The sequence below is a fragment of the Lysobacter arseniciresistens ZS79 genome (assembly GCF_000768335.1).
Lineage (GTDB): Bacteria > Pseudomonadota > Gammaproteobacteria > Xanthomonadales > Xanthomonadaceae > Novilysobacter > Novilysobacter arseniciresistens.
In genome coordinates, this window is sequence record NZ_AVPT01000001.1 from 113325 (window position 1) to 170995 (window position 57671).

General features: G+C 68.8%; 47 protein-coding genes (2 of these 47 cut by a window edge). 22 read left to right on the plus strand and 25 right to left on the minus strand.

The genetic code is table 11. The features are described 5' to 3' along the window. The 3 genes from N799_RS00530 to N799_RS00540 form a co-directional block, all read right to left on the minus strand. Positions 1-287, minus strand: partial view of a GNAT family N-acetyltransferase gene (locus N799_RS00530; RefSeq protein ID WP_036206279.1) — the 5' portion only. It extends 268 nt beyond the left edge of the window; only the first 287 of its 555 coding nucleotides appear in the window; it begins with the start codon at positions 285-287; its stop codon lies beyond the left edge, outside the window. Positions 288-331: 44 nt separating this feature from the next. Next, positions 332-1495, minus strand: coding sequence for an acyl-CoA dehydrogenase family protein (locus N799_RS00535; RefSeq protein WP_036206690.1), 1164 nt, complete (start codon positions 1493-1495; stop codon positions 332-334). A gap of 147 nt (positions 1496-1642) precedes the next feature. After that, positions 1643-2446 (minus strand): glycine zipper 2TM domain-containing protein, encoded by an 804-nt coding sequence (locus N799_RS00540; RefSeq protein ID WP_036206282.1) that lies wholly within the window; start codon positions 2444-2446, stop codon positions 1643-1645. A 187-nt stretch (positions 2447-2633) separates the two neighbouring features. Between N799_RS00540 and N799_RS00545 the strand changes: the two genes are divergently transcribed. Beyond that, the gene (locus tag N799_RS00545) at positions 2634-2879 is read left to right on the plus strand and encodes a DUF6116 family protein (protein WP_036206284.1); all 246 of its coding nucleotides are present in this window, start codon (positions 2634-2636) and stop codon (positions 2877-2879) included. Positions 2880-2897: 18 nt separating this feature from the next. Then, entirely contained in the window at positions 2898-3674 is a 777-nt protein-coding gene (locus N799_RS00550) for a TatD family hydrolase (RefSeq protein ID WP_036206285.1), read from the plus strand. Here the strand turns inward: N799_RS00550 and N799_RS00555 are convergent. Further along, the gene (locus N799_RS00555) at positions 3655-4464 is read right to left on the minus strand and encodes a tRNA threonylcarbamoyladenosine dehydratase (RefSeq protein WP_036206693.1); all 810 of its coding nucleotides are present in this window, start codon (positions 4462-4464) and stop codon (positions 3655-3657) included. The genes N799_RS00550 and N799_RS00555 overlap by 20 nt on opposite strands. A gap of 89 nt (positions 4465-4553) precedes the next feature. Here N799_RS00555 and N799_RS00560 point away from each other — a divergent pair, with 89 nt between their 5' ends. After that, positions 4554-5003, plus strand: coding sequence for a cytochrome c (locus N799_RS00560; protein ID WP_036206286.1), 450 nt, complete (start codon positions 4554-4556; stop codon positions 5001-5003). A 123-nt stretch (positions 5004-5126) separates the two neighbouring features. Next, positions 5127-5597, plus strand: coding sequence for a glycine zipper 2TM domain-containing protein (locus N799_RS00565; RefSeq protein ID WP_036206288.1), 471 nt, complete (start codon positions 5127-5129; stop codon positions 5595-5597). Positions 5598-5675: 78 nt separating this feature from the next. Here the strand turns inward: N799_RS00565 and N799_RS00570 are convergent, their stop codons facing one another. Next, positions 5676-5885, minus strand: a complete 210-nt coding sequence (locus N799_RS00570; RefSeq protein ID WP_036206291.1) for a cold-shock protein — start codon at positions 5883-5885, stop codon at positions 5676-5678. A 173-nt stretch (positions 5886-6058) separates the two neighbouring features. Between N799_RS00570 and N799_RS00575 the strand changes: the two genes are divergently transcribed. The 5 genes from N799_RS00575 (at position 6059) to N799_RS00595 (ending at position 11550) form a co-directional block, all read left to right on the plus strand. Next, positions 6059-6544, plus strand: a complete 486-nt coding sequence (locus N799_RS00575; RefSeq protein ID WP_036206294.1) for a DUF456 domain-containing protein — start codon at positions 6059-6061, stop codon at positions 6542-6544. A gap of 105 nt (positions 6545-6649) precedes the next feature. Then, positions 6650-7915: a phospholipase D-like domain-containing protein gene (locus tag N799_RS00580; protein WP_036206298.1), complete on the plus strand. Its 1266-nt coding sequence runs from the start codon at positions 6650-6652 to the stop codon at positions 7913-7915. Positions 7916-7948: 33 nt separating this feature from the next. Beyond that, positions 7949-9283: a mechanosensitive ion channel domain-containing protein gene (locus tag N799_RS00585; RefSeq protein ID WP_052100843.1), complete on the plus strand. Its 1335-nt coding sequence runs from the start codon at positions 7949-7951 to the stop codon at positions 9281-9283. 21 nt (positions 9284-9304) lie between these two features. Continuing rightward, positions 9305-10525 carry a phospholipase A gene (locus N799_RS00590; protein WP_052100845.1) on the plus strand — a complete coding sequence of 407 codons (1221 nt, stop codon included), beginning with the start codon at positions 9305-9307 and terminating at the stop codon, positions 10523-10525. A gap of 68 nt (positions 10526-10593) precedes the next feature. Continuing rightward, a complete protein-coding gene (locus N799_RS00595) occupies positions 10594-11550 on the plus strand; it encodes a patatin-like phospholipase family protein (protein WP_036206302.1) in 957 nt (318 codons plus the stop codon). A gap of 244 nt (positions 11551-11794) precedes the next feature. On the opposite strand, the gene N799_RS00600 is transcribed toward N799_RS00595, so the two are convergent. The 7 genes from N799_RS00600 to N799_RS00625 all read right to left on the minus strand — a co-directional run bounded on the left by N799_RS00600 (position 11795) and on the right by N799_RS00625 (position 24976). Continuing rightward, positions 11795-13345: a fumarate hydratase gene (locus tag N799_RS00600; protein WP_238978670.1), complete on the minus strand. Its 1551-nt coding sequence runs from the start codon at positions 13343-13345 to the stop codon at positions 11795-11797. A 434-nt stretch (positions 13346-13779) separates the two neighbouring features. Continuing rightward, the gene (locus tag N799_RS00605) at positions 13780-16986 is read right to left on the minus strand and encodes an RHS repeat-associated core domain-containing protein (RefSeq protein ID WP_052100847.1); all 3207 of its coding nucleotides are present in this window, start codon (positions 16984-16986) and stop codon (positions 13780-13782) included. Then, positions 16986-20786: a fibronectin type III domain-containing protein gene (locus N799_RS15005; protein WP_152597742.1), complete on the minus strand. Its 3801-nt coding sequence runs from the start codon at positions 20784-20786 to the stop codon at positions 16986-16988. The genes N799_RS00605 and N799_RS15005 overlap by 1 nt, the downstream gene beginning before the upstream one ends. A 266-nt stretch (positions 20787-21052) precedes the next feature. Continuing rightward, positions 21053-22075 (minus strand): histone deacetylase family protein, encoded by a 1023-nt coding sequence (locus tag N799_RS00610; RefSeq protein WP_036206305.1) that lies wholly within the window; start codon positions 22073-22075, stop codon positions 21053-21055. A 98-nt stretch (positions 22076-22173) separates the two neighbouring features. Continuing rightward, entirely contained in the window at positions 22174-22413 is a 240-nt protein-coding gene (locus tag N799_RS00615) for a heavy-metal-associated domain-containing protein (protein WP_052100849.1), read from the minus strand. 103 nt (positions 22414-22516) lie between these two features. Continuing rightward, the gene (gene nhaA, locus N799_RS00620) at positions 22517-24346 is read right to left on the minus strand and encodes a Na+/H+ antiporter NhaA (protein ID WP_036206309.1); all 1830 of its coding nucleotides are present in this window, start codon (positions 24344-24346) and stop codon (positions 22517-22519) included. A 114-nt stretch (positions 24347-24460) separates the two neighbouring features. Continuing rightward, positions 24461-24976, minus strand: a complete 516-nt coding sequence (locus tag N799_RS00625; RefSeq protein ID WP_036206312.1) for a hypothetical protein — start codon at positions 24974-24976, stop codon at positions 24461-24463. Between the two features lie 450 nt (positions 24977-25426). Between N799_RS00625 and N799_RS00630 the strand changes: the two genes are divergently transcribed. After that, positions 25427-28246: a class I SAM-dependent DNA methyltransferase gene (locus N799_RS00630; protein WP_036206315.1), complete on the plus strand. Its 2820-nt coding sequence runs from the start codon at positions 25427-25429 to the stop codon at positions 28244-28246. Then, complete coding sequence (locus N799_RS00635) at positions 28246-28584, plus strand: YnfA family protein (RefSeq protein ID WP_036206318.1); 339 nt, start codon at positions 28246-28248, stop codon at positions 28582-28584. The genes N799_RS00630 and N799_RS00635 overlap by 1 nt, the downstream gene beginning before the upstream one ends. An 82-nt stretch (positions 28585-28666) precedes the next feature. Here N799_RS00635 and N799_RS00640 read toward each other — a convergent pair whose 3' ends face one another. Both N799_RS00640 and N799_RS14150 read right to left on the minus strand, forming a co-directional pair. Then, positions 28667-29020 (minus strand): four-helix bundle copper-binding protein, encoded by a 354-nt coding sequence (locus N799_RS00640; RefSeq protein ID WP_036206321.1) that lies wholly within the window; start codon positions 29018-29020, stop codon positions 28667-28669. A 77-nt stretch (positions 29021-29097) separates the two neighbouring features. Continuing rightward, positions 29098-29280: a hypothetical protein gene (locus tag N799_RS14150; protein ID WP_052100851.1), complete on the minus strand. Its 183-nt coding sequence runs from the start codon at positions 29278-29280 to the stop codon at positions 29098-29100. Between the two features lie 155 nt (positions 29281-29435). Here N799_RS14150 and N799_RS00650 point away from each other — a divergent pair, with 155 nt between their 5' ends. Both N799_RS00650 and N799_RS14155 read left to right on the plus strand, forming a co-directional pair. Then, positions 29436-31283 carry an ABC transporter ATP-binding protein gene (locus tag N799_RS00650; RefSeq protein WP_036206325.1) on the plus strand — a complete coding sequence of 616 codons (1848 nt, stop codon included), beginning with the start codon at positions 29436-29438 and terminating at the stop codon, positions 31281-31283. 317 nt (positions 31284-31600) lie between these two features. After that, on the plus strand, positions 31601-32350 hold the full coding sequence (locus N799_RS14155) for a BON domain-containing protein (protein WP_052100855.1): 750 nt from the start codon (positions 31601-31603) through the stop codon (positions 32348-32350). Between the two features lie 16 nt (positions 32351-32366). On the opposite strand, the gene N799_RS00660 is transcribed toward N799_RS14155, so the two are convergent. From N799_RS00660 to N799_RS00670, 3 genes are all read right to left on the minus strand, one after another. After that, entirely contained in the window at positions 32367-33239 is an 873-nt protein-coding gene (locus tag N799_RS00660) for a universal stress protein (RefSeq protein WP_036206328.1), read from the minus strand. 10 nt (positions 33240-33249) lie between these two features. Then, positions 33250-34716 (minus strand): SulP family inorganic anion transporter, encoded by a 1467-nt coding sequence (locus N799_RS00665; protein ID WP_203225005.1) that lies wholly within the window; start codon positions 34714-34716, stop codon positions 33250-33252. Between the two features lie 293 nt (positions 34717-35009). Further along, the gene (locus N799_RS00670; RefSeq protein ID WP_036206333.1) at positions 35010-35579 is read right to left on the minus strand and encodes a DUF488 domain-containing protein; all 570 of its coding nucleotides are present in this window, start codon (positions 35577-35579) and stop codon (positions 35010-35012) included. Between the two features lie 111 nt (positions 35580-35690). On the opposite strand from N799_RS00670, the gene N799_RS00675 reads away from it, so the two are divergent. The 4 genes from N799_RS00675 to N799_RS00690 all read left to right on the plus strand — a co-directional run bounded on the left by N799_RS00675 (position 35691) and on the right by N799_RS00690 (position 42059). Beyond that, entirely contained in the window at positions 35691-37478 is a 1788-nt protein-coding gene (locus tag N799_RS00675) for an ABC1 kinase family protein (RefSeq protein ID WP_203224995.1), read from the plus strand. A 1-nt stretch (position 37479) separates the two neighbouring features. After that, a complete protein-coding gene (locus N799_RS00680) occupies positions 37480-38739 on the plus strand; it encodes an App1 family protein phosphatidate phosphatase (protein WP_052100857.1) in 1260 nt (419 codons plus the stop codon). A 46-nt stretch (positions 38740-38785) separates the two neighbouring features. Next, positions 38786-39595: a ferredoxin--NADP reductase gene (locus tag N799_RS00685; protein WP_036206336.1), complete on the plus strand. Its 810-nt coding sequence runs from the start codon at positions 38786-38788 to the stop codon at positions 39593-39595. A gap of 118 nt (positions 39596-39713) precedes the next feature. Next, positions 39714-42059, plus strand: coding sequence for a Tex family protein (locus tag N799_RS00690; RefSeq protein ID WP_036206339.1), 2346 nt, complete (start codon positions 39714-39716; stop codon positions 42057-42059). A gap of 43 nt (positions 42060-42102) precedes the next feature. On the opposite strand, the gene N799_RS00695 is transcribed toward N799_RS00690, so the two are convergent. Beyond that, entirely contained in the window at positions 42103-42540 is a 438-nt protein-coding gene (locus N799_RS00695) for a CBS domain-containing protein (protein WP_036206342.1), read from the minus strand. Positions 42541-42720: 180 nt separating this feature from the next. Between N799_RS00695 and N799_RS00700 the strand changes: the two genes are divergently transcribed. Further along, positions 42721-44958, plus strand: coding sequence for a M3 family metallopeptidase (locus tag N799_RS00700; protein WP_036206345.1), 2238 nt, complete (start codon positions 42721-42723; stop codon positions 44956-44958). Positions 44959-45096: 138 nt separating this feature from the next. Here the strand turns inward: N799_RS00700 and N799_RS00705 are convergent, their stop codons facing one another. The 7 genes from N799_RS00705 to N799_RS00735 all read right to left on the minus strand — a co-directional run bounded on the left by N799_RS00705 (position 45097) and on the right by N799_RS00735 (position 50783). Beyond that, the gene (locus tag N799_RS00705; RefSeq protein ID WP_036206347.1) at positions 45097-45480 is read right to left on the minus strand and encodes a sensory rhodopsin transducer; all 384 of its coding nucleotides are present in this window, start codon (positions 45478-45480) and stop codon (positions 45097-45099) included. Further along, complete coding sequence (locus tag N799_RS00710) at positions 45477-46397, minus strand: DUF3298 and DUF4163 domain-containing protein (RefSeq protein ID WP_152597743.1); 921 nt, start codon at positions 46395-46397, stop codon at positions 45477-45479. The genes N799_RS00705 and N799_RS00710 overlap by 4 nt, the downstream gene beginning before the upstream one ends. A 69-nt stretch (positions 46398-46466) precedes the next feature. Further along, the gene (locus tag N799_RS00715; protein WP_036206350.1) at positions 46467-47180 is read right to left on the minus strand and encodes a pseudouridine synthase; all 714 of its coding nucleotides are present in this window, start codon (positions 47178-47180) and stop codon (positions 46467-46469) included. Between the two features lie 82 nt (positions 47181-47262). Continuing rightward, complete coding sequence (locus N799_RS00720) at positions 47263-47541, minus strand: GNAT family N-acetyltransferase (protein ID WP_036206352.1); 279 nt, start codon at positions 47539-47541, stop codon at positions 47263-47265. A gap of 43 nt (positions 47542-47584) precedes the next feature. After that, the gene (locus tag N799_RS15875; RefSeq protein ID WP_160279939.1) at positions 47585-48373 is read right to left on the minus strand and encodes a histone H1; all 789 of its coding nucleotides are present in this window, start codon (positions 48371-48373) and stop codon (positions 47585-47587) included. A 136-nt stretch (positions 48374-48509) separates the two neighbouring features. Next, positions 48510-49115, minus strand: a complete 606-nt coding sequence (locus N799_RS00730; protein ID WP_036206357.1) for a rhomboid family intramembrane serine protease — start codon at positions 49113-49115, stop codon at positions 48510-48512. A gap of 36 nt (positions 49116-49151) precedes the next feature. Further along, entirely contained in the window at positions 49152-50783 is a 1632-nt protein-coding gene (locus N799_RS00735) for a POT-type proton-dependent oligopeptide transporter (protein WP_036206360.1), read from the minus strand. Positions 50784-50921: 138 nt separating this feature from the next. On the opposite strand from N799_RS00735, the gene N799_RS00740 reads away from it, so the two are divergent. The 4 genes from N799_RS00740 to N799_RS00755 form a co-directional block, all read left to right on the plus strand. Beyond that, entirely contained in the window at positions 50922-52718 is a 1797-nt protein-coding gene (locus N799_RS00740) for a M14 family metallopeptidase (protein WP_036206364.1), read from the plus strand. Positions 52719-52871: 153 nt separating this feature from the next. After that, a complete protein-coding gene (locus N799_RS00745) occupies positions 52872-54098 on the plus strand; it encodes an efflux RND transporter periplasmic adaptor subunit (RefSeq protein ID WP_036206366.1) in 1227 nt (408 codons plus the stop codon). A 12-nt stretch (positions 54099-54110) separates the two neighbouring features. Continuing rightward, complete coding sequence (locus tag N799_RS00750) at positions 54111-57260, plus strand: efflux RND transporter permease subunit (protein WP_052100859.1); 3150 nt, start codon at positions 54111-54113, stop codon at positions 57258-57260. Beyond that, positions 57257-57671: the 5' end (the start) of an efflux transporter outer membrane subunit gene (locus N799_RS00755; protein ID WP_036206369.1), read on the plus strand. The gene runs 1001 nt beyond the window's last position; the window shows 415 of its 1416 coding nt (coding positions 1-415); its start codon is at positions 57257-57259; the stop codon falls past the right edge of the window. Before N799_RS00750 ends, N799_RS00755 begins: the two co-directional genes overlap by 4 nt.

Genomic DNA, 57671 nt, shown 5'->3' on the forward strand with positions numbered 1-57671 from the left:
ACCTCGGTGCTCGGCCAGCCCTCGGGCTGCCACGGACCGGCCTGCCCGATCCACTGGCCGCTGGCCTTCTCGATCACCGAGAACATCGCGAAGCCCTGCACCACCCACGCACCGGGCATCTGCAGGAACTTGCGCCACGCCGCCGCGCGCGGCAGGTGGCCGCCGATATGCCGGGCAGCCTCCTCGTCGCCAAGCAGTTCGGCGAAACCGTCGAAGTCCGAACGCTGCTGCGGACGCAGGACCAGTCGTTCGGTTTCGAGCGTGGGGCCGAGGGGGTGTGCAGTCATGCCGCAGTGCTCCGCGTGGACGGGACGGGACGGGACGGGACGAATCAGAACGCGTTGATACCGGTCAGTTCGCGGCCGACCACCAGCTGGTGCACGGTCTCGGTGCCCTCGTAGGTGATCACCGATTCCAGGTTGAGCGCGTGGCGGATCGCGGCATGCTCGGTGGTGATGCCGGCGCCGCCCAGCAGGTCACGGCAGTCGCGCGCGATGTCGATCGCCATGCGGCAGTTGTTCCACTTGGCCAGCGACACCTGCGTCGGTGCCATCTTGCCGGCGTCCTTCAGGCGGCCCAGCTGCAGCGACAGCAGCTGCCCGCTCGTGATGCGGCGTGCCATGTCGGCCAGGCGCAGTTGCGCGGCCTGGTTGGCGGCCAGCGGGCGGTCGAACAGGATGCGTTCCTTGCTGTAGTTGAGCGCCTCGTCCAGGCACGCAATGGCCGCGCCGATCGGCCCCCAGGTGATGCCGTAGCGGGCCTGCGTCAGGCAGCCCAGCGGACCCTTCAGACCCTTGACGTTGGGCAAGCGGTTGGCCTCGGGCACGCGCACGTTGTCGAAGAACAGCGAGCTCGTCACCGATGCGCGCAGGCTCATCTTGTGCTTGATCTCCTGCGCCGCGAAGCCGGCCATGCCCTTCTCGACCACGAAGCTCTGGATGCCGTCGTCCGTCTGCGCCCAGACGATGGCGATGTCGGCCAGGTTGCCGTTGGTGATCCACATCTTGGCGCCGTTGATGACCCAGTCGCCGCCGTCCTTCCTGGCCACGGTCTTCATGTTGGCCGGGTCTGAACCGCCGTGCGGCTCGGTCAGGCCGAAGCAGCCGATGACCCTGCCCGCGGCCATGTCCGGCAGCCAGCGCTTCTTCTGCTCCTCGGTGCCGTACGCGAAGATCGGGTACATGCACAGCGAGGACTGCACCGACACGAAGCTGCGGATGCCGCTGTCGCCGCGCTCCAGTTCCTGGCAGATCAGGCCGTAGCTGACGGAGTTCAGCCCGCCACCGCCGTACTGCTCCGGCAGGGTCGAGCCGAGCAGGCCGAGCTCGGCGATCTCGGCGATCAGCTCGCGCGGGAACCGGCCCTGGTCGAACGCGTCGCCGATGATCGGCAGCACGCGCTCGTCGGTGAAGCGCGCCACCGTGTCCTGCACCGCCTGCTCCTCCTCGCTCAGCATGGAACGGACGTCGTACAGGTCGTAGGGGTGCAGGGCCATGGCGTGCTCGATGGTGGGAAAGCGGCCATTGTAAGGCGCGCCCATCGGCGAAGGCACGCCCGGGCCACACGCGGCACGCGCGGCCCGCAACGCAAACGGGGCCGGATCGCTCCGGCCCCGTCGGGGTGTTGCGGTGAACCGGGCCGGTCAGCCCTTGGTGGTGTCGCCGCTCGCGGCGGCGGTCTGCAGGACCACCTCGCCGTCGATCACCGGCAGGCGCTCGCCGGGCTCCTCGTCCAGGCGCACGGTCTGCTCCTGGCCGTCGTAGCGATAGGTCACGTCGTAACCGATCACCTGGTCCTGGGTGCCGAGCGAGATGCGCTCGGCCGGCTTGCTGGTGGTACGCATGGTGCCGGTGGTGCCGTCGGCATTGCGGTAGGTCACGTCGTAGCCGACCACGGTCGACGACTGCGAGGTATCGGTGACGGTGCGGCAGTTGGTCTCGACGCGCTCGACGACGCGGCCGCCGACATGGTTGCGGTCGACCCGGTTGCCGACGTAGCCACCGGCCACGGCACCGGCCGCGGTCGCGACCTTCTTGCCGTCGCCGCCGCCGATCTGGTTGCCGATCAGGCCGCCGATGACCGCGCCGGCCACGGTGCCGCCGACGTTGCCGTCGCGCTCGGGCAGGCGCTCCTGCACCACGACGTCCTCGCAGACCTCGCGCGGGGTGGAGGTGGTGCTGGTGGTGCGGACCGCCTCGCTGTCGACCACGGTGGCCAGCAGCTCACGCTTCTCGGTCACCGGCTTGACGTTGACGACGTCGGCGTACTCGATGCTTTCGATGCTGCCGTCGGCGACGAAGTCACCGCCAGCGCCAACCAGGGCCGGGTCGTTCGGATTGGCGAGCGCGTTGTCCTGCGCATCGCCCTGGAAGCTCTGGTATGCCGCGACGGCGACACCGCCTACGAGCAGCGACGCCAGGGCAACAGCGATCAGATTCTTGTTCATGGGAGAGCCTCCTGCGTGGGTCGTTCGGGACCCGTCGGTCGTGTTCGGGTGCATTCCACCACCGGTAACCTGAACGGGTTGCCAATTCTTTAACAAAAACCTGTTCGCGCGATGAACCCTGGTCGCGTGCTAGCGTGATCGACGTAGCAAATACGCTGTCCGGCCACCGTTTCGACCAGGTGATTCCATGCGCACCCTGTTGCTCGCCCCGCTGATGCGCTTCCTCGGCAAGCTGAGTTATCCGCGTCTTTTCATGGTGACCGGCGCGCTGTTCGTGCTCGACATGCTGGTGCCGGACCTGGTGCCGTTCGTCGACGAACTGCTGCTCGGCCTCGGCACGCTGCTGCTGGCCAACTGGAAGAAGCGCAGGGAACCGGGCGCGCGCCCCGCCGCCGATGCCGACGTCATCGACGGCCACTCGCGGCGACGCTGACCCCGTCCACGCAGACCGATGCTGGTCGATACCCACTGCCACCTCGACGTCGACGAGTTCGAGCCGGATCGCGCCCAGGTCATCGCCCGGGCGCGGGCGGCAGGAGTCACACGGCAGATCGTGCCGGCAATCGACGCGGCCGGCTGGCCCGGCCTGAAGGCGGTCTGCGCCGAGGACGCGGGCCTGTTCCCCGCCTTCGGATTGCACCCGGTGCTCCTCGTCTCCCACCGCGAGGAGCATCTGCGCGAACTGCGGGAATGGCTGGAGCGGGAGCGCCCGGTGGCGGTCGGCGAATGCGGACTCGACCACTTCATCGAGGGGCTGGACCCTGCCACGCAGTTGCATTACTTCGACGCCCAGCTGCGGATGGCGCGCGACTTCGACCTGCCGGTGATCGTCCACGCCCGCCGCGCCGTCGACCAGGTGCTGTCGGCCATCCGCCGCATCGGCGGGTTGCGCGGCGTCGTGCACAGTTTCTCCGGCAGCCGGCAGCAGGCCGGGCAACTGTGGGAGAACGGCTTCCTGCTGGGGCTCGGCGGGCCGGTCACCTACCCGCGCGCCAACCGGCTGCGGACGCTGGCGGCGGACATGCCGATCGAATGGCTGCTGCTGGAGACCGACGCGCCGGACCAGCCCGGGGCCTGTCATCGCGGCCAGCGCAACGAGCCGGCGCACCTCGTCGAGATACTGGAGGCCATCGCCGAACTGCGCGGCATCGCGCCCGCCGAGCTTGCCGCGGCGACGACCGCCAACGCCGAGCGCCTCTTCCGTCTCCCTACCCGGCCTGCGGCTTGAGCAGCATCTGCAACGCCCGCCCCACCATCGCGAACGCGAACGCCCCGGTGATGTGCGTCGCCGCCCCCAACCCCGCGCCACAGTCCAGTTTGAGCGCGGCGTCGGCGTCCAGCTTCGGCCGCAGCCCGCAGACACTGCCGTCGGCCTGCGGGTAGCGCACGTTCTCCAGCGAGTACACCGCCGGCACGCCGAAGTAGCGTTGCGGATTCTTCGGGAAGTTGAACTCGCCGCGCAGCTTCTTGCGGATCAGCGCCAGCATCGCGTCGTGCTCGGTGCGCGACAGGTCCCGCACCCGCACCAGGGTCGGGTCGATGCGCCCGCCGGCCGAGCCGCACACCACGAGCGGCAGCTTTCGCCGGCGGCACCACGCGATCAGTTCGACCTTGCTGCGGAAGCTGTCGCAGGCGTCCAGCACGAGGTCGAAGCCACCGCCGAGCAGCGTCTCGATGTTGGACGCCACCAGGAACGCCGGTACCGCCACCACCTCGGCCAGCGGGTTGATCGACCGGCAACGCTCGGCCATCGCATCGACCTTGGCGCGGCCGAACTGCCCCGCATGCGCCGGCAACTGCCGGTTGCTGTTGGACACGCAGATGTCGTCCGCATCGATCAGGGTCAGGTGCCCCACCCCGCTGCGCGCAAGCGCCTCGACCACCCACGAACCGACGCCGCCCATGCCGACCACCGCCACGCGGCAGCGCGACAGCCGCGCCAGCGTGCCGGCGCCGTACAGGCGGTCGATGCCGGAAAAGCGTTCCTGCAGGGCGGGGTCGAGGGCTGGCGTGGTCATCGGCGCATTGTAATCGCGCACCGCTGCGCGCCCGCCCGTGCAGGGCCTGCGTGATATATATCGCTGCGCCTTCAACCACGGAGCCAGGCATGAGCGAACCCCAGCCCACCCGCAACGACCCCAAGCACGGAAACGGCGCCAAGTACCTCGCCCTGCTGCTGCTCGGCCTGGTGATCGGCGCGGTCTGCACCGTCATGGCGATGCGCGCGATCCAGGCCCGGAGCGATCCGTTCCCCCACTCGGTGATGCACGTGCAGGGCTGGCACCTGGAGAACCTGCGCAACGCGGTCGAACAGAACCGCTGCACCGCGACCGACAGCCTGCCGCACCTGCAGGCGCTGCGGGTGATGGCCAACGACATCGAGCCGGCATTCCCGGGCCTGCGCGACGACAAGCGCTTCGTCGATGCCTCCAGCCAGCTGCGCGGCGCGCTCGACACCGCACTGGCCTCGCCCCCGGACAACTGCACCGCACTGGGCAAAACCACCGGCGCGATCGGCCAGGCGTGCAAGGCCTGCCATCAGGATTTCCGCGGCTGAGCACCCGGCGCCGCGCGGGGAACCAGCGCTGAACGGCAGCGCGCGGGTTGATCACGTATTCACGACACCCCGCCTAGCGTGGGCGCGTGGCGACACGCCACCGCCCCCATGCAGGAGACCCCGATGAACACCAAGACATTTCGACTGCTCGGCGTGGCCGCGGCCGCCTCTTTCGTGCTGGCCGGCTGCGCCACCTCCGGCTACGGCCCGGGCTACGGCAGCACCTCGCCCGGCTACGGCAGCAGCACCGCCTGCTACGACTGCGGCACCGTGACCCGCATCGAGCAGATCAGCAGCGGCAGCAACGTGCCCAACGCGACCGGCGCCGTGCTCGGTGGCCTGGTCGGCGCGGCCGCGGGCCGCGAACTGGCCGACGACGAGAGCGAGGGCCGCCGGAACACCGCCACCGTGGCGGGCGCGGTCGCCGGCGCCGTGGCCGGCAACGCGATCCAGAACCGCGTGCAGGACGCACGCTTCAACGTCCACGTCCGGATGGACGACGGCCGCACCACCGTGGTGACGCAGGACGACCTCGGCGGTATCCGGGTCGGTACCTACGTGCGCGTCTACAACGGCCGCGCCTGGGTCCGCTGATCCCGGCGCCCACGCAAAAAAGAGCCCGGCAATCGCCGGGCTCTTTCGTATCGGTGGTACCGCCCCGGCGGGCCGGGCTTACAGCGGCTCGACCGCGTCCGCCTGCAGGCCCTTCTGCCCCTGCACGACGGTGAAGGAGACCTGCTGGCCTTCCTTCAGGCTCTTGAAGCCCTGGGTCTGGATGGCGCGGAAGTGCACGAACACGTCCTCGCCGTTCTCGCGGCTGATGAAGCCGAAGCCCTTGGCGTCGTTGAACCACTTGACGGTACCGGTTTCACGGTTCGACATTTACCTGCTCCCTGGAACTTTACGGTTGAGAACCGGCGCGGGCCCCGCGCCGTCGCTGGTTGCAAGGAGAAGCAAACAGCGGAAAAAAACTACCCCGCGCCCGGGGAAAGTGCAATCGCACCGCCGCCGGCCGCATTTACTCGAACCACGATGGAAAACAGGGGAATCCCGCCTTGGACATGCAGTCCCTCTATTACACACTCGCCGCGATCCTGATCCTGGTCGGCGTGGCCGGCACCGTGCTGCCCGCCCTGCCCGGCCTGCCGCTGGTGTTCGCCGGGATGCTGCTGGCGGCCTGGGCCGGCGGGTTCGAGCAGGTCGGGGTCGGCATGCTGGTGCTGCTGGGCGCGCTCACGCTGCTGTCGCTGGGGATCGACTTCCTCGCCACCGCGATGGGCGCCAAGCGCGTCGGGGCCAGCCGGCTGGCGCTGGTGGGCGCGGTGGCCGGCACCTTCGCCGGGCTGTTCTTCGGGCCGGTGGGGCTGATCGCGGGGCCGTTCGTCGGCGCGTTGGCCGGCGAGCTGATCCACACCCGCGAGGTCGGCAGGGCGACCCGGGTCGGGGTCGGCACCTGGGTCGGCATCCTCGTCGGCACCGTGCTCAAGATCGGCCTGGCGTTCGCGATGCTGGGGCTGTTCGCGTTCGCCTGGCTGGTGTGACTGCCGGGACCGCGGAGCGACGCTTTCACGTCACGCTGTTTCGCGCCAAGCCAAAGTGGGCCGCCTGAACGGGGGAAGCCAATGCCACGCTGGAGCCGCAAGCGCATGACCGCAATCATCGTGTTCACCATCCTGGCGACCACCCTCGCGGTGGTGCTGGCAATCAACTTCGCCACGCCGGAAAAGGAACTCGAACGCAAGATCGAGCATCACTATTCGATCTCCGACCCGCAGTTCCGCCGCGAGATGTCGGTGATGATGGGGCCGTCGGTAATGCCCGGCAATTCCATCACCGCGCTCGACAACGGCGCCGAGATATTCCCGGCGATGCTGGAGGCGATCCGCGGCGCGCAGGTGTCGATCACCTTCGAGACCTACATCTACTGGTCCGGCGAGATCGGCGAGGAGTTCACCGAGGCGCTGTCCGAGCGCGCCCGTGCCGGCATCCCGGTGCACGTCACCATCGACTGGGTCGGCAGCATCAAGATGGACCAGGAGCTGCTGGACCGGATGGAGGACGCCGGCGTCGAGCTGGAGCGCTACCGCCCGCTGCACTGGTACAACCTCAGCCGCATGAACAACCGCACCCACCGCAAGCTGCTGGTGGTGGACGGCAGGGTCGGCTTCACCGGCGGCGTGGGCATCGCCGACCAGTGGAGCGGCGACGCCGGCGACCCGGAACACTGGCGCGACATGCACTTCCGCGTCGAGGGCCCGGTGGTGGCGCAGATCCAGGCCGCCTTCAACGACAACTGGATCAAGACCACCGGCGAGGTGCTCAACGGGCCGAAGTACTTCCCGCCGCTGCAACCGGCCGGCGACGCCGACGCGCACCTGTTCATCGCCTCGCCCGCCGGCGGCAGCGAGAGCATGCACCTGATGTACCTGATGGCGATCGCCGCCGCGGAGGAGTCGATCGACCTGGCCGCGTCGTACTTCGTGCCCGACGAGCTGATCATGGGCGCACTGCTGGCGGCGCGCGAACGCGGCGTGCGCATCCGCATCCTGCTGCCGGGCGAACACATCGATTCCAGCGCCGTGCGGCTGGCGTCCAAGGCCAGCTGGGGCCCACTGCTGCGCGCCGGCGCCGAGGTCTACGAGTACCAGCCGACGATGCTGCACACCAAGCTGCTGATCATCGACCAGGAGCTGGTGTCGGTCGGTTCGACCAACTTCGACATCCGCTCGTTCCGGCTCAACGACGAGGCCAGCCTGAACATCTACGACCACGCGTTCGCGCAGGAGATGACCCGCACCTTCGAGCAGGACCTCAAGCCGACCAAGCGCTACACGCTGGAGATGTGGCAGCAGCGGCCGTGGACCGAAAAGCTGGCCGAACGCGTACTGTTGCCGATCAAGTCGCAACTGTAGGGGTACCGCGTGAGGCCGTTGGCGAGACTGCGATTGCTGCTGCCGTGCCTGTTGCTGCCGTGCCTGCTGCTGCTCGCATCGGCTTCCGCCCGGGCGGCCGCCCCCGCGCCGCTGCCCGCACCGGAAGTCGGTGACCGCGCGGCGACCGCGGCCGGCTTCGTGGTCGCCGAGGACGTCGCCTCCACCGTCGAGTCGTCATCCGAACTCGCCGCCAGCCAGGCGCTGGCCCGCCGGCTGCAGCGGATGGAGGGCATGGAAGGCGTCACCGTCACCGTGCGCGGCGGAGTCGCCCGGCTCGAGGGCGAGGTGGTCGATGTGGAGGACCGCGTGCTGGCCGGCCAGGTCGCCAGCCAGCAGCCCGGCATCTCGGCGGTCGAGAACCAGGTGCAGCTCAGCACGCGCCTGTCGGACCGCTTCGACGCCGCGATCCGGCAGGTCACCGGCAAGCTGGTGCGACTGCTGGCCGCCACCCCGCTGCTGGTGGTCGCCATCGCGATCGTGCTGGCGGCGTGGTGGACGGGCCGCTGGCTCGGCCGGCGCACCCGCCTGACCCGGCTGGGCGAGGACAACCCCTATCTCGACGGGCTGGTACGACGGCTCGTGCAGTGGCTGGTGCTGCTGGCCGGCGTGCTGATCGCGCTGGACGTGCTCGGCGCGACCGCGCTGGTCGGCGCGGTGCTCGGCTCGGCCGGCGTGCTCGGGCTGGTGCTGGGCTTCGCGTTCAAGGACATCGCCGAGAATTACGTCGCCGGCGTGCTGCTGAGCCTGCGCCGGCCGTTCGCGCCGGGCGACCACCTGCGGGTCGAGGGCTTCGAGGGCAAGGTGGCCGCGCTGACCTCGCGCGCGACGGTCATGGTCACGCTGGAGGGCAACCACCTGAGCCTGCCCAACGCGCTGGTGTTCAAGTCGGTGGTGCTCAACTTCACCCGCAACCCGAACCGCCGCTTCGACTTCATCATCCCGGTCGATCCGGGCGAGTCACTCGGCGAGGCCGGCGACCGGGCGCTGGAGCGGATCGCCGCGGTGCCGGGCGTGCTGACCGAGCCGGGGCCGTCGTGGCAGATCCGCGGCTACGAGGGCGCCGGCATCGACCTGCAGTTCTTCGGCTGGGTCGACCAGCGCCACAGCGACCTCGGCCGCACCCGCAGCGAGGCGCTGCGCCAGGCCAAGGCCGCGCTGGCCGAGGCGGGTGTCGAGGGGCCGCGCTCGGTTCACTTCGTCCGCAACCTGCCCGACGCCGACACCGCCCCGCGCGGCACCACCGGCGCCGAAGCGGAGGCGGCCAGCTGCGACACCTCGGTCAACCGCGACATCGACGCCCAGCTGGCCGCCGAGCAACGCGCGCTCTCCGGCGATAACCTGATCTGACCCCGCCGCCGAGTCCATGGAATGAACCAGCCGCATCGACCCCGCGCAGGCCGCCGCGCCACGCCCGCCATCACACTCGCCCTGCCGCTTGCCCTGCCGCTTGCACTGGCCGCGCCGCTGGCCGCAGCGCAGTCCGCCGCCCCCAACCTTCCCGCGGCGGAAGCCTGCAGCCGGATCGAGATCGACGCCGAGCGGCTGGCCTGCTACGACGCCGTGCACCGCCACACCGCTATCGACCCGGCCACCGCCGACGCCCAGGCCAGCCGCGCGAAGGAGGCCAAGTCCGACATCGTGCAACTGGAGCGCCACGTCGACCGGCTCGAACGCGCCGCGCTGCCGCCGGAACAACGCACCCGACCCGGCGCCAACGACCTCTACAGCAGCGAGCCGGCGCTCGCCTCGCTGGAGGCGCGCATCGCCAACGCCGGCAAGGGCAGCCTGCTCGACAGCCGCTGGGAGCTGGCGCGCGACTCCAAGCTGGGCGTCTTCAACCTGCGCGCCTACAAGCCGGTGTACCTGCTGCCGGCGGTGTGGAACAGCAACCCCAACGAGCTGCCGACCAGCTCCAACCCCGACGTTCCGGCGGTGCACCAGTCGCTGAAGGACACCGAGGCGAAGTTCCAGCTGAGCTTCAAGACCAAGGCGGTCGAGAACCTGTTCGGCGACAACGGCGACATCTGGATGGGCTACACCCAGAGTTCCCGCTGGCAGGTCTACAACGGCGGCGACGCCTCGCGGCCGTTCCGCGAGTCCAACTACGAGCCCGAGGTGCTGGCGGTGTTCCGCACCGGCTACAGCCTCGGCGGCTGGCACGGGCGAATGGCGGCGATCGGCATCAACCACCAGTCCAACGGCCGCGCCGACCCGCTGTCGCGCAGCTGGAACCGGGTGATGGTCAACATCGGCCTGGACCGCGAGAACTGGGCGCTGATGCTGCGGCCGTGGTGGCGCATCTCCGACGGCGACGACGACGAGAACCCCAACATCGAGGACTACATCGGCCGCGGCGACGCCACCCTCACCTACGTCCGCAACGGCCACGAGTTCTCGCTGGCGGCGCGCCACTCGCTGCGCGGCGGCGACGACTCGCGCGGCGCGGTGCAGTTCGACTGGGGCTTCCCGCTGACCCGCAACATGCGCGGCCACGTGCAGATCTTCGACGGCTACGGCGAGAGCCTGATCGACTACGACCACCGCGCCACCCACATCGGCCTGGGCGTGTCGCTGCTGGAGTGGTTCTGACGCGTGTCTCGCCCGGTGTGACCGGCCTGCGCTAGGCTGCCGCCCATCATTGACGGACGGAACACGCCATGCAGGCACGACGCATCCTTTCACTCGACGGCGGCGGCATCCGCGGCCTGGTCAGCTGCATCTGGCTCGGCGGCGTCGAGGACGTGCTGGCCCAGGCCGGCAAGCCCGGCCTGCTGCGCAATTTCGACCTGGTGGCCGGCAGCTCCACCGGCGCGATCATCGCCTGCGGCCTCGGCCTGGGCCTGTCGCCCGACGCCATGCGCGAGCTGTACAAGACCCGCCGCCACGAGATCTTCCCCGGCATGGCCGGCCGTCTGTGGTCGCGCGCGACGCGGCTGCTCAGCGCCGGCCCGTCGGCGCCGCGCTACGACGCCAAGGGGCTGGAGGCGGTGCTGCGCGAGGTGTTCGGCGACACCGTCTTCGGCGCCCTGCCCACCCCCACCGTCATCACCGCCTACGACACGCTGGCGCGCAAGCCGGTGGTGTTCAAGAGCTTCCACCCCGACCACCGCGACCTGCCGGTGTGGGAGATCTGCCGCGCCTCCACCGCCGCGCCGACCTACTTCCCCGCCCACGGCATGACGATTGCCGGGCGCGCCTGCTCGCTGATCGACGGCGGCATCGTCGCCAACAACCCGACCGCCTGCGCGATCGCCGAGGCGCTGCGCCACGACCGCCAGATCAGCCACTGCGGCAGCCTGGTGGTGCTGTCGATCGGCAGCGGCGAGCGCAACCGCCCGATCCCGCTGCAGTCCGCGCGCGAATGGGGCGCGCTGGAATGGGCGGTGCCGATCATCGACGTGCTGTTCGACGGCAACACCGATTCGGTCGACTACATCGCGCGGCAACTGGTGGGCGACGCCTACTGCCGGATGCAGGCCGAACTGCTGGCCGGCCTGGACGACCTCGACGACACCAGCGCGACCAACATCGCCGCGCTGGAGATGCTGGCGACGGATTACCTGCAACAGGCCGACACCCGCGACAAGCTCAAGGCGCTGGTGGCGCGCCTCTAACGTCCCGGACCTGTAGGAGCGACGTAAGTCGCGACCCACTGACAATCGAAACGCGCGCCGATCAACGCGAACCATCGTTCGCACGATCGCGGCAACCACGTGTTCGATCGATACGCGGCGTTACCAATTGTCAGTGGGTCGCGACTTACGTCGCTCCTACAACACTGCGGACGACACATGCCGCGACCGCGGAATGGCCGCCCTGCACGCACAAGAAAAAGCCCCGCATCGCGGGGCCTTTCCGTTACGCCACCACCACCGGGATCTTCCCGATGCGCGCCTGCCAGGCGCGCGGGCCGCTCTCGTGCACCGAGTCGCCGTTGCTGTCGACCGCGACCGTCACCGGCATGTCCTGCACGGTGAACTCGTAGATCGCCTCCATGCCGAGGTCGGCAAACGCCACCACGCGCGAGGCCTTGATCGCCTTCGACACCAGGTAGGCCGCGCCGCCGACCGCCATCAGGTAGGCCGACTTGTGCTCGCGGATCGCCTCGCGCGCCACCGGGCCGCGCTCGGCCTTGCCGACCATGCCCAGCAGGCCGGTCTGCGCCAGCACCTGCCCGGTGAACTTGTCCATGCGGGTGGCCGTGGTCGGGCCGGCCGGGCCGACCACCTCGTCGCGCACCGGGTCGACCGGGCCGACGTAGTAGATGAAGCGCCCGGCCAGGTCGACCGGCAGCGCCTCGCCCGCGTCCAGCATGCCGACGATGCGCTTGTGCGCGGCGTCGCGGCCGGTCAGCAGCTTGCCGTTGAGCAGCAGGGTCTCGCCGGGCTGCCAGCTGGCGACCTCCTCGCGGGTCACGGTGTCGAGGTCGACCCGGCGCGCGTTCTGCGGGCTGTAGGTCAGCTCCGGCCAGTCCGCCAGCGACGGCGGGTCCAGCATCACCGGGCCGCTGCCGTCGAGGGTGAAGTGCGCATGGCGGGTCGCCGCGCAGTTCGGGATCAATGCCACCGGCAGGTTGGCGGCGTGGGTCGGGTAATCCTTGACCTTGACATCGAGCACCGTGGTCAGGCCGCCCAGGCCCTGCGCGCCGATGCCCAGCGCGTTGACCTTCTCGTACAGCTCCAGCCGCAGCTCCTCGGCGCGGTTGGACGCGCCGCGCTGCTGCAGCTCGGTGATGTCGATCGGCTCCATCAGCGATTCCTTGGCCAGCAGCATCGCCTTCTCGGCGGTGCCGCCGATGCCGATGCCGAGCATGCCCGGCGGGCACCAGCCGGCGCCCATCGTCGGCACGGTCTTCAGCACCCAGTCGACGATGGAGTCGGACGGGTTGAGCATCGCAAACTTGCTCTTGGCCTCCGAGCCGCCGCCCTTGGCCGCGACGATCACCTCGACGGTGTTGCCCGGCACCACCTTGACGTTGACCACGCCCGGGGTGTTGTCCTTCGTGTTGATGCGCTTGCCCGCCGGGTCGGCCAGCACGCTGGCGCGCAGCTTGTTGTCCGGGTGCGCGTAGGCGCGGCGCACGCCCTCGTGGACCATGTCCTCCACGCCCATGGTGGCGTCGTCCCAGCGCACGTCCATGCCGATCTCGAGGAACACGGTGACGATGCCGGTGTCCTGGCAGATCGGCCGGTGGCCCTCCGCGCACATGCGCGAGTTGATCAAAATCTGGGCGATGGCGTCCTTCGCCGCCGGCGACTCCTCGCGCTCGTAGGCGGCGGCAAGGCTCTTGATGTAGTCGACCGGGTGGTAGTAGCTGATGTACTGCAGCGCGTCGGCGACGGACTGGATTAGGTCTTCCTGGGGGATCGATACGGAACTGCGGACGGCGGGGCTTGCGGGGAGGTTCACGGCTGGCACCGGGCTGGCGGAAAACCCGCCCATTCTACCGGCCGGTCCTGCCAGGGGCATTGCATCCCGGGAACGCTACGTCCGCCCCCGCGGCCGGGCGGGAGCCGCCGCCCGGCTGCGGCCTGCTTGATGAAGCCGATGATCCGTTCCGTGGTGAAGCGACTCTTGCGCATGTCCGTCCTCTCTGGATGACGGACTCTACCTAGCTTCGAGTGGTACGGCTCAGTGGGGGCAGGTCACACTAATGCCGCCTCCTACGCCTATCCCTCCAATATTCAATCAACAGCGGGATGTTCAGGAGAAGCATCAGAACAAGCCCAAACAGCAGCCCCTTGATAGCACCGTTTGCAAAACCAAATATCAATGCGCCAGCCACTGCAATAAACAAGGCAGCTTGCTGATTCTTTCTCAGCTGTCGCTTAGTCATTGGGAACCTATCTCTTCCTATCAATCCGTTCTTCGACCTTCTTCTGCGCTGTCGCGCCGACCACATTAGCTGCTTGCTCACCAACCGCGGATGCAGCCGCATTGCTCCGTGCAGCCGCGCCAGCAGATTGCGTCGTCGCAACGATATGGGCGCCGATACCTTGTGGCGAACTGACAGGTGCTGAGGACATGCGTTGAGCTGTTATTGCGTCGGCGTTAGCAACGCGGCCAGCACCGAGACTAAGGCCTCCGCCCACAAGCGCCGCTGTAGCCATCTTTAGAGCATCAGGGGACTGACCATTAACGGAGCTGTCAGCAGCGGAGCCGGCTGCGCTAATGGCAGCGTTCGCAGCAGCTGTACGGTTGACTGACTGGGCAACCGTAATCGTTCCGCGCATAGCGGCTGCGCGTGCTACTGACGCAACGCCACCAGTCGCAGCACCAACGGCTGTCGCCACGCCAACCGAATTCCAGTTAATTGATGCGTTTGGATTAGCAAGCTTTTGCGCAGCAATCTCGACACCTGCGCCAATAATTCCGCCCCAAATCACTTGAGCAACACGGCCGTCGGGATCGGTGAACTTGTACGGGTTGTTGTTGGCGTACCAGTACCGGTTGAAGTTCGCTCCGGTTGCGCTATCGGCCGTCACCGGATCAACGCTCAGGAACCGCCCAATCTGCGGGTCGTAATAGCGCTGCTGCATATATGACAGGCCGGTCCGTGCATCTTCCACATGTCCGGTGTATCCAGGCCCATCCTTTAGTGATCGGTTCAGTACCTGACCATACGGCTCGTACTCGGTGCGCTCCAGTACGCCGCGGTTCTGCGCGGTCACCACGACCGGGCTGCCCAGTGCGTCGGTGTGCTGGTAGCGGTTGCTGTATGTACCCGTGACGGTGTCTTTCTCCCGGGTCGCCACCAGACTGCCGCCCAGGTAGATGTACTGATGTTGCTGTTTCTTGCGCAGGTCGCTGTCGAACATCAACGAGCCGGACTGGCTGTAAAGGCTGTACTTGCTGCCTGCACCCGTGACGAAATCACGCACGCGACGACCATGGCCGTCGTAGACGTAGCTGATGCTGCCACCGGCGGTGCTGGTACGCAGGCGATTTCCATAATCGAAGGTAAATGTCGCACCGTTCTTCTGCGAGAGATTGCCCTGCTCGTCGTACCCGAGACCCATCACCGTCGTGCCGCCACAGCCGCCGGTCTTGACGTTGGTCAGGCGCCAGAACTGGTCGTAGCAGTGATAATGATCGCGCTGTTTCGCACCGCCAATATGCACCCGGGTCAGGTTGTCGAGCACGTCGTAGGCATAGGTGGCGTTGGTGCTGCCGTACATCGGCGACACCACCCCGGTCAGGCGGTCGAGGCCGTCGTAGGTCATGGTCCGGTTGCCACGCTGGTTGCGACCGGTAGCGCCATCGCTGATGCCGGCGACGTTGCCATTGCCGTCGTAGTCGTAGCCGTCGTCCAGGAACTTCGTGGCACCGTAGGCGTCGACGCTGCGGTCAGGCAGGCCGCGGGCGTTCTGGGCCAACGTATGGACAATGCCGTTGCCGTAGGTGAACTGGCTGATCGCACCGTTGGGGTGGTAGCTGACGCCGGTGGCGAAGCTGCCGGCCTGCGCAGGCTGGCCGAGCGCGTTGGGCGCGTAGCCGACACTCAGCCCGCCAGGGTAGCCGTCGGCACTGAGGTGCCCGTTGGTGTTGTACGCATGGGTGATCGACCAGTCGATGCTGCCCCACTGCATCCGCTCGACCGTTGGCAGGCGGCGGCGGTTGTACGCGTAACTGCTGGTGACCACGTCGCTGCCGTTGTAGGCGGAGATGCTGGCCGGCAGGCCGTCGGGGGTGTAGCGGGTGACGGTATCGCCTTGGCCATCCGGGAAGCGCAGCTCGATCGGACGGTTGCGGGCGTCATACGCGCGATCGACCCGGCGAGCCGCGACCGACGATGCTCCCAAGCAGCCGCCGGCCGTGCTGTTGTAGCCGCCCGCCGACCACGCCAGGTTGCCGGCGGCGTCGTAGCCCATGAAGGTGTCGCCGGTCTCCGGCTCGCGGGTGCGACACAGCTCCTGATACCCGTTGTAGTAGTAGTCCCGATTGAGGGCGACCGTGCCGCCGGTCGGGCTGCTGCTGTTGCTGCGCCGCAGCCGGGTCGGCTTGCCAAACGGGTCGCGGGTGATGTGGGTATAGGCACCCGCCGGGTGCCAGATAGTGACCGGGATATCGTAGCTGGGCTGATCGAAGGTCTGGAACCACGTGCGGGTCTGGTTACCGCGTGGATCGGTGACCAGCGTGTAGGGCCCATTGGCGTTGTTGAGGTAACTCGTGGTGGTGGTCAGGTCACCCAGTTCGGAGTCCTGCGTCACCGAGCGTGCGCGCCCCAGCGCGTCGTAGGTGGTCGTCGCGCCTTGGAGTGCGGTGTCGGTCCAGACACCCAGCGTCCGCACCGGGTACGACTGGAACGCAAGCCGGCCCGCCGCGTCGTAGCGACTGACCACGATGCTGCGGGTGTTGACGGGATTGGCGCTGTCATAGGTCTCGGTCACCACTGGCCGCCACATGGCGTCGTAGTGGGTCAGCTTGTAGCCATTGCCGGTGCGCTCCCACATGCGCCAGTGGTTCGGCAGGCCATAGACACCGGACACGAATGAGAACGTGCGGGCGGCCGAGGTCCAGGCCACCGTATCGCCGTCGGGATAGTCCGTCAGCTTCAAGCGCCCCATGGCGTCGTACTGATACTTCGTGACGAAGCCGTTCTCATCGGTTACGGATGCAATGCTCCCGTCAGCATTTACCGTTGCGGACTGTGTGCTGTTATCGGCGTACTTGATGCTGCGCGGTATGCCCCGGTACCAGTTGGACAGGGTCGTTTGGTTGCCCGCGCCGTCCCGCGCCCAGGCCAGCGTTCCGTCGGCGTTGTAACCGAGCGACTGGCGGAGCTTGCCGAATGACTCGCGGGTCTGGGGTTGCGCCTTGATCGTGAAGGTCGTCTGGGACACCACATCACCGTCGCAGGCTGTACTACCCGGAGTCGAGCGAACACAAGCCACCTTGGCCGTCTGCCCCAGGACCCAGTCGTCGAGGTCGTCGTGGTAGGTCGTAACTTCCGTGCGGGAGTAGCTAGCAGCCCAGGTCGGGCAGACACCAAGGACACCGGACATGGTCGCGATGAGGGCGATGACCCTCCAGTATTTCCTGCGGCTCATCAGTTGCCCTCCTCATCCATAAGGGGTTGCGTCAATGGTTTCCCAGGGCCAGTGGACAGCGGATCCGGACAGAATCCGCCAGTGCACGTTCCTCCGCTGGGATACAGCACGACTGTCTTGGTTGCGGAATACGCGGTGCACCCCCCCGCGTTGCACGCGCGCACGCGATAGGCGTAACTGCCATCGAGCCGGTGATTCTGGGCGTGGTACTGCAAGCTACCGCTGTAAATTGAAGTCCACGCTCCACCAAGCGCACTCAGCTGGAGTTCGTAATTTGTCGCAGTATCAACGAGATTCCATCGCACCGTGTACACAGTGTTCGCGGGTGCGGTCATGGGAACGCTCAGCGCGGGCGCCGTCGGCGGTGGCCAGGTGACGGTTGTCACCCGCGTGGCGGAGTAGCCGCTGCATCCAGCAGCGTTGCAGGCACGCGCCCGGTAATCGTAACTGCCATTGCCCAAACCGGAGACAGCCTTGCTGCGCCCACTGCCACTGTATATCTGGCTCCAGGTACCGCTTCCCTGCTGTTGCTCCAAGCGGTAGTTGGTAGCGGAGGCAACAGCCGTCCAGCTGACGGCATACGACCCGTTGGAACTGGCTGCAGGCGTGGTCACGGACGGGGCGCTGGCGGGCGGCAGTAGAACTGCCGTCGTGACAATAGCCGAATAGCCACTGCACCCGCCGGCATTGCACGCGCGTACGCGGAAACGGTAGCTCCCATTCCCAAGCCCGGAAACCGCCTTGCTCGTCCCGCCCGCCGCGTGGATCTGGGACCAGGTTCCACCATCCTTGCTCTGCTCCAGCCGGTAGGAGGTGGCGGTTGCAACCGCGCTCCAACTGACGGCGAACGCACCTGTGTTGCTGGAGGCCGGTGCCGATACCGCGGGAGCGCTTCCGGGTGGCAGCGTCACCACCGTAGTCCTGAGCGCGGAGTAGCCGCTGCAACCTCCGGCATTGCAGGCACGGGCACGATAGGCGTAGCTGCCATTACCAAGGCCGGTGAGAGCCTTAGATGCGGCGGTGCCGCTCTGGATCTGCGTCCACGTCCCGCCGTCTTTGCTCTGCTCCAACCGGTAGTTCGTCGCCGAAGCTACGGCGGTCCAACTTACAGTGAACGCCCCGCTGCTACTGGAGCCCGGCGCGCTCACTACCGGAGCGCTCCCGGGCGGCAACGTGACAACAGTTGTCGCGGCCGACGAGTACCCGCCACAACCAACCGCATTGCAGGCGCGCACACGGTAAGCGTAGGAGCCATTGCCGAGACCCGAGAAGGGCGTACTTGTCCCCGCCGCACTGTATATCTGCGACCAGCTTCCGCCATCCTTCTGCAGTTCCAGACGATAGTTGGTAGCCAAGGCAACTGCACTCCAGCTGACCGTAAATGCCCCGGTGCTGCTGGTGGCCGGTGTAGTCAGCGCCGGTGCGCCGCCGGGTGGCAGGGACACGGTCGTGGTCTTGACCGCGGAAAAGCTGGTGCATCCACCTGCATTGCAGCCACGGACCCGGTAGTTGTAGGTGCCGTTGACCAGTCCGGATATAGATTTCGCAGTGGCGGCGCCGTTGTGGATCTGGGCCCACGCGCCTGCGTCCTTCTGTTGCTGAAGCAGGTAACTGGTGGCGAGCGGAACGGGGCCCCAGCTCACATTGAATGCGCCGGTATTACTCGATACCGGGGCCATGAGGACGGGAACCCCCGTCGGAGGACGGGTGACAATCGTGGTCACCACAGGTGAGTAGCCACCACAGCTGTCGGCGTTGCAGGCTTTGACCCGGAAGTCATAAGCGCCGTTCGCAGTTGAAGTCACTGCATGACTTGCCAGACCGCCGTTGTAAAGCAGCGCCCACGCACCACCATCAAGCCGACGCTCCAATCGGTACGTGGCGGCGTCCACCTTGGACCAACTCACGGAAAAGGCGCCGGTGTTGCTGGTTGCGGGCGCAACGAGCGACGGCGTACCCGCGGGCGGATTCGGGGACGTCCCTGCGGCGGGAGCACGCTCTCGCGTCACCTCAACCGGTCGGGCGAACTGATCAAACGTATAGACCTGATAGTTGAAACTGGTGCCGTCCTGGACGACCGAGCGCTGATAGAGGGGGCGATGGAATTCCGACGCAAAGCCATCGCCGATCATCCGTGGGCTTGTTCCCCACTTGGCGGGGTACTCATGGTCCAACTGAGTCAGGTCGTAGGTGTTCCAGGTAGTGCGAAGAATCGCCGTGCCCTGCCCTTCCTCGACTTTCAGCAGTTTGCCTTCGTTGTAGCGGTAGCTGTTTCCGTGGTAGTAGCGGATCCACTTGCCTGCAGGGTCGGTGACAGTGGTTCTGGAGGCACCCGCGCAGTCATCGCTCGTGCAGCGCGGGATGCTGCAGTCCATATTCGCCGGGCATACCGGATACGAGGTGTCGCCGCCGGGCTTGTACCAACTGATCGGTGACTGGTAGTCGTAAGTCCAGCTCCCTGCCGGCAAGCCGACCCCGCTGATCTTCTTTTCAGCCAACGACAGAGCGTGGTACGAGATCGTCCAGAAAGAAACATCGTCGTTCCCGTAGTTGTGGGGAACAGTGAACTTTTCGCAGTTCAGAGGGACATTGGTGCGTCCATGGAGCTGCGGCTTGACGGTGAAATCACCGACCGCACCGGATGGGTGGGTCACCCGTCCAGAGAAGGACTCGGGGCTGATCAAATCCGGTTGGTGCGTACAGGAGCGCCAGGGTTCGTTCGGGACTCCCCGGGTATACAGAATTTGTGAGTTGAGCAATCCCGCAAAATCGATGGTCCAGCGGGTTGCATCCGGCAGCACGACCGCCGACAGGGTCTTGTCTACGTTGTTGGCCGCAGCATACTGGTAGCTCCAGGTACGTCCATGCGCGACAACAGTGCCTACATTACCGGCCGAGTTGTAATGGATATCGATACGTCGCCCGTCGCTGGACTGGATTGTGGTCAACCGCACGGGCGCGGTCCGCGCGTTCGTGTAGGTGTAGGTGACCGAGTTGCCGAATCGATCTTCTATCCGCGTCGGATAGAGCACGTTGCGCCGGCGTGCGTGACGCTCGGAGTAGGTTTTGGGTAAACCCATAACTTCCATCGTCGTGGAAGCTTCGATCGCCTCTTCCAGATACTGGGCCATCCAGTCGAACCAGTACTTCGTTCCATCGGGGGAAATTGCGAGGAAGCCCTCGCCGCCCCCCGGCCAGTTCTGTATCGCCGGTAGGCACGCGACCCGGGTCTGGTCCGCCGTGATCCAGTAATACGGCCCACCCGCGGTGGGTTTGGGGCGCGATGGATCCAGCAGCAGCATTTCCCCACCCCCGGAGGGCAAGCTGAGGTTATGGCCCTGCCAGTAGTCCTTGGGCTGGAAGTATGTGTCTGCAACAACTACCACCGGAGGGCGCGCAGCAGTGACAGTCGTGACAGAACACCGCTTTCCCGGGCTCGCCGCTATCGCGCTGACCCAGTCCGGCGCGAACACGCCGCTGATGTTGGGAAGGTCAATTTCCCAATCCGCAAGCGGGAACTCCGCGTTGACATACGAGCCCTTACGCCCTTCAACGGAGAACGTACGGGTGAACTCGACCGGCAGGCCATTGTTACCGGGCAAGCTGACATCGGTAACGGAGAACGACAAAGCACCGTTGGAGAGACTTACCTGGTCTCCGAACAGATCGGGCCCCAGCGCGTTGACCTGAGTACTTGCTGCGACCCGCTTGCCGTACTCCTCCCACGCTTCGTTGGCTTCCTGCGCGGACGCGACGCCGCTTGCCAGCGAGAACAACGTGGCAACAAGATAAATTTTCATCCCCTGTCCTTCCCTGGATCCCTTGGCTGCCAAGGGACTTGATATCCATCGGTGCCGCAAAGGCACCGCCCCTGAACGACTATTTATAGGAGTCGTGAGGCTTTCGCAAATCCGGCGTCCCGATGGACGGTTGTTCCGCGTCGGGCGTCGGTGCAACTCAAGGGGTGGGCTTTCCGGGGCATGCCCTCAGCCGGACATCGACCGATAGTTCGTTTCCCCGGGGCATTGCACCCCGGGAACGCTACGTGCCCCCGCCTTGCCCCGGATCAGGCGAACGCCGACAGCACCCCGGCGACGTTGTCGCCGATCTCCGCGACCGCGTACCCGCCCTCCTGCACCAGCACCGTCGGCAGGCCGAGCGCGGCGATGCGCTGGCCCAGGCGCGGGAAGTCGTCCGAGCCGAGCCGGAACTGGCTGATCGGGTCGCCCTCGAACACATCCACCCCCAGCGATACCACCAGCGCCTGCGGCGCATACGCCGCCAGCCGTTCGAGCACGCGGTCGAGGGTGGCCGCGTAGGCCGCCCAGTCGGTCCCGCGCGGCAGCGGGTAGTTCTGGTTGAACCCCTCCCCCGCGCCGGCCCCGCGCTCGTCGGCATAACCGAGGTAGAACGGATACTCGGTGTCGGGGTCGCCATGGATGGACATGCACAGCACGTCGTCGCGCTCCCAGAAGATGTCCTGGGTGCCGTTGCCGTGGTGGTAATCCACGTCCAGCACCGCGACGCGCTCCAGCCCGCCGTCGCGCAACCGCTGCGCCGCCAGCGCGGCGTTGTTGAGGAAGCAGTAGCCGCCGAACATCGCGTGCCCCGCGTGGTGGCCGGGCGGCCGGCACAGCGCATAGGCGCCGCGCTCGCCGGCGAGCACCGCGTCGGCCGCGGCCAGCGCGCAGTGCGCCGACGCGCGCGCCGCCCGCCAGGTGCCTTCGACGATCGGGCTGCCGGCATCGAACGCGTAGTAGCCAAGGCGAGCATGCAGGCCCGCCGGCACACGGTCGCGGCGCATGCCGCGCGCCGGGAACGCACCCGGCAGCATGAAACCGTCCCGGCCCTCGGCGCGCCATGCCTCGTGCGCACCACGCAGGAAGGCGATGTAGTCGGCGTCGTGCACCCGCTCCAGCAAGGCGTCGTCGTAGTCCCCGGGCGCCTCCACCACCCAGCCCGCACGCGCGATCGCGGACAGGATGTAGTCGACCCGGGCGGGCATCTCGTAGCACGGCACCAGTTCGCCGCGGTGCAGCTCCTTGCCGCCGTCGTGGAGGGAATGGAGGGGGGAATGGATGAATTTCATGGCGCTCTTTATAACCGAGCACCCCGGTAGCGCTACCTCCGCCCCCCCGCGGCCGGGCGGGAGCCGCCGCCCGGCCGCGGCCTGTCAGATGCGCAGCATCACGAGCAGCCGCCGCAGCAGTCGCTGCCCTCGCCGCTGTGCGGCGGCGCCTCGCTGGCCGGGTAGCCGGCGGCGGCCAGCGCGGCCATCGCCTGCTCGGCGGTCAACAGGCCTTCCACGCGGACGCGCTTCTCGGCGGTCTTCACGGTGACCTGGGCGGTCGGGTCGGCGGCGCGGATGGCGGTCTCGATCTTGTCGCTGCACTTCTCGCAGCTGATGTCTTCCACTTCAAACAGCATCGGGGGTCTCCTGTGGGCCTCGGCGTCGTGCCGGAGTGGGTGCAGCTTCGCCGCCACCGGATGGCCGCGCCTTGACCCGGATCAGTTGAACGCGTTCCGGCGCTCAGCCGGGCTGCCGGCGTGCCGGCCGGTGCCACAGGAACAGCACCCCCGCCGCGCCGGCGAGGATCGACGCGATGAAGATCGCGATCTTGGCCGCGTCGAAGTCCTCCGGCTGGGCGAACGCCCGGCCGGCGATGAACAGCGACATGGTGAAGCCGATGCCGGTGATCAGGCCGGCGCCAACCAGCTGCCGCCAGGTGTAGTCGTCGGGTTTGTGCGCCCAGCCCATGCGGGCGGCCAGCCACGCGCCGATGGCGATGCCGGCCGGCTTGCCGACCACCAGCCCGGTGATGATCGCCAGCATCAGCCGCCCGTGGCCGTCCAGCACGCCCAGGCTCACCACCACGCCGGCATTGGCCAGTGCGAACAGCGGCAGCACGAAGTAGCTCGACCACGGCTCGGTCACCCGCAGCAGGCGCGCGGCCGGCGACTCCAGCCGCGAGTGGATCGCGTCCAGCACGTCCAGCGCGGCGCGCGATGGCGCCTGGCTGGGCATGTCGCGCTCGTCGCGGGCTTCGGCCTCGAACACCATCTGCGCCTGCGCATTGAGCGCGCGCAGGTTCGCCGGCGGCCGGGTCGGCGTCACCAGCGCCAGCACCACGCCGGCCAGGGTCGCGTGGATGCCGGCCTCGTGCAGGCAGAACCACAGCACCAGCCCGAGCACCGCGTACGGCAGCGGGCGGTAGACGTTCCAGCGGTTGAGCGCCATCAGCATCGCGCTGGCCAGCACCGATGCCAGCAGGTACGGCACCGACAGCGCGTCGCCGTAGAACAGCGCCACCACCGCGATCGCCGCGAGGTCGTCGATGATCGCCGCCGCGGTCAGGAACACCCGCAGCGCCACCGGCACGCGGTCGCCGAGGAACACGATCAGCGCGATCGCGAACGCGGTGTCGGTCGAGATGGTGGTGCCCCAGCCGTGCGCCAGCGCGGCCGGCGCGATCAGCGCGTACAGCGCGGCCGGCAGCAGCATCCCGCCCACCGCGGCGGCCACCGGCAGCGCCGCGGCCCGCCGCCCGGCCAGCTGGCCGATGGTGAACTCGCGCTTGATCTCCAGCCCGACCACCAGGAAGAACACGCTCAGCAGGCCGTCGTTGATCCAGCCGAGCAACGGCAGCGAGAACCCGCGCCCGCCGAAGTCGATGCCCAGCGGCGTGGTCCAGAGGGACTGGAACGCCGGGCCGACCGGCGAGTTGGCGAGGATCACCGCCAGCACCGACATCAGCAGCAGCACGATGCCGGCCGACGGCCCCCAGCGGACGAAGTCCAGCGTGGCGCTGCGCGCGCGGAAGCCGAGCGAGCCGACCAGCGCCTCCGACAGCGAGGCCTCGTCCCACGCACCGTCGTAGCGGCGGTTGTTGATGAAGAACGTCGGCGAGATGAACGCGCCGCTGGCCGCCGCGCTGCGCCGGTCCTCGCACACCCGTTGCTCGGCGACCGCCTCCACCTCCGGATCGCCGGCGCCCGGCGGCGGCAGGCCCAGTTGCTCCGCCGCGCGCGCCAGCTGCTCCGGCTCCAGCACCGGGTCGCCGGTCATCAGGTGGCTGTGCACCGGCCAGAAGCCGTCGGGGCGTACGGTCGCCGTCTCCGCCAGCACCGCGGCGGCGTGGGCGGTGTCGCTGTTGCTGATCGGGCGGTGGCGGAACACGTAGCACAGCCGCGGGCCGAATTCGTCGCGCAGCCGGCTGATCACCGCGTGCGCCTCGTGGCAGGACGGACAGGCGTAGCTGCCGTACTCCAGCAGCACGATCGGCGCGGCCGGGTCGCCCAGCACGTGGTCGCGCGCGGGGTCGATGGCGCGGTCGAGCCGGGACGTGTCGTTGTGCTGCATGGGCGGCTTCCATCCGGGCAGGCCGGCATGGCCCGCGTTTGTCCCAGCGTCCTTTATACCGCTGCACGAAAAAGCCCCGCCGAAGCGGGGCCGTGCAGCGGTGCGGGTCGGCCGTCAGGCCGTGGCCGGTTCGGGCAGTGCGGGTGCCGGGTCCGGTTCGGCCTCGGCGGCGGCATCGCCGCGCTGGCCGTTGGCCTCGAAGCGCCGGCCCAGCTGCTTGCGCAGCCCTTCCACGCCCTCGGTCTTGCCGGCCACCTTGAGGAAGGCGTAGCCCTCCAGCGCGGCCATCATCACGTCGCTGCCCAGCGCGGTGTCGGTGTCGCGCACGCGCTCCATCAGCCGGGTCAGCTGCACGCTCACCGCCTGCAGCGCGTCGTGGGTTTCAAGGTCGCGGCGCATCTCGTCGATATCGAGGCTGCGCGGCATCAGGTGGCTGTTCTGCGTCATCACCTCGAGCGCCTGCCGGCAGAACGGCTCCGAGCCGTCGCCCATCTTGACCAGCCGCCTGCGCTGGTCAGCGCCGAGCGATACCAGCACCGGCTCGATGGCCTCCCGCAGCGCGGTGAATGCGGTGCCGACCGCGGTCCACTGCTCGGGGGTGAAGTGGATGCTTGCGTGGTTCTGTCCCATGTCGTCCTTAGCTCCATTGAGTGGGTGTTGCGTCCAATGCCGGCCTTCATGGCCGACGGCGGGATTCTAAACAATCCCGGCCGCAAGGTCGGGCGCATGCTCCGCCGCGCGGCGGGTCGGCGCGGCGGCCCGGCCGGTCACCGCCGCCGATTCGACGGCTCGGCGTCCACTGTCAGCCGGGTCACCGCGCTGGGCCGCCGGGTCCCTGCCCGACACCCGCCACCGGACCACGCCGGCGACCCGGCGCACCAGAATGGTGCGGAACCGGACATCCCGCCGCCCGCGTGGTCACGGCCCACGGCGCGCGCGGTCACCCGGCGCGGCGCGGCGGATCGCCGTCCCCACGACTGCCCACGCCACCGCACCCCACACCGGCCGCTTACCTGCACCGGGCCGCCGCTGGGCGGTGTCGTATCCTCGCCCCACGCACACCCGAGGGGGCGGGACGCAATGCCGCTGAGCTGGAACGAGATCAAGGCCCGGGCGATCGCCTTTGCCAAGGAGTGGGAGGACGAGGGCAGCGAGGACGCCGAGGCCAAGTCGTTCTGGGATGCCTTCTTCAACGTGTTCGGGGTCAACCGCCGCCGCATCGCCAGCTTCGAGGTGCCGATCAAGCGCGAGGACGGCTCCGGCGGTTTCATCGACCTGCTGTGGAAGGGCATCCTGCTGGTCGAACACAAGTCGCGCGGCAAGGACCTGGACCGCGCCCTCGGCCAGGCGCGCGACTACTTCCCCGGCCTGAAGGACCGCGACCTGCCGCGTTACGTGCTGGTCAGCGACTTCGAGCACTTCCGCCTGCACGACCTCGACAGCGGCGAGCAGCACGCCTTCGCGCTGAAGGACCTGCACCGCCACATCCGCCTGTTCGGCTTCGTCGCCGGCTACCAGAGCCGCGCCTTCAAGGACCAGGACCCGGTCAACATCCGCGCCGCCGAGCGCATGGGCAAGCTGCACGACGCGCTGCGCGACGACGGCTACACCGGCCACAAGCTCGAAGTGCTGCTGGTGCGCGTGCTGTTCTGCCTGTTCGCCGAGGACACTGGCATCTTCGAGCCGCGCCGGCGCTTCCAGGACTACATCGAGCAACGCACCGCCGCCGACGGCAGCGATCTCGGCGGCCACCTGGCCACCCTGTTCGACGTGCTCAACACCGCGCCGGAGCAGCGCCAGAAGGGGCTGGACGCGCAACTGGCGGGCTTCCCCTACGTCAACGGCAAGCTGTTCGACGAGCGCCTGTCGCCGGCCGCGTTCAACGCCACCATGCGCGAGCGCCTGCTCGACGCCTGCGGGCTGGACTGGAGCGAGATCAGCCCGGCGATCTTCGGCGCGCTGTTCCAGTCGATCATGGACAGCAAGGCGCGGCGCAACCTGGGCGCGCACTACACCAGCGAGAAGAACATCCTCAAGCTGATCGGCCCGCTGTTCCTCGACGGGCTGCGCGCGGAGTTCGACAAGGTGCGCGGCAGCCGGCCGAAGCTGCACGAGTTCCACGAAAAGATCGCCGGACTGAAGTTCCTCGACCCGGCCTGCGGCTGCGGCAACTTCCTCGTCATCGCCTACCGCGAGCTGCGCCTGCTGGAGCTGGAGGTGATCGAGGCGCTGTACCAGAAGGACCTGGAGGCCGGCCAGGCCAGCGACCCGCGGCTGCTGATCAAGTGCAACGTCGACCAGTTCTACGGGATCGAGATCGAGGAGTTCCCGGCGCAGATCGCCCAGCTGGCGCTGTGGCTGGTCGACCACCAGGTGAACCTGCGGGTCAGCGAGATGTTCGGCAACCCGTTCGAGCGGCTGCCGCTGAAGAAGTCCGCCACGATCGTCCACGGCAACGCGCTGCGGATCGATTGGAACGACGTGGTGCCGGCGGCGGAGCTGGATTACATCCTGGGGAATCCGCCGTTTGTCGGGTCCAAGCTGATGACCGCAGACCAGCGCACGGACCTGCTTGGGGTGACTGGAAAGCTGAAGGGCGCGGGCATCCTCGACCTTGTGACCGCGTGGTATCTGAAGGCAGCCGACTACGGGCAGCCCAATCCGGCGATCCGTTGCGCGTTCGTTTCCACCAATTCGATCACGCAGGGCGAGCAAGTGGCCGTTCTGTGGGGCGAGATGCTCGCACGCGGCATCCATATCCAGTTTGCCCACCGCACTTTCCAGTGGAACAACGAGGCGCGGGGCATTGCCGCGGTGCATTGCGTAATAGTCGGATTCGGGCGCGAGCAGGTATCGCCAAAGCGGCTGTTCGACTACGCCACGCTTCGCTCCGAGCCACATGAGATCCTGGCAGCCAACATCAATCCGTTCTTGGTAGACGCGCCGGACTTCGTATTACCGAATCGCAGCAAGCCCATCTGTCCGGTGCCGGAGATAGGCATCGGCAACAAGCCGATCGACGGCGGCTACCTGCTGATGACTTCGGCAGAAAAGGCGGACCTGCTTACCCAAGAGCCCATGGCGGCTCGATTCATTCGGCGCTGGTATGGCGCCGAGGAGTTTTTGAACGACTTGGAGCGGTGGTGTCTGTGGCTGGCGGACGCGACGCCTTCGGAGCTACGCGCCATGCCGGTTGTCCGGCAGCTGATCGAAAAGGTCCGTCGCTATCGGTTGGGCGAGATTGATGCCAAAAGCGGTCGAAAATCCAAAGCAGGACAAAGCTCGCTTGCTCTGGCCGACACCCCGACGCGTTTCCATGTCGAGCGCGTCGCCCAGGACGACTATCTGTTGATTCCTCGTCACTCATCGGAAGGTCGTCCATTCATCCCAATGGGCTTCATGGCGTCCGATTCGCTGTCCGGCGACGCGAACCTCATCAGCACGGATGCAACGCCGTATCACTTCGGCGTCATGCAATCGACGATGCACATGGCATGGGTCCGTGCCGTCTGCGGTCGTCTCGAAAGCCGCTACCGCTATTCCGCCGGCATCGTCTACAACAACTTCCCCTGGCCCGAGTCCCCCGGCGACAAGCAACGCGAGGCCATCGAAACCGCCGCCCAGGGCGTGCTCGACGCCCGCGCCGCCTTCCCCGACAGCACCCTGGCCGACCTCTACGACCCGACCACGATGCCGCCGGCGCTGGTCAAGGCGCACCAAGCGCTGGACCGCGCGGTGGACGCCGCCTACGGCAAGCGTCGCTTCACCAGCGACGCCGAGCGCGTCGCCTTCCTGTTCGAGCGCTACCAGCACCTGACCTCGCTGCTGCCGGCCGCCAAAGCGAAGAAGCCGCGCAAGCGCACGGCTACGAGGGCCGGCAACGGCGCGGAGGCATCGTGATGGCCGACACCCTCCGGGTCGCCGGGCTGTTCGTCGCCACCGCGGTGGCGGAGATCGTCGGTTGCTGGCTGGTGCTGCTGTGGCGCAAGCAGGCGGCCAGCGCGTGGCTGCTGCTGCCGGCGGCGCTCAGCCTGGCGGTGTTCGCGTGGCTGCTGACCCTGCACCCGGTCGCGTCCGGCCGCATCTACGCCGCGTACGGCGGCATCTACGTGGCGACCGCGCTGGCGTGGCTGGTGGTGGTCGACAAGGTCGCGCTGAACCGCGTCGACCTGCTCGGTGGCGGGCTGATCCTGCTGGGTGCGCTGGTCATGGTGGCGGGGCACTGGGGCCGGGCCTAGCGGCACCGAGTCGTCGAGACCGCTCGCGCTGCTTGTGTTGCCTCCGTACGCGATGATGCTGGCGGCGGCGCTCTACAGCGGTTCAGGCCGCCATCCGTGCGCAACTCTCCGCGCACTTCCGGCACGTCTCCGCACAGCGCTGCATCTGCGCGTCGTCGCCCATCGCCTCGCACGACTCGGCACAGCGGCGGCAGACCTCGGCGCAGGCACCGCAGGTGGCGGTGTGCACGGCGGCGCCGCGCAGCATGGCGTCGGCGCTGGTGGCGCAGATGTCGGCGCAGACCGCCATCAGGTTGATGTGCCCGGCCTCGGCGTGCTTTCCGCCCTGCCCCAGGCAGTAGTTGATGGTTTCCAGGCAGATGGCGTGGCAGCGGCTGCAGTTGTCGATGCACTCGTTCATCGCGGGGTCGCGGTGCTCGGCGGTGTGGTGGGTCATGGCGGGCCTCCTGTGTGGGTCGGAACACAAACGCCCCGGCTCTCACCGGGGCGCCTGCTCACGCGATGCCGGCGATGTCACTGCTGGCGGTTGCGGTCCTGGCCGGGGCTCTGCTGCGAACGGTTCTGCTGGTGCTGGTCCTGCTGGCTGCGGGCCTGGGTCTGCTGGTTCTGGTTGCGGCCCTGGGCCTGCTGGCCCTGGTTGCTGCCCTGGTTGCTCTGGTTCTGGCGCTGGTTGTCCTGGTTCTGGCGGTCTTTCACGGTCGTACTCCTTGGGGGGGAGGGATGCCGGCGTGCCGGCGGGTACTGCGTCATGGGTGCAGCAGACCATCGCCGCGGTTACGCACCCGTGAGTCGCAAGGCAGGAAATCATTGGCGTTCATGCGTTCATGAACTTGACTCGGCAGAATCCACGGATGCCCCAACCACCCAAGCCGAGCCTGCGCGAACGCTTCGACGCACTGCGCAACCTGCCACCGTTCCTGCGCCAGATCTGGGCGACCAGCCCGGCGCTGACGGTCACGACGCTGGGCCTGCGCGTGGTGCGGGCGCTGCTGCCGATCGCGACGCTGTACATCGGCAAGCTGATCATCGACGAGGCGGTGCGGCTGGTCGGCGACGGCATCGGCTTCGACACGCTGGAGGCGGCGTGGCGCAGCGGCGTGCTCGACACCCTGCTGTGGCTGCTGGCGCTGGAGTTCGGGCTGGCGATCGTCTCGGACCTGATCGGCCGGCTGGTCAGCTACGGCGACTCGCTGCTGTCGGAGCTGTTCACCAACGCCACCAGTGTGCGGCTGATGGAGCACGCGGCGACGCTCGACCTGGAGGACTTCGAGGACCCGGACCTGCAGGACAAGCTCGACCGCGCCCGGCGCCAGACGATGGGCCGGATGAACCTGATGAGCATGCTGTTCGGCCAGGTGCAGGACGCGATCACCGTGGTGAGCTTCGCGATCGGCCTGCTGGTGTACGCGCCGTGGCTGATCGTGCTGCTGGCGGTGGCGCTGGTGCCGGCGTTCATCGGCGAGTCGCACTTCAACGCGCTGGGCTACTCGCTCAACTACGCGTGGACGCCGGAGCGCCGCCAGCTGGAGTACGTGCGGCAGATGGGCGCCAGCGTCGAGACCGCCAAGGAAGTGAAGATCTTCAACCTCCACCGGTACCTGATCGAGCGCTACCGCACGCTGGCCGACGGCTTCTTCCGCGCCAACCGTGCCCTCGCCCGCCGTCGCGCGGCCTGGGGCACGCTGCTGGCGGCGCTGGGCACGCTGGGCTACTACGTGGCGTATGCGTACATCGCGTGGCGCACGGTCAGCGGCGACTTCACCATCGGCGACCTGACCTTCCTGGCGTCGAGCTTCCGGCGCCTGCGGCAGTTGCTGGAGGGCTTGCTGGTGGGGTTCTCGCAGGTCGCCGGGCAGGCGCTGTACCTGGAGGACCTGTTCTCGTTCTTCGAGATCGAGCCGGAGATCGTCTCGCCGGCCGACGCGGCGCCGGTGCCGCGGCCGATCACGCGTGGCTTCGTGTTCGAGAACGTCGGCTTCCGCTACCCGGACGCCGACAGGTGGGCACTGCGCGGACTGGACTTCGAGCTGCGCGCCGGCGAGGTGCTGGCGCTGGTCGGCGAGAACGGCGCCGGCAAGACCACGCTGGTGAAGCTGCTGGCGCGGCTGTACGACCCGGACGAGGGCCGCATCCTGCTGGACGGCCGCGACCTGCGCGAGTACGACCTCGACGCGCTGCGCGCCAACATCGGCGTGATCTTCCAGGACTTCGTGCGCTACCACCTGACCGCCGGCGAGAACATCGGCGTCGGCCAGATCGAGGCCATGGGCGACGAGGCCCGCATCCGCGAGGCCGCGCGGCGGGCGATGGCCCACGGGGTGATCGAAGGCCTGCCGATGGGCTACGACCAGTTGATCGGGCGGCGCTTCAAGACCGGCGTCGACCTGTCCGGCGGTCAGTGGCAGAAGATCGCGATCGCCCGCGCCTACATGCGCGACGCGCAGGTGATGATCCTCGACGAACCGACCGCGGCGCTGGATGCACGGTCGGAGTTCGAGGTGTTCCAGCGCTTCAAGGAGCTGTCGGACCAGCGCACCGCGGTGCTGATCAGCCACCGGTTCAGCAGCGTGCGCATGGCCGACCGGATCCTGGTGCTGGCCGAGGGCCGGCTGGAGGCGAGCGGCACGCATGAGGAGCTGATGGCCGAGGGCGGGCGCTACGCGGAGCTGTTCGAGCTGCAGGCGGCGGGGTACCGCTGAGGGGGCCGATGCGCCTGCCGTGAGGCCGGGCGATGCGCCTACCGGTAGCTACGCCCCACCCGTAGGAGCGACGTAAGTCGCGACCTGTACATCGCGTCCGGATAGGCCTGATCCGCAGCTGCGATGGAGTGCCCGAAGCGGCTCCGGGAACATCCTCCCCACTCCACCCGATCAGACTCCGGACACCCCGACCCGGTCGCGACTTACGTCGCTCCTACGTCTGGTCCGAATCGCGCGGACCTTCCTTTTGCAAACCATTGCCGCCGCCCTAACGCATCGCGGACTAGCGTCGGACCTCCCGTCGGCGGAGAACCCCGATGAACCGTGGCAACCACAGCGGCCCGCGCCGCGAGCACGACGCCCCGACCGGCCAGCGCGGCGCCGGGGCGCGCTTCAACCCCGGTGAACGCGAGTACCGCGACCTGCCCTCCATCACCAACCGCCAGTGGGGCGCGCAGTCCGAGGGCGACGACGCCTACTCCTACGGTTACGACGGCCAGGGCGGTTACGGCGACTTCACCCAGGGCGGCTACGGCGAGGACCAGGGCCGCTACGCGCAGAGCGGCCACGGGCGCGGCGGTTCGGACTACGCCAGCGCCACCCGGGTGTCGCGCGGGGTCAGCCATCAGGGCCGCGGCCCGCGCAACTACACGCGGCCGGACGCCAGCATCGTCGACGAGCTGATCGACCGGATGACCGAGCACGACGCGCTGGACGCGACCGAGATCCTGGTGATGGTCGAGGACGGCGTGGTGACGCTGACCGGCGAGGTGCCCGAGCGCCGGATGAAGCACCTGGCCGAGGACCTCGCCGACGAGGTGCGCGGCGTGCGCGACATCCATAACCGGATCAGCGTCGACAACGGCGCGTCGTCGTTCGGCCCGCCCGGCCGCGGCGTGCGCAGCGGCGACAACCAGGTCGGCAGCGGGTTCTCGAGTTCCGGCCGGGTCAGTGATCCGTTGTCGGACGACGCCGTGCGCGTGGGCCGCGCCGGCACCGAACCGGACGCACCGGAGCGGCACCGGGCGAACATGGAAGCCGGCAGTGGAAAGCAGCGGAAGAAGTAGCCGCTGCGCGCAGCCGCTAGCGCAACAGCAACACCGGCACCTGGCAGCTGCGCAGCACCGCGGACGTGGTGCTGCCGACGATCAGGCGGCGGATGCGCGAGTGGCCGTAGGCGCCCATCACCAGCAGGTCGATGCGCTGGTCGCACACGTGCGCGGCGATGGCGTCTTCCGGGTCGCCGTCGACGCTGTGAGCGGTGGCGGAAAAGTCCGCTTCCAGTAGCGTCCGCGTCGCCCAATCCAGATCGCGCCGGCCCTCGCCGTCACCGACAGCCAGCAACTGCACCTCCAGCTCGCGGAACAGCGGGCTGGCGGCAACCATCTCGACCGCCTTGCGGGTGGTTGGGCTGCCGTCGAATGCGATCAGCACCCGCTGGACCGGCCGGAACTCGCGCGAGGCGACCAGTAGCGGCCGGTGCACGGCGCGCACGACACGTTCAAGTTCGCCGCCGAGGTGGCCCTTGGCGAAGTCGGCATGCTCGCCGCGCTTGCCGAGCACGAACAGGCGCACGCCCTCCTCCAGTTCCAGCAGCGTGTCGACCAGCCCGCCGTGGCGCAGGCGCAGGTCGACATCGTCGGCGCCGGCGGTGGCCGCCATCTGGCGGGCCTGCTGCAGCAGCAGGCGTCCGCGCTCCTGGGCCAGCTTCGAGCGCGTCTCGTCGAGCGCGGTCAGCTGCAGCAGCAGGGTCTCCTGCTCGCCCAGGGCGAGGTTGCCGCTCAGGTCGACCGGGGCGGTCTGCTCGACCGGGTCGATCACGTGGACCAGCTCCAGCGGCGCGGCCAGCCGCGCGGCGGCCCAGGCGGCGTGCTGGCAGACGCTGCCGGTGTAGGCGGAGGCATCAACGGCGGCGAGCACGCGGCCGTCGCGGTTCAACGGGGATGTCTCGGTCATCGTCGCCTCCTCAGTGATCGCCCATGAGCCGTTCGGCACCCGGCTTGTCGTGCACGCCGAGCCGCGTGACCAGCGTGGCGCTGGCCTCGTTCAGGCCGACGACCTCGACCTGCGTGCCCTCGCGGCGGAACTTCATCACCACCTTGTCGAGCGCGCCGACCGCGGTCAAATCCCAGAAGTGCGCACCGCCGACGTCGATGCGGACCCGCTCGACCGCCTCGCGGAAGTCGAAGCGGTTGACGAAGTCCTGCGCCGAAGCGAAGAACACCTGCCCGGTGACGGTGTAGTGCCGCGCCCTGCCCTCGTCGGCCGACACCGAGCCGATATGCAGCACCTGCCCGACCTTGCGCGCGAAGAACAGCGCCGACAGCAGCACGCCGGTCAGCACGCCCTTGGCGAGGTCGTGGGTCAGCACCGTCACCACCACCGTGCCGACCATGACAACGCTGGAAGTCGGCGGGTGCTTGCGCAGGTCGCGGATCGAGGACCAGCTGAAGGTGCCGATCGACACCATGATCATCACCGCCACCAGCGCCGCCATCGGGATCTGCTTCACCCACGGCCCGGCGAAGACGACGAGGACGAGCAGGAACACGCCCGCGACCAGCGTCGACAGCCGCCCGCGGCCGCCGGACTTCACGTTGATCACCGACTGCCCGATCATCGCGCAGCCGGCCATGCCGCCGAGCAGGCCGGAGGCGATGTTGGCGATGCCCTGCCCGCGCGCCTCGCGGTTCTTGTCGCTGGGCGTGTCGGTGAGGTCGTCGACGATCTGCGCGGTCAACATCGATTCCAGCAGGCCGACCACCGCCAGCGTCGCCGACACCGGCAGCACGATCGACAGCGTCTCCAGCGTCAGCGGCACCTGCGGCAGGAGGAAGATCGGCAGGCTGTCGGGCAGCTCGCCCATGTCGCCGACGGTCGGCACCCGGATGCCCATCGCCAGCGCGAACGCGGTCAGCGCCACGATCGCGACCAGTGGCGAGGGGATCGTCCGGGTCAGCCGCGGGAACAGATAGATGATCGCCAGCCCCGCCGCGACCATCGGGTACACCATCCACGGCACGCCGACCAGCTGCGGCAACTGCGCCACGAAGATCAGGATCGCCAGCGCGTTGACGAAGCCGGTGATCACCGAGCGCGAGACGAACCGCATCAGCGCCGGCAGCTTCGCCACGCCCGCGAGGATCTGCAGCACGCCGGTCAGCAGCGTCGCCATCAGCAGGTACTGCAGGCCGTGGTCGCGGACCAGGTCGACCATCACCAGCGCCATCGCGCCGGTCGCGGCAGAGATCATCGCCGGCCGTCCGCCGGCGAAGGCGATCACCACCGCGATGCAGAACGACGCGTAGAGGCCGACCTTGGGGTCGACCCCGGCAATGATGGAAAACGCGATCGCCTCCGGGATCAGCGCGAGGGCGACGACGAGGCCGGAAAGCACGTCGCCACGGATATTGCCGAGCCAGTCCTGGCGCAGCTGTCGGGTATCGAACAAGGGGAGCTCCTGCCGCGGAATGGTGGCCGCGAATGTCGAACGCCGGGGCGAGGCCCGCACCCGGAGCCGGCCATTGTAGGAGCGACGTGAGTCGCGACCTACTGACCATCCAACCTCGCGGTGATCAACGCGTTGAGCCGGTCGCGCGACCGGGAGCACGCGTGGACCGTCAATACATCGGTTGTCAGTGGGTCGCGACTCACGTCGCTCCTACGGGGCCGGGCGCGTACGGAAGTCCGGCGCGGCGGGGAAAGGCAGTCGGACGACGGCCGGCTTCAGAACAGCGGCGCCTGCGGCGGCTCCGGCGCGCTGTAGTCGAGCTGGCCGTCGACGATCCGCGCGGCCGAGGTGTACGGGTGCTCCTCGCTGCGGCCGGGGGCGGCCAGGTGGATCACCTCCCAGCCGTGGGCCTTGAAGTCGTCGGCGATCAGCCCGCGGTGGCACTGCCACCACAGCGCCTCGGCGCACATGATCGCCACCCGCGTGGTGCCGGCCAGTTCGGCAAGCCGGTCGCGTGCGCGCTGCCACGGGGCGGTTTCCATGTAGTCGGCGTAGCCGCGGAAGCTGGCGTTGCGCCACGCGGTGTTGCGGGTGTCCGGGTCGGCCTTGCGGCGGCCGCCGAGGTCCGGCATCGGCAGGTAGCGGAATCCTGCTTCCGGCAGCGTGTGCGCCATCGTCTCGCCGGAGAACTGCGGGTTGCGCCGCGAACCGGCAAAGCGCCGCACGTCGACCAGCACCTCGATCCCCGCCTCGCCGAGCATGCCGGTGAACACCTCCCACTCGCGGGTCGAGTGGCCGATGGTCCACAGCGTGCCGGCCACCGCCTCGTTGCCGTTGTTGTCCATGCGGCCATCGTGCCGGCCGCCGCGTTAAGCACGCGGCCAGACACGGCACCGGTGGTGAAGCGGCGTTGACGCGGGCCGGACTAGGCTGCGGTCGACCCCGTGGAGACCGAGATGAACCAGCGCGACACCGATGCAGCCGCGGCCATGCCGACCGCCGACACCGGCCTCGCCGTGGCTCGCGAAGACGCCACCCGCGCGCCCGACGGCTACGTCGCCGAGAGCGGCCTCGCGCGCACCGCGAAGATCCTCAGGTTCCTGCTGAAGTACCGCAACGCCGGCGTCTTCAGCGGCCTCGACCTCGACGCCGCCACCGCCGGCCACGACATCCCGCCGCAGACCGAAGGCCGGCCGGAGCAGTTCGTCAGCGACCTGGAGGCGCTCGGCCCGACCTTCGTCAAGATCGGCCAGGCGCTGTCGACCCGGCCCGACATGGTCCCGCCGGAGTACATGGCCGCGTTGGAGCGGATGCAGGACAACGTATCGCCGGTGGAGTTCGCGGTGATCCGGCAGGCGGTGGAGGACGCGCTCGGCGTGAAGCTGACCACGGCCTTCCAGACCTTCGACGAGACCCCGCTGGGCTGCGCCTCGCTGGCGCAGGTGCACCGGGCGACGCTGCGCGACGGCCGCGCGGTGGCGGTGAAGGTGCAGCGCCCGCACGCGGTCGAGCAGATCCGCGCCGACCTCGATGCGCTGGCGTCGATCGCCGGCCGCATCGACCACTCCACCCGCATCGGCCGGCGCATGCGCTTCGGCGACTGGGTGCACGAGTTCCGCAAGACCCTGCTGGCCGAGCTCGACTACCGCACGGAGGCCGAGAACCTCGACCGCTTCGCCCGCCACTTCCGCTCCTACCCCGAGCTGACCGTGCCGGCGCCGGTGTGGGACCTGACCCGCACGCGGGTGCTGACGATGGACCTGGTGACCGGCACCAAGGTCACCGACATCAGCGGCATGCGGCGGGCCGAGGAGCCGCTGGACGAACTCGCCGAAGCGCTGATGCGCGGCTACCTCGACCAGACCTTTGTGCACGGCGAGATCCACGCCGACCCGCACCCTGGCAACCTGCTGGTGACGCCCGACGGCCGGCTGGCGATCTTCGACCTCGGCATGGTCGCCCACGTGCCGCCGCGCCAGCGCGACCACCTGCTGAAGCTACTGTTCGCCGCGGTCGACGGCCGCGGCGAGGAGGTTGCCGGCGAGGCGATTGCGATGGGCACGCGGCTGGAGGACTTCGACGAGGAGCGCTACCTGCGCGAGGTCGGCCAGCTGGTGTCGCGCTACGCCGCGCACCAGTCCGGCGGTGGCGGTCACGTCAGCTCGCTGTCGGAGGGCCGGCTGGTGCTGGACCTGACCCGGATCGCCACCGCCTGCGGCCTGCGCACGCCGCCCGAGCTGAGCCTGCTGGGCAAGACCCTGCTGAGCCTGGAATCGGTCTGCCACGCGCTGGACCCGGAGCTGGACGTCAAGCGGATCGTCGAGCAGCACCTCGACCACGTGATGCGCGAGCGGCTGCGCAAGTCGCTGTCGCCCGCGCACCTGGCCGGCGACCTGCTCGATCTGCACGGCCTGCTGCGCGACGCCCCGCGCAAGCTGTCGGACACGCTGTCGCTGCTGGCCGACAACCGCCTGCAGATCCGCGTGGCGGGGCTGGAGGATTCGCAGTTGCTGGAGGCGCTGCAGAAGATCGCCAACCGCGTAGCCGCCGGCGTGGTCACCGCCGCGCTGGTCCTCGCCTCGGCGCTGATGATGCGGGTCGACGCCGGGCCGCAGTTGCTGGGCTACCCGGCGATCGCGCTGGTGCTGTTCCTGATCGGCGCGGCGCTGGGCATCGCGATCGTCTGGAGCGCGCTGTACAGCGACCGCCGGGCCAAGCCGCGCGAAGAACGGGCGCCACGCTGACATGCACCGCGCATCCGCCCCCACCACCTGGCCCGCCTCCGTCCGCGACCGGCTCGAGCACCTAGTGATCGACGCCGACGACCACCTCGACGCCGCCTGGCGCCGGCTCGACACCCGCCTGGGCCGCAACCAGCCCCGCCACCTCGCCGCCTACCGCGGCTATGCGGACGAGCGCGGCGCCGAGCTGTTCGGCCGGGTGCTGGCGGAGAAGCCGCAGGGCGGCCCGGAGGACGACGCCAGCTGGTGGGACAACCTGCTCGACACCTACCGCCGCTTCGAGAGCGACGAGGTGCCGGGCATCAAGCTGGAGGCGCGGTTCCGCGGCGCCCGGGTCGACGCGATCAGCGACCACGAGGGCTACTACACCGCCGCCATCCCGCTCGACGGAGCCGCCGCGGCGCCCACCGACGCGCTGTGGGAGAACGCCATCGTCACCCTCGACGACGGCACCCTGGCCACGCCGCAGCCGGTGCTGCAGGTCCGCGCCGACGCCGGTTTCGGGATCATCTCCGACATCGACGACACCGTGCTGCAAAGTTCGATCACCGACTGGAAGACCGCGGCACAACTGACCTTCCTGCACAACGCGCGCACCCGCAAGCCGCTGGCCGGCGTCGCCCGGTTGTACCAGGCACTGCAGGAAGGCGCCGACCGCAGCGGCCGCCACCCGGTCTTCTACGTGTCCTCCTCGCCGTGGAACCTCTACGACCTGCTGGAGGATTTCATGGACCTCAACGCGATCCCGTGCGGGCCGATCTTCCTGCGCGACCTCGGCACCGACACCGGCAAGTTCATCAAGACCGAGGGCCACGGCCACAAGCTGGAACGCGCACGCACGTTGATCCAGCGCTTCCCCGCCCTGCGCTGGGTGCTGCTGGGCGACTCCGGCCAGGCCGACGCCGAGCTCTACGCCGAGGCCGCCCGCGAGTTCGGCGAGCGCATCGCCGCCATCTACATCCGCGACGTCGACCCCGGCGCCGACTCACCACTGGACCTGAAGGTCGACGGCTTCATCGAGAAAGTCGCCGGCACGTCGGTCCCGATGCTGCGCAGCCGCGACAGCCTCGCGATCGCCGAGCATGCCGCCGGGCTGGGCCTGATCGACCCAGCGCGGATCCCCGGGATCACCGCCGAGGTGCGCCGCGACCACGCCCGGCCGACCCTCGGCGAGGCCGCGGCGGACGAGGCGAAAGAGCAGGTCAAGGGGCAGCTGGAGGATGCGGTCGACGCCGCCACCGGTGGCGCAAAGCCCCCGGGGTGACGCTCGGCTAAAATGGCGGGCTCCCACGTCCGGCCCCGCTTCCGCAATGTCATCCGCCTTCGGCACCGAAACCGTGCTCGACGTCCGCCACTGGACCGACGACTACTTCAGCTTCACCACCACCCGCGACTCCGGCTTCCGGTTCGACAACGGCCAGTTCGTGATGATCGGCCTGCCGGTCGCGCAGCCCGACGGCAGCAGCAAGCCGTTGCTGCGCGCCTACTCGATCGCCAGCGCCAACTGGGAGGAGCAGCTGGAGTTCTTCAGCATCAAGGTGCCGGACGGTCCGCTGACCTCGCGGCTGCAGCACATCAAGGCCGGCGACACCGTCCTGCTGGGCCGCAAGCCCACCGGCACCCTGCTGATCCATGACCTGCACCCCGGCCGCAACCTGTACCTGCTGGGTACCGGCACCGGCTTCGCGCCGTGGCTGTCGGTGATCAAGGACCCGGAAACCTACGAGCGCTTCGAGCGGGTGATCCTGTGCCACGGCGTGCGCCGCGCCGCGGACCTGGCCTACCGCGACTACATCGAGAAGGAGCTGCCGCACCACGAGTTCCTCGGCGAACTGATCGGCGACAAGCTGCGGTACTTCCCGGCCGTCACCCGCGAGGATTTCACCTACGGGGGCCGCGACCACCGTGGCCGCATGACCGACATGATGGCGACCGGGCAGATGATGCAGCACCTCGGCATCGAGCCGCTGGACCCGGAGCACGACCGCGCGATGATCTGCGGCAGCCCGCAGATGCTGGCCGACTTCCGCGCCCTGCTCGACGGCCGCGGCTTCACCGCCGCGCCGCGCATCGGCACGCCGGGGCAGTACGTGTTCGAGCGGGCGTTCGTCGAGAAGTAGACGTTGCCGCGGTTGTCAACGGGTTCCCGCTCCCGTTGCCTGCCGCCACAATCGGCCGCCCCGCCGGTGCCGCACGCGCCGGCGGACTCGATACCGCAAAAGGCAGGCCGAACCCGCAATGTCCGATATCTCTCCCCAGCTCGCCGCCCAGATCGCCCGCACCATCGCCGGCGAAATCGACGCCCGCCCCGAGCAGGCGCAGGCCGCGATCGCGCTGCTCGACGAGGGCGCGACGGTGCCGTTCATCGCCCGCTACCGCAAGGAAGTCACCGGCGGCCTGGACGACACCCAGCTGCGCAACCTCGAAGTGCGCCTGGGCTACCTGCGCGAGCTGGAGGACCGCCGCGCCGCGGTGCTGGCCAGTATCGACGAGCAGGGCAAGCTGACCGACGAGCTGCGCGCCGACATCGCCGCCGCCGACACCAAATCGCGGCTGGAAGACCTGTACCTGCCGTACAAGCCCAAGCGCCGGACCAAGGCGCAGATCGCCCGCGAGGCCGGGCTGGAGCCGCTGGCCGACGGCCTGCTGGGCGACCCGTCGCTGGCGCCGGAGGAACTCGCCGCCGGTTTCGTCGACGCCGACAAGGGCGTGGCCGACACCAAGGCCGCGCTCGACGGCGCCCGCGCGATCCTGATGGAGCGCTGGGGCGAGGACGCCGCGCTGGTCGGCGAGCTGCGCAGCTGGCTCAACGACGTGGGCGTGATCCGCGCGCGCGCCGCCGAGGGCAAGGAGGCCGAGGGCGCCAAGTACCGCGACTACTTCGACCACGCCGAGTCGCTGGCGAAGATCCCCTCGCATCGCCTGCTGGCGCTGTTCCGCGCCCGTCGCGAGGAGATCCTGTTCCTCGACCTGGAGCCCGGCGCCGACGCCGACGCCGGCCACCTGCAGGCCACCGGCCGGGTCGCCCACCACGCCGGCATCCGCGACGCCGCGCGCCCGGCCGACAAGTGGCTGATGGACGGCTGCCGGCTAGCGTGGAAGGCCAAGCTGCACCTGCACCTGATGCTCGACCTGTTCGGCCAGGCCCGGGAGAAGGCCGAAGCCGAGGCGATCGCGGTGTTCGGCGACAACCTCAAGGACCTGCTGCTGGCCGCGCCCGCCGGCCCACGCGCAGTGCTCGGGCTCGACCCCGGCCTGCGCACCGGCGTCAAGGTCGCCGTGGTCGACCGCACCGGCAAGCTGGTCGACACCGACACCATCTACCCGCACCAGCCGCGCAACCAGTGGGATGCCTCGCTGCACACGCTGGCGGCGCTGTGCCGCAAGCATTCGGTCGAACTGGTCGCGATCGGCAACGGCACCGCCAGCCGCGAGACCGACAAGCTCGCCGGCGACCTGGTCAAGCTCGTGCCGGAGCTGAAGCTGCAAAAGATCGTCGTCAGCGAGGCCGGTGCCTCGGTGTACTCGGCGTCGGAGTTGGCGGCGAAGGAATTTCCCGAGCTGGATGTCTCGCTGCGCGGCGCGGTGTCGATCGCCCGCCGCCTGCAGGACCCGTTGGCCGAGCTGGTCAAGATCGAGCCGAAGGCCATTGGTGTCGGCCAGTACCAGCACGATGTCGACGGCTTCCGGCTGGCGCGCGCGCTCGACGCGAAAGTGGAGGACTGCGTCAACGCGGTCGGCGTGCACGTCAATACCGCCTCGGCCGCCCTGCTCTCGCGCGTGTCCGGCCTGTCCTCGACGGTGGCCGAGAACATCGTCGTCTACCGCGATGCCAACGGCGCGTTCAAGAGCCGCAAGGAGCTGTTGAAGGTGCCGCGGCTGGGCGACAAGACCTTCGAGCAGTGCGCGGGCTTCCTGCGCATCGCCGACGGCGACCAGCCGCTGGACGCCTCCTCGGTACACCCGGAGGCCTACCCGGTGGTCGAACGCATCGTGCGCGACTGCGGCCGCGAGGTGAAGCAGCTGATCGGCGACGCCGGCTTCCTGCGCGGCGTCCGGCCGGAGCAGTACACCGACGACCGGTTCGGCGTGCCGACCATCCGCGACATCCTGAAGGAGCTGGAGAAGCCCGGCCGCGACCCGCGCCCGGAGTTCAAGGCCGCGCGCTTCGCCGACGGGGTCGAGGAGATCAAGGACCTGAAAGTCGGGATGGTCCTGGAGGGCGTGGTCAGCAACGTCGCCGCGTTCGGCGCGTTCGTCGACATCGGCGTGCACCAGGACGGGCTGGTCCACATCTCCGCGCTGGCCGACCGCTACGTCAAGGACCCGCGCGAGGTGGTCAAGGCCGGCGACGTGGTCAAGGTGAAGGTGTTGGAGGTGGACATCCCGCGCAAGCGCATCGCGCTGACGTGCCGCCTCGACGACACCGCGCCGGCACCGCGCGGCGAGCGTGACCGCGACGGCGGCCGGGGGAACCCGCGCGGAAACCCGCGGCCGCAAGGCGGCGGCCCGCGCGCCAACAGCGCCCCGCCCGCCAACAATGCGCTCGCCGCCGCCTTCGCCAAGGCGAAAAGCGGCGGCTGAGCCACAGGCCATGACAGGACGGTGGCGCGCGACGGCTCGTACGTCAGTGCGCCGTCGGCCGCGATACCTGCTGCACCACCTCACCGGTGGTGCGGTCGTGGCCGGCCAGGGCGATATCGGCCTGCGAGACGATCCCGCACACCGCGCCGCGGTCGTCCACCACCACCACCCGGCGGATCTGGTTCTGCTCCATCGCCTGCGCGCAGTCGGCCAGCGAAGCGGTGTTCTGGACGGTGGTGACCGGCGAGCTCATGCAGTCGGACGCGCAGGCGCTGGCGGTGTCGCGGCCTTCGGCGACCATCCGCACGGCGATGTCGCGGTCGGTCACCACGCCGACCGGGCGGCCAGAATCGCGGCTGTCCACTACCGGGATCTCGCCGCAGTCGTTCTCCACCATCATCCGCGCGACGTCGCGCAGGGGGGTGTCGCCGGTGCAGCAGGCCGGGTTGGCGGTCATCACGCGGTCAAGGTTCGTGTTCATGGAAACTCCATGGGGTCGGGGGAGCCCCCACCCTGCCGCCGCGGCAGTTGCGGAGACGTGAACCATCTGTCCCAACCTGCCGGTTCGACGTTTGCACCGCGTTACCCGTGCCTTTGGTCATGGTGGACGCAAATGCCGTTGCGGTAGGCTTCGGGTTCCTTTCGAGCAGGTTCCCGTCCGATGAAGCATCCCCTCGCCCTGGCGCTCGCCGTCGCGCTGACCACCAGTCTCGCCGCGTGCGCCCAGTCCGACGCCAATCCGCAGGCCGATACCGCCGTGACCGCCGACTCCAGCAATCCGTTTTTCACCGAAAGCCAACTGCCGCTGCACTACCCGCGGTTCGACCAGATCAAGGACAGCCACTTCGGCCCGGCCTTCGATCGCGGCATGGCCGAGCACCTGAAGGAAGTCGAGGCGATCGCCAACAACAGCGAGCCGGCGACGTTCGAGAACACCATCATCGCGCTGGAGAAGTCCGGCGACATCCTGTCGCGCACCGCGTCGGTGTTCTTCAGCCTGGTCGGCGCCGATACCAACGACGCGCGCAAGGCGCTGCAGGCCGAGTACGCGCCCAAGCTGTCGGCCCACCGCGACGCGATCTCGCTGAACCCCGAGCTGTTCGAGCGCATCGAGTCGCTGTACGAGCGCCGCAACGAGCTGGGCCTCGACGCCCAGGGCGTGCGCCTGGTCGAGCGCTACCACACCGATTTCGTCCGCGCCGGCGCCAAGCTGTCCGACGCCGACAAGGCCCGCCTGAAGGAGATCAACGGCGAGCTGGCCAAGCTCGGCACCACCTTCAGCCAGAACGTGCTGGCCGAGGTGAACGACTCGGCCGTCGTGGTCGACACCGTCGAGGAGCTGGCGGGGCTGTCCGAGCAGGCCATCACCGCCGCCGCCGAGGCCGCCAAGGAGCGCGGCCTGGACGGCGAGTACGTGATCGCCCTGCAGAACACCACCGGCCAGCCGCCGAACACCTACCTGGAAGACCGCGCCCTGCGCGAGCGCATCCACAAGGCCTCGGTCGCCCGTGGCAGCCGCGCCAACAAGTGGGACAACACCGGCATCGTGTCCGACGTGGTCAAGCTGCGCATCGAGAAGGCGAAGATGCTCGGCTACCCGACCTACGCCGCCTACGTGCTGGCCGACGAGACCGCGCAGACGCCGGAAGCCGTCAACGCCATGCTCAACCAGCTGGCGCCGGCCGCGGTCGCCAACGCGAAGGCCGAGGCCGCCAAGCTGCAGGCGATGATCGACAAGGAGCAGGCCGCCAAGGGCGAGCCGAGCTTCAAGCTGGAGCCGTGGGACTGGGCCTACTACGCCGAGAAGGTCCGCCAGGCCGAGTACAACTTCGACGAGAACCAGCTCAAGCCGTACTTCGAAATGAAGAACGTGCTGGAAAACGGCGTGTTCTACGCCGCCAACCAGCTCTACGGCCTGAGCTTCAAGCAGCGCACCGACCTGCCGGTCTACCACGAGGACGTCACCGTCTACGACGTGTTTGACAAGGACGGCAGCCAGCAGGCGATCTTCATCTTCGACCCTTACCAGCGCGCGTCCAAGCGCGGCGGCGCGTGGATGAACTCCTACGTCGACCAGTCGGAGCTGACCGGCAACCTGCCGGTGGTGGCCAACCACCAGAACATCCCCAAGCCGGCCGACGGCAAGCCGACCCTGCTGACCTGGGACGAAGTCACCACGATGTTCCACGAGTTCGGCCACGCGCTGCACGGCCTGTTCTCGGACGTGAAGTACCCGTACTTCTCGGGCACCGCCGTGCCGCGTGACTTCGTCGAGTTCCCGTCTCAGGTCAACGAAATGTGGGCCGACTGGCCGAGCGTGCTGGCCAACTACGCCAAGCACCACGAGACCGGCGAGCCGATGCCGCAGGAACTGCTGGACAAGGTGCTGGCCAGCGCCCAGTTCAACCAGGGCTTCGCCACCACCGAGTACCTCGGCGCGGCGATGCTGGACCAGAGCTGGCACCAGCTGGCGCTGGAGGACGTGCCGGAGGCCGCGGGCGTGATGGACTTCGAGGCCAGGGCGCTGGCCGCCAACGGCACCGACTTCGCGCCGGTGCCGCCGCGCTACAAGACCCCGTACTTCAGCCACATCATGGGTGGCTACGCGGCCGGCTACTACGCCTACATCTGGTCCGAGGTGCTGGACGCCAACACCGTCCAGTGGATCAAGGACAACGGCGGCCTGACCCGCGAGAACGGCGACCACTTCCGCAGCGCGCTGCTGTCGCAGGGCGGCAGCAAGGATGCGTTGCAGCTGTTCCGCGACTTCACCGGCCACGAGCCGCGCATCGAGCCGCTGCTGGTGCGCCGCGGCCTGAACGCCCCGGTGGCCGACGACGCCGCGGTGCCGGATGCGCCGAAGGCCACCAAGCCGGACGCGACCAAGCCGTCGAACTGATCGACCGGCCACGCAGTACCCGAACCGCCCGGAGTGATCCGGGCGGTTTTTTACTAGCGCGTCAACCAGCAGCCCCGTGCTTCGCTGCGGACGGGCGGCCCGAACCGTTGCGCCACAGCCCGCCCATGGCCGGGCCGGTCAATCGGCCGCGAAGGCGATCGTCGTCATCAGCGCGTTCTCGGCCTGGCGGGAGTCGAGCCGGGTGTGCTGGACCACGATCGGCACGTCGGACTCGATCACGCTCGCGTAGGGCACGTCGGCCGGGATCGGCTCGGGGTCGGCCAGTTCGTTGAACCGCAGGTGGCGCGTGCGGCGCGGTTCGATCGTCAGCGTGTACGGCCCGGCCGGCCCGCGGTCCTCGAAGTAGACGGTGATGCTCACCTGTGCGGGCTGGCCGCCGGCGTTGAGGATGCAGCAGGTCTCGTGGCTGGCCATCTGTGGCTCGGGGCCGTTGCTCCAGCCCGGGATGTAACCCTCGGCGATCGCCCAGCGGGTGCGGCCGATGGCGGTGTGGCTGCTCATTGCGTGCTGTCCGTGGGGGCGCCGGCGACGCTCGACGGGGCCGGCGCGGTGCTGAACAGCTCGCGGTACGCCGGCGCCACGTGCGGCCGCAGCACCGCAGCTGGTATTTCGACCGCGTGCATGCCGTCCGAGTACGGGCCGACCTGGTACGGCGCGAACACAAAGCGCAGCGCGGTGATGCGGCCGGCGTCGTCCACCACCGGTTCGAAATCGGCGAAGTTCGAGGGCTTCGGCTCGGTGCCGGCGTCGATCATGCGACCGGTGGTGCGGACCAGTTCGCTGCGCTGGGCCGGGTCCAGCCCGCCGGCATCGGCGCGTTGGGACAGCTCGGTATGCAACTGCTCGCGGGCGTATGCGGCGATGTTCGCCCAGCCCGCCTCGCCAGCCACCAGCGTGTCGGCGGTCAGGCGCTCCTGCGTGCCAGGCAACCACACGAACCGCTCCATCAGCGGCATGCCGTGAGCGCCGCCGGTATACATGCTGCCGTCGGCCGCGTAGGCAACCACGTTCGGGCCGTCGGCCAGCTCGGTGAAGCTCAGAGACAGGTCGTACAGGGTGGAACCCTCGCTGCCCTCGCCCGCCGGCTCGCGCTGGCTGCGCGCCTCGACCGCCTGCATCAGCTCGGCGCGGGCGGCATCGGCGTAGGCCTTCAGGTCCGCGGCGAGCGCCGGGTACTGGTCGGCCGACTGCGGGTAGGTGATGCCGATGATGTAGTCGGCGGTCGTGACGGAGACGTCTTCCAGTTCGACCGGCGTGACCGGGGCCGGCACGTCGCCCGGCGGCGGCCCCGCCGGTGCGGGCGCCGCGGTGCCGGCCACGCCGTCAGTCGCGCCATCGGTGCCCGGAGACCGGTCGCAGGCGACCAGCGCCGACAGCACCAGCGCGAGGCCCGCGCCCTTCAAGTTCAAATGTTTCATCGGTCCGCCCCTGCTCATTGGGCGCGACCATATCGCCGCCGGCGTGATGCCCGGATGCAGGCGCGCGGGCTACCAGTCGGTGCGTTGCGGCAGCAGCCCGCGCAGCTCGGCGTCGGTCAGGTTGCGCCACTGGCCGATCTTCAGCCGGCCCAGCTTGACGTTGCCGATCCGCACCCGCACCAGCTGCTTGACCCGGTAACGGAAGTGCGCGGCCATCAGCCGGATCTGCCGGTTGAGCCCCTGCACCAGCACGATCCGGAAGCCGAAGCGGCCCAGCTTGCCGGTCCTGCACGGCAGGGTCATCTGGCCGTGCACCGGCACGCCCTTCGCCATCGCGCGCAGGAAATCGGGCGTGACCTCGTTGTTGACCGCGACGAGGTACTCCTTCTCCAGCTTGTTCTCGGCGCGCAGGATCTCGTTGACGATGTCGCCGTTGCTGGTCAGCAGGATCAGGCCCTCGGAGTCCTTGTCGAGCCGGCCGATCGGGAAGATCCGCCGCTCGTGCCCGACGAAGTCGACGATGTTGTCCTTGACCCCGGACTCGGTCGTGCAGACCACCCCGACCGGCTTGTTCAGCACGATGTAGACGTGCTGCTTCTGGCCCTTGGCGGCCGTGCGCACGCGCAGCGGCTGGCCGTCGATGCGGACCTCGTCGCCCTCGCCCACCTCGGAACCGACCCGGCCGCGGAGGCCGTTGATGGTCACCCGTCCCTCGGCGATCAGGCGGTCGGCCTCGCGCCGGGAGCAGTAGCCGGTTTCGCTGATGTGTTTGTTGAGGCGCATGCGGGACGGGGGTCGCGGGGGGCGCACAGGCTGGCACAAGGCCCGCCGGTTGGCGAGTCCGGCGGGGGCCGTTGCGTTGCGCTCAGCCGAGCAGGTCGCCGTACTCGGGGTGGCGGTCTACCCAGCCGGCCGCGTACGAGCACGCCGGCCGCACGTGCCAGCCCTGCGCCCTGGCGTGATCGAACGCCACCCGGGTCAGTGTCCCCGCGATCCCGCGCCCGCCGACCGCCTCGGGGACGATGGTGTGCTCGATCACCATGCATTCGCCCTCCATCCGGTAGTCGAGCACCGCCTCCACGCCCTCGAGCACGGTGACGAAGCGGGAACGGTCGGGTTGGTGCTGCACTTCGAAGTCGGACATGTCGGTTCCATCGATGGATGGTGAAGGTGGGGGCGGATGCGGCTCAACGGCTGTCGCGCTTGCCCTGGTTGTGGCGGTCATGCGTGCTGATGCTGCCCTGGATGCCCTGCAGGCGCGCCTCGGCGGCGTGGAGCTCGCCGGCGCGCTGGGCGGCGGAGTCGGACTGGAACCCCTCGTGCGCGTGCCCGCCGGGGTGGTCGGCCAGTTGCTGCCAGGGCTGTCCCTCGCGGGCCTGCTGTTGCTTGGCCTCCAGCAGTTCGCGGGTGTTGGCGAGTGCCTGCGCGGGGGTGATGGCACCGCGGCGACTGGCGCCGCGGCCGCTGCTGGCAGCCGTCGACTTGCGGGGCGGGCTCTTGCGCGAGGGGGTTTTGGCGGTCGCGGCGGTGGCTGTCTTCCGCGTCGCGGGCTTCCGGCGGGCGGTCGTGCCGGAGGCGGAGTTACCGGCCTTGGTCCTTGTTGTGGCGTTCTTCTTCGCTGCGACCTTCTTCGCCGGGGCCTTCTTCGTCGCGGCCTTCTTTGCGACCTTTGCCACGCTCTTCCTGGTGACCTTCTTCGCGGTCGGCTTCTTTACGGCCTTCGTCGCGGTCTTCCGGCTCATGGTCTTCTTCGATGCCGCCTTCTTGACGACCGCCTTTTTCGATGCCGTCTTCTTCGCAACCGGCTTCTTGGGCGCGGTCTTTTTCACCGTCTTCTTCGTTGTGGCCTTCTTCGTCGTGGCGGCCCCTGCGGCCTTCTTTGCCGCCTTGCCGCTGGCAGACTTCTTCGCCGCCTTCGTGGCGGCCTTCTTCGTACTCTTCTTCGCGGCGGTCTTGCGGGCTCGGGTCGTGGCCATGCATCCTCCATCGGATCGGTCGGCTGGTGCGGCACCGCGGCGGTGTCGCGCCCGCCACGCGGGCGGGCCCAGCCTGACTATCACGCCCCGCATGCAATCGGGGTGAGGGCGCGACGCGGCCGCCCTCCGTCGGGAATCAGCCGAACGACGGGTTTAACAAGCGCTGCAGGAACACGCTTCCGATCCGCGGCTCCATCAGCAGCATGAAAAGCACGCCGTAGATCGCGCCCGACAGGTGCGCGTTGTGGTTGGTGTTGCCACCGCCCTGCCGGTCCATCCAGAAGGAGTAACCGACGTAGAACACGCCGTAGAGGATCGCCGGCACCGGCAGGAAGAACACGAAGATCAGCGACCACGGCTGCACCAGGATGAAGGCGAACAGCACCGCCGACACCGCGCCCGACGCGCCGAGGCTCCGGTAGCGACTGTCGTGCCTGTGGCGCAGGTAGGTCGGCAGGATCGCGATGACGATCGCCGACAGGTAGAACAGCACGAACCCGACCGGCCCGATCAGCGACGACACCACCTGCTCGGCGAAGCGGCCGAAGAAGAACAGCGTGATCATGTTGAACAGCAGGTGCGGCCAGTCGGCGTGGATGAAGCCGTGGGTCAGCAGGCGGTCGTACTGCTTTTGCCGGTCGATCGCCGGCGGCCACAGGATCAGGCGGTCCAGCAGCCGCGGGTTGTTGAAGGCGAGCCAGGTGACCAGCACGGTCACGCCGATGATTATCAGGGTCAGCATTGGGGGTTCCGGTTCGGGTCGGGTGTCGGGACGCGGTCAGGCAACCCGGTAGTTGTCCTGCATCGGGTAGCGCCGCGCGTACAGCGCAAAGGCCAGCGCCGCCACGAACGCGAACGCGGCGAAGAAGAACATCAGGAATGCGTTCTCGCTGTAGCCGGTGCCGGCGATGCTGGCGGTCACCGCGTCGTTGCGCACGGCGGCATTGGTGATCAGCACCCACAGGCTGCCGAAGGTGCTGGTGAGGTACCAGAACGCCATGATCACGCCCTTCATCGACTGCGTGGCTTGGCTGTAGGCGAACTCGAGCGCGGTCGCCGACACCAGCACCTCGCCGAACGTCAGCAACGTGTACGGCAGCGTCTGCCAGGCCAGCGATACGTCGTCGCCGCCGTCGATCCACAGCTGGATCACGCCGGCCGCGACCCACGCCACGCCCGAGAACGCGATGCCCCAGCCCATCCGCCGCAATGCGGTGACCTGGAAACCCATGCGCCGCAGCGCCGGGTACAGCACGATGTTGTTGAACGGGATCAGCAGCATCACCAGCAGCGGGTTGAGCGCCTGCATCTGCGCCGGCTCCATCACCAGCCAGCTCGGCCACCACCAGCTGTCGTGCGGCACCACCATCTCGCGGCCCTGGATGATCCAGGTCGAGGCCTTCTGGTCGAACAGCGACCAGAACGGAGTGACCAGCGCGAACACGATCAGCACCCGCAGCACGCCACGCACGCTGTCGACCGCGGCATCCGGGTGGCGCCCACGCGCGCGTTCGAGCTGCATCGAGGTGCCGATGCCGCCGAACGCGATCAGCACGCCCAGCGCCAGGCACGCGCTGATGACGAAGCCGAAGTCGTCCGGCCACCAGCCCGGCGCCATGCCGCGCAGCGACAGCGCCCACAGCACCAGCAGGCCGACCGCGATGGCGACGCCCAGCACCGCGATCACGAGGCCGGGCCGTCCCTGCCCCGGCGCACGCGCCAGCAGCGCCGTGCGCGACACCGCGAGGAACGAATCCGGGTCCGCACCCGACGGCGGCACGTTGACGTACTGCCTGCGCCCCAGCCAGAACACGAACGTGGCGATGAACATCAGCACGCCCGGCACGCCGAACGCCACCGAAGGCCCGTAGTGGCGCAGCAGCAGCGGTGCGAACAGCGAGGCAAAGAACGAGCCGAAGTTGATGATCCAGTAGAACGCGTCGAAGACGATCTTCGCCTTGTCCTTGTTGCTCTGGTCGAACTGGTCGCCGCAGAACGACACCACCAGTGGCTTGATGCCGCCGGAACCGAACGCGATCAGGAACAGGCCGGTGAAGAACCCCGCGCGACTGTCCTCGAACAGCGCCAGGCAGGCGTGGCCGGCGCAGTAGATCAGCGAGAACCACAGGACGGTGTTGTACTTGCCGAAGAACCGGTCCGACAACCAACCGCCCAGCAGCGGGAAGAAGTACACGCCGATGACGAAGGTGTGGAACACGTCCTTCGCCGCCGATTCCCGGTCCACGCCCGCCGGGATGTACTGCAACAGCACCGAGCTGATAAGGAACGGCACCAGGATGTTGCGCATCCCGTAGAAGCTGAAGCGCTCGCACGCCTCGTTGCCGATGATGTAGGGGATCTGGCGGGGCATCCTGCCTGCTGCGGCCGGGGCCGTTGCGGCTGTCGTCATCTGCGGTGGAACCCTGGGGCCAGGCAAGCTGGCGAAGGGGTCAAGCCTACCCGAACCACCCGCCCGCGCGCCGGTGCCGGGCGCCCCTGCGTGGCGGCCGGTTACCATCGGCGCCGGATTTCAACGAGACCCTGCCCGATGACCCGTTTGCTGCGCTCCGCCCCGCTCGCCGTCGCGCTCGCCGGCCTGCTCGCCACCGCCCTTCCCGCCGCCGCGCAGGACGCGCCGCTGACCACGGTGTCGGAGCGCAGCGGCTTCGTGGAGACCGGACGCTATGACGAAGTCATCGCGCTGTGCGACGCGTTTGCCGCGCGCTACCCCGACGCGGTGCGCTGCGAGACGTTCGGCACCAGCCCCGAGGGCCGGCCGATGAAGCTGCTGGTCGCCACCCGCAGCGGCGCCTTCACCCCGGAGGCCGCGCGGCAGCAGGGCCTGCCGGTCACGCTGATCCAGGGCGGCATCCACGCCGGCGAAATCGACGGCAAGGACGCCGGTTTCCTCGCCCTGCGCGAGTTGCTGGAAGGCCAGGCGGCCGACGTCCCGACCGACGTGCTGGCAAAACAGGTGTTCCTGTTCGTGCCGGTGTTCAACGTCGACGGCCACGAACGTTTCGGCGCGTGGAACCGGCCCAACCAGCGCGGCCCGAAGGAGATGGGCTGGCGTACCACGGCGCAGAACTACAACCTCAACCGCGGCTATGTGAAGGCCGACGCGCCGGAAATGCAGGCGATGCTGGCGCTGATCAACCGCTGGGACCCGCTGGCGTACGTCGACCTGCACGTGACCAACGGGGCCAAGTTCCAGCACGACATCTCGATCCAGGTCGAGCCGGTCAACAGCGGCGACGAGGCCCTCCGTGCGGCCGGCAAGACCCTGCGCGGCAACACCATCGCCTATCTCGCCGGCCACGGTTCGCTGCCGCTGCCGTTCTACCCGTCGTTCGTGCAACACGACAACCCGGCGTCGGGCTTCGAGGACGGGGTCGCCACGCCGCGCTTCTCGCACGGCTACATGCAGCTGCGCAACAGGCTCGGCATGCTGGTGGAGACGCACTCGTGGAAGGAGTATCCGCACCGGGTGAAGTCCACCCACGACGCCATCATGGCAGTGCTCGGCCAGGTCGCGCAGAATGGCAAGCAGTGGCTGGCGCTGGCCCACGCGGCCGACGCGCGCGCGCGCAAGCTCGGTGGCGACGACGTCGCGCTGTCGTACGCGGCCACCGACGAGTGCCGCACGATCGACTTCCTCGGCTACGCCTACACCCGCACGCCGTCGTCGGTGTCCGGCGCGACCATGACCCGCTACGACGAGACCACGCCCGAGACCTGGACCGTGCCGCTGTGCGACGACATCCGCCCGGAGCTGGTGGTCGAGGCGCCCGACGCCGGCTACCTGGTGCCGGCCGCGCACGCCAGCTGGGTGGCCGAGCGGCTGGACCGCCACGCGATCGAATACCGCCGGCTCGAGAACGCGCTGTCCAACGCGCGCGTCGAGGCTTTCCGCGCCGACTCGCGCGAGTTCGCCAGCCAGTCGGTTGAAGGCCACCAGCGGCTGGAGCTGGAGGGCAACTGGGCGCGTGAAACCCACGACGTCGCCGCCGGCGCCCTGTTCGTGCCGATCGCGCAGCCGAAGGCGCGGCTGGTGATGGCGATCCTGGAGCCGCGGGCGCCGGATGCGCTGGCGGCCTGGGGCGAGTTCAACAACGCCTTCGAGCGCAAGGAGTACATGGAGGACTACGTGGCCGAGGAAGTCGCGCGCGAGATGCTGGAGCGCGACCCGAAGCTGAAGGCGGAGTTCGAGAAGCGGCTGCGCGAGGACGCCGAATTCGCCGCCAGCCCGCGCGACCGGCTGGACTTCTTCTACCGCCGCCACTCCTCCTACGACGAACGCTACAACCTCTACCCGGTGCTGCGCACCGACCGCGCGCCGCGCTGACCGTCCGGGCGGGCGTCCTGTCCGGGCGCCCGCCGCTTTGCCGATCGTGTCCGTCGCCGGCCCCGGCTTTGACAAAAAAAGAATGATCGTTCATTCTTCGCCACCTAAACAGGCGTGGCGCCTGCCGTTTTCCTTTACGAAGAGCCCTCCCCCATGACCCACACTCCCCACCGGCTGGCCCGCCGCGCCGTGCTCCTGCCCCTGGCCCTGTCCGTCGCCCTGGCCGCCTGCAGTGGCGACTCCGCGCCCCCGCAGATGCCCGGCGGCGCGGTGACCGTCGTCACCCTGGAAGCCCGACCGGTGACCCTGACCCGCGAGTTGCCGGGGCGCACCGCGCCGTACCTGGTGGCCGAAGTGCGGCCGCAGGTGAGCGGTATCGTCGATCGCCGCCTGTTCGACGAGGGCGGCACGGTCAAGGCCGGCCAGCCGCTGTACCAGCTGGAGGACGCGACCTACCGCGCCGACGCCGCCAGCGCCAAGGCCGCCCTCGCCCGGGCCGAGGCGACGCTCGAAGCCACCCGCCTGACCGCCAGGCGCACCGCCGAGCTGGCCAAGATCGACGCGGTCAGCGCGCAGGACGCCGAGAACGCCACCGCCGCGCTGCGCCAGGCCGAGGCCGACGTCGGCGTCGCCCGCGCCGCCCTGCAGCGCAGCAACGTCACCCTCGGCTATGCGCGCATCACCTCGCCGATCAGCGGCCGGATCGGCAAGTCGTCGGTCACCCGCGGCGCGCTGGTCACCGCCAACCAGGTGACGCCGCTGGCGACGGTGCAGCAGCTCGACCCGATCCACGTCGACCTCACCCAGTCCGCCAGCGAGCTGATGGCGCTGCGCCGCGACCTCGCCAGCGGCGCGCTGGAAAGCACGCCGGAAATGCCGGTCACCATCCTGCTCGACGACGGCAGCACCTTCGCCCACGAGGGCAAGCTGGCGTTCTCCGAGGTGACGGTCGACCCGTCCACCGGCAGCTATTCGCTGCGCGTGGTGGTCGACAACCCCGACCACGTCCTGCTGCCCGGCATGTACGTGCGCGCGGTGATCGGCGCCGGCATCCGCGAGGACGCGATCCTGGTGCCGCAGCAGGGCATCGCCCGCGACCCCAAGGGCAACACCAGCGCGATGGTGGTCAACGCCGAGGGCAAGGTCGAGGTCCGGCCGGTCCAGGTTAGCCGCACCGTCGGCGACAAGTGGCTGGTCGAGAGCGGCCTGGCCGCCGGTGACCGGGTGATCGTCGAGGGCCTGCAGAAGATCCAGCCGGGCATGCCGGTGCAGGTCACCGAGGCGGGGACCGAAACGCCGGCCGATGCGCCCGCCGATGCCGGGGCCGCCGCCGGACCCGCGCCCGCGACCGGCGCCACCGACGACAGCGCCGGCCAGTAAGGGGAACCACGCATGGCACGTTTCTTCATCGATCGCCCGATCTTCGCGTGGGTGATCGCGATCATCATCATGCTCGCCGGCACGCTGGCGATCTTCACCCTGCCGGTGTCGATGTACCCGAGCGTGGCCCCGCCGGCGGTCGAGATCCGCGCGACCTACCCCGGCGCCTCGGCACAGGTGGTCGAGAACTCGGTCACCCAGATCGTCGAGCAGAACATGAAGGGCCTGGACGGGCTGCTGTACTTCTCGTCCAACAGCTCCTCCAACGGCATGGCGACCATCACCCTGACGTTCGAGAGCGGCACCGACCCCGACATCGCCCAGGTGCAGGTGCAGAACAAGCTGCAGCTGGCGATGCCGCTGCTGCCGCAGGAAGTGCAGCGCCAGGGCGTCAACGTGAGCAAGTCGGCCAGCGGCTTCCTGCAGGTGCTCGGCTTCGTGTCCGAGGACGGCAGCATGGACCGCGTCGACATCTCCGACTACGTCGGCGCCAACCTGGTCGACCCGCTCAGCCGCGTGCCGGGCGTGGGCAACATCCAGGTGTTCGGCGCCAAGTACGCGATGCGGATCTGGCTGGACCCGAACAAGCTCGACACCTACCGCCTCGCGGTGCCCGAAGTGGTCGCCGCGATCCAGGCGCAGAACGCGCAGGTCGCGATCGGCCAGCTCGGCGGCACCCCGGCGATCGATGGCCAGCAGCTCAACGCGACCATCAACGCCCAGGACCGCCTGCAGACCGCGGAGCAGTTCCGCGACATCGTGGTGCGCGCCAATCCCGATGGTTCGGTGCTGAAGCTGGGTGACATCGCCCGGGTCGAACTGGGCGCGGAGACCTACGACTTCATCACCCGCTACAACGGCAAGCCGGCCAGCGGCATCGCGATCTCGCTGGCCACCGGCGCCAACGCGCTGGAGACGGCGGCCGGCGTGAAGCAGGCATTGTCCGAACTCGAACCGTACTTCCCGCCGGGACTCAAGGCGGTGGTGCCGTTCGACACCACGCCGTTCGTGCAGGTGTCGATCAAGGGCGTGATCAAGACCCTGATCGAAGCGATCGTGCTGGTGTTCCTGGTGATGTACCTGTTCCTTCAGAACTTCCGCGCGACGCTGATCCCGACGATCGCGGTGCCGGTGGTGCTGCTGGGCACGTTCGGCGTGCTGGCGGCGCTGGGCTTCTCGATCAATATGCTGACGATGTTCGCGATGGTGCTGGCGATCGGCCTGCTGGTCGACGACGCGATCGTGGTGGTCGAGAACGTCGAACGCATCATGAGCGAGGAAGGCCTGTCTCCACTGGAGGCCACCCGCAAGTCGATGAAGCAGATCACCGGCGCGCTGGTCGGCATCGGCCTGGTGCTGTCGGCGGTGTTCGTGCCGATGGCCTTCATGTCCGGCTCGACAGGCGTTATCTACCGGCAGTTCTCGGCGACGATTGTTTCGGCGATGGCGCTGTCGGTGCTGGTCGCCATCGTGCTGACCCCGGCGCTGTGCGCGACCATGCTCAAGCCGCTGAAGAAGGGTGAGCACCACGGCACCCGCGGTTTCTTCGGCTGGTTCAACCGCAAGTTCGACCAGGGCAGCAAGAAGTACCAGCGCGGCGTGCGCGGGCTGCTGGACCGTCCCGGGCGGTTCCTGGCGATCTTCGCGGCGATGGTCCTGGTGATGGGCGTGCTGTTCGTGCGCCTGCCCTCGTCGTTCCTCCCCAACGAGGACCAGGGCGTGCTGATGGCGCTGGTACAGGCGCCTGTGGGCTCCACCCAGGAGCGCACGATGGAGTCGATCCATGCATTGGAAGACCACTTCCTCGACAACGAGGCCGAGGTGGTCGAGTCGGTCTTCAGCGTGCAGGGCTTCAGCTTCGCCGGCATGGGTCAGAACGCCGGCATGGCCTTCATCAAGCTCAAGGACTGGGACGAGCGCACCGACGAGGCGATGTCGATCGACGCGGTCGCCGGCCGCGCGATGGGCGCGCTCATGCAGGTCAAGGACGCGATGATCTTCGCGTTCGCCCCGCCGGCGATGCCGGAGCTGGGCTTCGCCGCCGGTTACGCGTTCTACCTGCAGGACAACAGCGGCCAGGGCCACGAGGCCCTGCTGGCGGCCCGCAACCAGCTGCTGGGCATGGCCGCGCAGAGCGAACTGCTTGCCAACGTGCGTCCCAACGGCCAGGAGGACACCCCGCAGTTCCGCATCGACGTCGACACCGAGAAGGCGGCGGCGCTGGGCCTGTCGATGGAGGCGGTCAACGGCACGCTGGCAGCGGCCTGGGGCGGCCAGTACATCGACGACTTTGTCGACCGCGGCCGGGTCAAGCGGGTCTACCTGCAGGCCGACGCGCCGTTCCGCATGACCCCGGAGGACTTCAACCTGTGGTCGGTCAAGAACGCGCAGGGCGAGATGGTGCCGTTCGCGGCGTTCGCCAGCTCGCACTGGGACTACGGTTCGCCGCGGCTGGAGCGCTACAACGGCGTCCCGGCGATGGAGATCCAGGGCGAGGCGGCGCCGGGCGTGGCCTCGGGTGACGCGATGGACGAGATCGAGCGGCTGGCCGCGCAACTGCCGCCGGGCTTCTCGGTCGAGTGGACCGCGGCGTCGTACCAGGAGCGCGAGGCTGGCTCGCAGACGCCGCTGCTGTACACGCTGTCGCTGCTGATCGTGTTCCTGTGCCTGGCCGCGCTGTACGAGAGCTGGTCGGTACCGACCGCGGTGCTGCTGGTCGCTCCGCTGGGCATCCTTGGCGCGGTGCTGGCCAACACGATGCGCGGCATGGAGCGCGACATCTACTTCCAGGTGGCGATGCTGACCACGGTTGGCCTGACCAGCAAGAACGCGATCCTGATCGTCGAGTTCGCCAAGGAGAACCTCGAGCACGGCATGGACCTGATGAAGGCCACCATGACCGCCGTGCGCGACCGCCTGCGGCCGATCCTGATGACCTCGCTGGCGTTCGGCCTGGGCGTGCTGCCGCTGGCACTCGCCAGTGGTGCCGGCTCCGGCGCGCAGCGCGCGATCGGCACCGGCGTGCTCGGCGGCATGATCGTCGGCACCGCGCTGGGCCTGTTCTTCATCCCGTTGTTCTTCGTGGTGGTGCAGCGCCTGTCCGGCAAGCGCGGCACCGCCACCACGCCGGCCGGCAACGACCCGGCAGGAGCCCCGCAATGACCCGTCGCACCACCACCCTCGCACTGGCGACGAGCCTGTTCGTCGCCGGTTGCGCCACCCTCGTGCCACCGGTGCCCGAGGCCCGGCCATCGGTTCCGGCCGAGTGGCCACTGCCGGCGGAGACCGCCTCGGCCGCCACCGGCGATGTCGCGGCGCCGAGCCCCGTCACCGCCGACATCGGCTGGCGCGACTTCTTCGCCGACCCGCGGCTGGACGAGGTGGTCGCGCTCGCGCTGGACAACAACCGCGACCTTCGCGTCGCCATGCTCAACGTCGAGCGCGCACGGTCGATGTACCGCGTGCAGCGGGCCGACCGGCTGCCGTCGGTCGGCGGCACGGTCGAGATGGCCCGCACCGGCGGCGACGACCGCGACGTGTCCGAAAGCTACAGCGCCGAGGTCGGCATCGCCG

What these genes read in the sequence shown, in the direction of transcription:
- N799_RS00635 (WP_036206318.1), top strand. Translation starts at nt 28,246, where the DNA reads ATGGCCGACACCCTCCGGGTCGCCGGGCTGTTCGTCGCCACCGCGGTG.
- N799_RS00555 (WP_036206693.1), bottom strand. Translation starts at nt 4,464, where the DNA reads ATGACCACGCCAGCCCTCGACCCCGCCCTGCAGGAACGCTTTTCCGGC.
- N799_RS00740 (WP_036206364.1), top strand. Translation starts at nt 50,922, where the DNA reads ATGACCCGTTTGCTGCGCTCCGCCCCGCTCGCCGTCGCGCTCGCCGGC.
- N799_RS00730 (WP_036206357.1), bottom strand. Translation starts at nt 49,115, where the DNA reads ATGCTGACCCTGATAATCATCGGCGTGACCGTGCTGGTCACCTGGCTC.
- N799_RS00625 (WP_036206312.1), bottom strand. Translation starts at nt 24,976, where the DNA reads ATGGGACAGAACCACGCAAGCATCCACTTCACCCCCGAGCAGTGGACC.
- N799_RS00690 (WP_036206339.1), top strand. Translation starts at nt 39,714, where the DNA reads ATGTCCGATATCTCTCCCCAGCTCGCCGCCCAGATCGCCCGCACCATC.
- N799_RS00615 (WP_052100849.1), bottom strand. Translation starts at nt 22,413, where the DNA reads ATGCTGTTTGAAGTGGAAGACATCAGCTGCGAGAAGTGCAGCGACAAG.
- N799_RS00715 (WP_036206350.1), bottom strand. Translation starts at nt 47,180, where the DNA reads ATGCGCCTCAACAAACACATCAGCGAAACCGGCTACTGCTCCCGGCGC.
- N799_RS00695 (WP_036206342.1), bottom strand. Translation starts at nt 42,540, where the DNA reads ATGAACACGAACCTTGACCGCGTGATGACCGCCAACCCGGCCTGCTGC.
- nhaA (WP_036206309.1), bottom strand. Translation starts at nt 24,346, where the DNA reads ATGCAGCACAACGACACGTCCCGGCTCGACCGCGCCATCGACCCCGCG.
- N799_RS00750 (WP_052100859.1), top strand. Translation starts at nt 54,111, where the DNA reads ATGGCACGTTTCTTCATCGATCGCCCGATCTTCGCGTGGGTGATCGCG.
- N799_RS00595 (WP_036206302.1), top strand. Translation starts at nt 10,594, where the DNA reads ATGCAGGCACGACGCATCCTTTCACTCGACGGCGGCGGCATCCGCGGC.
- N799_RS00545 (WP_036206284.1), top strand. Translation starts at nt 2,634, where the DNA reads ATGCGCACCCTGTTGCTCGCCCCGCTGATGCGCTTCCTCGGCAAGCTG.
- N799_RS00720 (WP_036206352.1), bottom strand. Translation starts at nt 47,541, where the DNA reads ATGTCCGACTTCGAAGTGCAGCACCAACCCGACCGTTCCCGCTTCGTC.
- N799_RS00705 (WP_036206347.1), bottom strand. Translation starts at nt 45,480, where the DNA reads ATGAGCAGCCACACCGCCATCGGCCGCACCCGCTGGGCGATCGCCGAG.
- N799_RS00580 (WP_036206298.1), top strand. Translation starts at nt 6,650, where the DNA reads ATGACCGCAATCATCGTGTTCACCATCCTGGCGACCACCCTCGCGGTG.
- N799_RS00710 (WP_152597743.1), bottom strand. Translation starts at nt 46,397, where the DNA reads ATGAAACATTTGAACTTGAAGGGCGCGGGCCTCGCGCTGGTGCTGTCG.
- N799_RS00660 (WP_036206328.1), bottom strand. Translation starts at nt 33,239, where the DNA reads ATGACCGAGACATCCCCGTTGAACCGCGACGGCCGCGTGCTCGCCGCC.
- N799_RS00675 (WP_203224995.1), top strand. Translation starts at nt 35,691, where the DNA reads ATGAACCAGCGCGACACCGATGCAGCCGCGGCCATGCCGACCGCCGAC.
- N799_RS00640 (WP_036206321.1), bottom strand. Translation starts at nt 29,020, where the DNA reads ATGACCCACCACACCGCCGAGCACCGCGACCCCGCGATGAACGAGTGC.
- N799_RS00680 (WP_052100857.1), top strand. Translation starts at nt 37,480, where the DNA reads ATGCACCGCGCATCCGCCCCCACCACCTGGCCCGCCTCCGTCCGCGAC.
- N799_RS00535 (WP_036206690.1), bottom strand. Translation starts at nt 1,495, where the DNA reads ATGGCCCTGCACCCCTACGACCTGTACGACGTCCGTTCCATGCTGAGC.
- N799_RS14155 (WP_052100855.1), top strand. Translation starts at nt 31,601, where the DNA reads ATGAACCGTGGCAACCACAGCGGCCCGCGCCGCGAGCACGACGCCCCG.
- N799_RS00550 (WP_036206285.1), top strand. Translation starts at nt 2,898, where the DNA reads ATGCTGGTCGATACCCACTGCCACCTCGACGTCGACGAGTTCGAGCCG.
- N799_RS00610 (WP_036206305.1), bottom strand. Translation starts at nt 22,075, where the DNA reads ATGAAATTCATCCATTCCCCCCTCCATTCCCTCCACGACGGCGGCAAG.
- N799_RS00540 (WP_036206282.1), bottom strand. Translation starts at nt 2,446, where the DNA reads ATGAACAAGAATCTGATCGCTGTTGCCCTGGCGTCGCTGCTCGTAGGC.
- N799_RS00565 (WP_036206288.1), top strand. Translation starts at nt 5,127, where the DNA reads ATGAACACCAAGACATTTCGACTGCTCGGCGTGGCCGCGGCCGCCTCT.
- N799_RS00700 (WP_036206345.1), top strand. Translation starts at nt 42,721, where the DNA reads ATGAAGCATCCCCTCGCCCTGGCGCTCGCCGTCGCGCTGACCACCAGT.
- N799_RS00605 (WP_052100847.1), bottom strand. Translation starts at nt 16,986, where the DNA reads ATGAGCCGCAGGAAATACTGGAGGGTCATCGCCCTCATCGCGACCATG.
- N799_RS15005 (WP_152597742.1), bottom strand. Translation starts at nt 20,786, where the DNA reads ATGAAAATTTATCTTGTTGCCACGTTGTTCTCGCTGGCAAGCGGCGTC.
- N799_RS00745 (WP_036206366.1), top strand. Translation starts at nt 52,872, where the DNA reads ATGACCCACACTCCCCACCGGCTGGCCCGCCGCGCCGTGCTCCTGCCC.
- N799_RS00685 (WP_036206336.1), top strand. Translation starts at nt 38,786, where the DNA reads ATGTCATCCGCCTTCGGCACCGAAACCGTGCTCGACGTCCGCCACTGG.
- N799_RS00735 (WP_036206360.1), bottom strand. Translation starts at nt 50,783, where the DNA reads ATGACGACAGCCGCAACGGCCCCGGCCGCAGCAGGCAGGATGCCCCGC.
- N799_RS00650 (WP_036206325.1), top strand. Translation starts at nt 29,436, where the DNA reads ATGCCCCAACCACCCAAGCCGAGCCTGCGCGAACGCTTCGACGCACTG.
- N799_RS00590 (WP_052100845.1), top strand. Translation starts at nt 9,305, where the DNA reads ATGAACCAGCCGCATCGACCCCGCGCAGGCCGCCGCGCCACGCCCGCC.
- N799_RS00670 (WP_036206333.1), bottom strand. Translation starts at nt 35,579, where the DNA reads ATGGACAACAACGGCAACGAGGCGGTGGCCGGCACGCTGTGGACCATC.
- N799_RS00570 (WP_036206291.1), bottom strand. Translation starts at nt 5,885, where the DNA reads ATGTCGAACCGTGAAACCGGTACCGTCAAGTGGTTCAACGACGCCAAG.
- N799_RS00560 (WP_036206286.1), top strand. Translation starts at nt 4,554, where the DNA reads ATGAGCGAACCCCAGCCCACCCGCAACGACCCCAAGCACGGAAACGGC.
- N799_RS00630 (WP_036206315.1), top strand. Translation starts at nt 25,427, where the DNA reads ATGCCGCTGAGCTGGAACGAGATCAAGGCCCGGGCGATCGCCTTTGCC.
- N799_RS15875 (WP_160279939.1), bottom strand. Translation starts at nt 48,373, where the DNA reads ATGGCCACGACCCGAGCCCGCAAGACCGCCGCGAAGAAGAGTACGAAG.